The 57,671-nt window shown below is 43.5% G+C and carries 51 protein-coding genes, 1 tRNA gene and 1 pseudogene; 27 read left to right on the plus strand and 26 right to left on the minus strand.

Translation table 11 applies throughout. The annotated features are described in order from the left end of the window. Positions 1-1,028: 1,028 nt before the first annotated feature. From ACTJKG_RS02930 to ACTJKG_RS02965, 8 genes and pseudogenes are all read left to right on the plus strand, one after another. Complete coding sequence (locus ACTJKG_RS02930; RefSeq protein ID WP_172334348.1) at positions 1,029-1,358, plus strand: ArsR/SmtB family transcription factor; 330 nt, start codon at positions 1,029-1,031, stop codon at positions 1,356-1,358. Positions 1,359-1,409: 51 nt separating this feature from the next. After that, the gene (locus ACTJKG_RS02935) at positions 1,410-1,976 is read left to right on the plus strand and encodes a DUF6428 family protein (RefSeq protein WP_440738300.1); all 567 of its coding nucleotides are present in this window, start codon (positions 1,410-1,412) and stop codon (positions 1,974-1,976) included. Positions 1,977-1,994: 18 nt separating this feature from the next. Beyond that, positions 1,995-2,399, plus strand: a pseudogene (arsN2, locus tag ACTJKG_RS02940) (arsenic resistance N-acetyltransferase ArsN2); the annotation flags it as partial. A gap of 30 nt (positions 2,400-2,429) precedes the next feature. After that, complete coding sequence (locus ACTJKG_RS02945; RefSeq protein ID WP_253952193.1) at positions 2,430-2,861, plus strand: arsenate reductase ArsC; 432 nt, start codon at positions 2,430-2,432, stop codon at positions 2,859-2,861. Next, entirely contained in the window at positions 2,851-3,918 is a 1,068-nt protein-coding gene (arsB, locus tag ACTJKG_RS02950) for an ACR3 family arsenite efflux transporter (protein ID WP_440738301.1), read from the plus strand. The genes ACTJKG_RS02945 and arsB overlap by 11 nt, the downstream gene beginning before the upstream one ends. A gap of 214 nt (positions 3,919-4,132) precedes the next feature. Beyond that, the gene (locus ACTJKG_RS02955; protein ID WP_172334344.1) at positions 4,133-4,927 is read left to right on the plus strand and encodes an NIPSNAP family protein; all 795 of its coding nucleotides are present in this window, start codon (positions 4,133-4,135) and stop codon (positions 4,925-4,927) included. 81 nt (positions 4,928-5,008) lie between these two features. Next, a complete protein-coding gene (locus tag ACTJKG_RS02960) occupies positions 5,009-5,896 on the plus strand; it encodes a sugar phosphate isomerase/epimerase family protein (protein ID WP_440738302.1) in 888 nt (295 codons plus the stop codon). Positions 5,897-6,009: 113 nt separating this feature from the next. Further along, positions 6,010-6,147 carry a hypothetical protein gene (locus ACTJKG_RS02965; RefSeq protein WP_172334342.1) on the plus strand — a complete coding sequence of 46 codons (138 nt, stop codon included), beginning with the start codon at positions 6,010-6,012 and terminating at the stop codon, positions 6,145-6,147. Here the strand turns inward: ACTJKG_RS02965 and ACTJKG_RS02970 are convergent. From ACTJKG_RS02970 to ACTJKG_RS02990, 5 genes are all read right to left on the minus strand, one after another. Further along, complete coding sequence (locus tag ACTJKG_RS02970) at positions 6,130-7,638, minus strand: S41 family peptidase (protein WP_440738303.1); 1,509 nt, start codon at positions 7,636-7,638, stop codon at positions 6,130-6,132. The two genes, ACTJKG_RS02965 and ACTJKG_RS02970, sit on opposite strands and share 18 nt — an antisense overlap. Before the next feature lie 59 nt (positions 7,639-7,697). Next, positions 7,698-9,041: an MFS transporter gene (locus ACTJKG_RS02975; protein ID WP_440738304.1), complete on the minus strand. Its 1,344-nt coding sequence runs from the start codon at positions 9,039-9,041 to the stop codon at positions 7,698-7,700. A 777-nt stretch (positions 9,042-9,818) separates the two neighbouring features. Beyond that, positions 9,819-10,613, minus strand: a complete 795-nt coding sequence (locus ACTJKG_RS02980; protein WP_440738305.1) for a molybdopterin-dependent oxidoreductase — start codon at positions 10,611-10,613, stop codon at positions 9,819-9,821. After that, positions 10,594-11,307 (minus strand): cytochrome b/b6 domain-containing protein, encoded by a 714-nt coding sequence (locus ACTJKG_RS02985; protein ID WP_440738306.1) that lies wholly within the window; start codon positions 11,305-11,307, stop codon positions 10,594-10,596. The genes ACTJKG_RS02980 and ACTJKG_RS02985 overlap by 20 nt, the downstream gene beginning before the upstream one ends. A 50-nt stretch (positions 11,308-11,357) precedes the next feature. Continuing rightward, complete coding sequence (locus ACTJKG_RS02990) at positions 11,358-12,161, minus strand: DUF1223 domain-containing protein (protein ID WP_440738307.1); 804 nt, start codon at positions 12,159-12,161, stop codon at positions 11,358-11,360. A 462-nt stretch (positions 12,162-12,623) separates the two neighbouring features. Here ACTJKG_RS02990 and ACTJKG_RS02995 point away from each other — a divergent pair, with 462 nt between their 5' ends. From ACTJKG_RS02995 to ACTJKG_RS03005, 3 genes are all read left to right on the plus strand, one after another. After that, positions 12,624-13,196, plus strand: coding sequence for a sigma-70 family RNA polymerase sigma factor (locus ACTJKG_RS02995; RefSeq protein ID WP_172334336.1), 573 nt, complete (start codon positions 12,624-12,626; stop codon positions 13,194-13,196). Positions 13,197-13,207: 11 nt separating this feature from the next. After that, positions 13,208-13,489, plus strand: a complete 282-nt coding sequence (locus ACTJKG_RS03000) for a hypothetical protein (protein WP_440738308.1) — start codon at positions 13,208-13,210, stop codon at positions 13,487-13,489. Positions 13,490-13,576: 87 nt separating this feature from the next. Beyond that, positions 13,577-13,867, plus strand: a complete 291-nt coding sequence (locus tag ACTJKG_RS03005; RefSeq protein WP_440738309.1) for a hypothetical protein — start codon at positions 13,577-13,579, stop codon at positions 13,865-13,867. Between the two features lie 382 nt (positions 13,868-14,249). Here ACTJKG_RS03005 and ACTJKG_RS03010 read toward each other — a convergent pair whose 3' ends face one another. Genes ACTJKG_RS03010 through modA form a run of 3 tightly spaced genes read right to left on the minus strand, consistent with a single transcriptional unit; the run spans position 14,250 to position 16,312 of the window. Then, positions 14,250-14,867, minus strand: coding sequence for an ATP-binding cassette domain-containing protein (locus tag ACTJKG_RS03010; RefSeq protein WP_440738310.1), 618 nt, complete (start codon positions 14,865-14,867; stop codon positions 14,250-14,252). Further along, positions 14,864-15,535, minus strand: a complete 672-nt coding sequence (modB, locus tag ACTJKG_RS03015; RefSeq protein WP_440738311.1) for a molybdate ABC transporter permease subunit — start codon at positions 15,533-15,535, stop codon at positions 14,864-14,866. Before modB ends, ACTJKG_RS03010 begins: the two co-directional genes overlap by 4 nt. A gap of 24 nt (positions 15,536-15,559) precedes the next feature. Continuing rightward, positions 15,560-16,312 (minus strand): molybdate ABC transporter substrate-binding protein, encoded by a 753-nt coding sequence (gene modA / locus ACTJKG_RS03020; RefSeq protein ID WP_440738312.1) that lies wholly within the window; start codon positions 16,310-16,312, stop codon positions 15,560-15,562. 262 nt (positions 16,313-16,574) lie between these two features. Between modA and ACTJKG_RS03025 the strand changes: the two genes are divergently transcribed. The 6 genes from ACTJKG_RS03025 (at position 16,575) to ACTJKG_RS03050 (ending at position 24,828) form a co-directional block, all read left to right on the plus strand. After that, positions 16,575-18,485: a 7TM diverse intracellular signaling domain-containing protein gene (locus tag ACTJKG_RS03025; RefSeq protein ID WP_440738313.1), complete on the plus strand. Its 1,911-nt coding sequence runs from the start codon at positions 16,575-16,577 to the stop codon at positions 18,483-18,485. 452 nt (positions 18,486-18,937) lie between these two features. Continuing rightward, positions 18,938-20,821: a glycoside hydrolase family 30 beta sandwich domain-containing protein gene (locus ACTJKG_RS03030; protein WP_172334330.1), complete on the plus strand. Its 1,884-nt coding sequence runs from the start codon at positions 18,938-18,940 to the stop codon at positions 20,819-20,821. Positions 20,822-20,861: 40 nt separating this feature from the next. Further along, entirely contained in the window at positions 20,862-21,698 is an 837-nt protein-coding gene (locus tag ACTJKG_RS03035; RefSeq protein ID WP_440738314.1) for a glycoside hydrolase family 16 protein, read from the plus strand. Between the two features lie 55 nt (positions 21,699-21,753). Continuing rightward, a complete protein-coding gene (locus ACTJKG_RS03040) occupies positions 21,754-22,986 on the plus strand; it encodes a family 16 glycosylhydrolase (protein ID WP_172334328.1) in 1,233 nt (410 codons plus the stop codon). Between the two features lie 57 nt (positions 22,987-23,043). Then, a complete protein-coding gene (locus ACTJKG_RS03045) occupies positions 23,044-23,934 on the plus strand; it encodes a hypothetical protein (protein ID WP_440738315.1) in 891 nt (296 codons plus the stop codon). Positions 23,935-24,177: 243 nt separating this feature from the next. Then, positions 24,178-24,828: a hypothetical protein gene (locus tag ACTJKG_RS03050; RefSeq protein WP_440738316.1), complete on the plus strand. Its 651-nt coding sequence runs from the start codon at positions 24,178-24,180 to the stop codon at positions 24,826-24,828. A gap of 66 nt (positions 24,829-24,894) precedes the next feature. On the opposite strand, the gene ACTJKG_RS03055 is transcribed toward ACTJKG_RS03050, so the two are convergent. The 4 genes from ACTJKG_RS03055 to ACTJKG_RS03070 all read right to left on the minus strand — a co-directional run bounded on the left by ACTJKG_RS03055 (position 24,895) and on the right by ACTJKG_RS03070 (position 30,820). Beyond that, positions 24,895-26,415: a serine hydrolase gene (locus tag ACTJKG_RS03055; protein ID WP_172334325.1), complete on the minus strand. Its 1,521-nt coding sequence runs from the start codon at positions 26,413-26,415 to the stop codon at positions 24,895-24,897. Between the two features lie 152 nt (positions 26,416-26,567). Beyond that, a complete protein-coding gene (locus ACTJKG_RS03060; RefSeq protein WP_440738317.1) occupies positions 26,568-28,670 on the minus strand; it encodes a glycoside hydrolase family 97 protein in 2,103 nt (700 codons plus the stop codon). 257 nt (positions 28,671-28,927) lie between these two features. After that, the gene (locus ACTJKG_RS03065; RefSeq protein ID WP_440738318.1) at positions 28,928-29,581 is read right to left on the minus strand and encodes a hypothetical protein; all 654 of its coding nucleotides are present in this window, start codon (positions 29,579-29,581) and stop codon (positions 28,928-28,930) included. 201 nt (positions 29,582-29,782) lie between these two features. Beyond that, the gene (locus ACTJKG_RS03070; protein ID WP_172334322.1) at positions 29,783-30,820 is read right to left on the minus strand and encodes a DUF4097 family beta strand repeat-containing protein; all 1,038 of its coding nucleotides are present in this window, start codon (positions 30,818-30,820) and stop codon (positions 29,783-29,785) included. Between the two features lie 161 nt (positions 30,821-30,981). Between ACTJKG_RS03070 and ACTJKG_RS03075 the strand changes: the two genes are divergently transcribed. Then, complete coding sequence (locus tag ACTJKG_RS03075; RefSeq protein ID WP_440738319.1) at positions 30,982-32,151, plus strand: M23 family metallopeptidase; 1,170 nt, start codon at positions 30,982-30,984, stop codon at positions 32,149-32,151. Between the two features lie 53 nt (positions 32,152-32,204). Here ACTJKG_RS03075 and ACTJKG_RS03080 read toward each other — a convergent pair whose 3' ends face one another. Beyond that, a complete protein-coding gene (locus ACTJKG_RS03080; protein ID WP_440738320.1) occupies positions 32,205-34,013 on the minus strand; it encodes a glycoside hydrolase family 2 protein in 1,809 nt (602 codons plus the stop codon). A 215-nt stretch (positions 34,014-34,228) separates the two neighbouring features. Between ACTJKG_RS03080 and ACTJKG_RS03085 the strand changes: the two genes are divergently transcribed. Continuing rightward, complete coding sequence (locus tag ACTJKG_RS03085; RefSeq protein WP_440738321.1) at positions 34,229-34,822, plus strand: DUF308 domain-containing protein; 594 nt, start codon at positions 34,229-34,231, stop codon at positions 34,820-34,822. A gap of 38 nt (positions 34,823-34,860) precedes the next feature. Beyond that, positions 34,861-35,448: a Crp/Fnr family transcriptional regulator gene (locus ACTJKG_RS03090; protein WP_440738322.1), complete on the plus strand. Its 588-nt coding sequence runs from the start codon at positions 34,861-34,863 to the stop codon at positions 35,446-35,448. A 268-nt stretch (positions 35,449-35,716) separates the two neighbouring features. On the opposite strand, the gene ACTJKG_RS03095 is transcribed toward ACTJKG_RS03090, so the two are convergent. The 8 genes from ACTJKG_RS03095 to ACTJKG_RS03130 all read right to left on the minus strand — a co-directional run bounded on the left by ACTJKG_RS03095 (position 35,717) and on the right by ACTJKG_RS03130 (position 43,719). Beyond that, on the minus strand, positions 35,717-36,595 hold the full coding sequence (locus ACTJKG_RS03095; protein ID WP_440738323.1) for an NmrA/HSCARG family protein: 879 nt from the start codon (positions 36,593-36,595) through the stop codon (positions 35,717-35,719). Between the two features lie 117 nt (positions 36,596-36,712). After that, positions 36,713-37,294 (minus strand): Crp/Fnr family transcriptional regulator, encoded by a 582-nt coding sequence (locus ACTJKG_RS03100; RefSeq protein ID WP_440738324.1) that lies wholly within the window; start codon positions 37,292-37,294, stop codon positions 36,713-36,715. Positions 37,295-37,380: 86 nt separating this feature from the next. Beyond that, positions 37,381-37,815, minus strand: coding sequence for a VOC family protein (locus ACTJKG_RS03105; RefSeq protein ID WP_440738325.1), 435 nt, complete (start codon positions 37,813-37,815; stop codon positions 37,381-37,383). A gap of 349 nt (positions 37,816-38,164) precedes the next feature. Beyond that, positions 38,165-38,854: an alpha/beta fold hydrolase gene (locus tag ACTJKG_RS03110; RefSeq protein ID WP_440738326.1), complete on the minus strand. Its 690-nt coding sequence runs from the start codon at positions 38,852-38,854 to the stop codon at positions 38,165-38,167. Between the two features lie 160 nt (positions 38,855-39,014). After that, positions 39,015-39,596, minus strand: a complete 582-nt coding sequence (locus ACTJKG_RS03115; RefSeq protein WP_172334312.1) for a Crp/Fnr family transcriptional regulator — start codon at positions 39,594-39,596, stop codon at positions 39,015-39,017. A 94-nt stretch (positions 39,597-39,690) separates the two neighbouring features. Continuing rightward, a complete protein-coding gene (locus ACTJKG_RS03120; protein ID WP_440738327.1) occupies positions 39,691-41,022 on the minus strand; it encodes a serine hydrolase domain-containing protein in 1,332 nt (443 codons plus the stop codon). A 204-nt stretch (positions 41,023-41,226) separates the two neighbouring features. Beyond that, positions 41,227-42,102, minus strand: coding sequence for an alpha/beta fold hydrolase (locus ACTJKG_RS03125; protein WP_440738328.1), 876 nt, complete (start codon positions 42,100-42,102; stop codon positions 41,227-41,229). Positions 42,103-42,309: 207 nt separating this feature from the next. After that, positions 42,310-43,719 (minus strand): DUF3943 domain-containing protein, encoded by a 1,410-nt coding sequence (locus ACTJKG_RS03130; RefSeq protein WP_440738329.1) that lies wholly within the window; start codon positions 43,717-43,719, stop codon positions 42,310-42,312. 178 nt (positions 43,720-43,897) lie between these two features. On the opposite strand from ACTJKG_RS03130, the gene ACTJKG_RS03135 reads away from it, so the two are divergent. After that, on the plus strand, positions 43,898-44,989 hold the full coding sequence (locus ACTJKG_RS03135) for an MBL fold metallo-hydrolase (RefSeq protein WP_440738330.1): 1,092 nt from the start codon (positions 43,898-43,900) through the stop codon (positions 44,987-44,989). A 134-nt stretch (positions 44,990-45,123) separates the two neighbouring features. Here ACTJKG_RS03135 and ACTJKG_RS03140 read toward each other — a convergent pair whose 3' ends face one another. Both ACTJKG_RS03140 and ACTJKG_RS03145 read right to left on the minus strand, forming a co-directional pair. After that, positions 45,124-45,546 (minus strand): hypothetical protein, encoded by a 423-nt coding sequence (locus ACTJKG_RS03140; protein ID WP_440738331.1) that lies wholly within the window; start codon positions 45,544-45,546, stop codon positions 45,124-45,126. A gap of 222 nt (positions 45,547-45,768) precedes the next feature. Then, positions 45,769-45,841: transfer RNA gene (locus ACTJKG_RS03145), tRNA-Met, on the minus strand. 146 nt (positions 45,842-45,987) lie between these two features. Here ACTJKG_RS03145 and era point away from each other — a divergent pair. Together era and der are read left to right on the plus strand one after the other, a co-directional pair. After that, on the plus strand, positions 45,988-46,866 hold the full coding sequence (gene era, locus ACTJKG_RS03150; RefSeq protein ID WP_172334305.1) for a GTPase Era: 879 nt from the start codon (positions 45,988-45,990) through the stop codon (positions 46,864-46,866). A 146-nt stretch (positions 46,867-47,012) separates the two neighbouring features. Next, complete coding sequence (der, locus tag ACTJKG_RS03155) at positions 47,013-48,314, plus strand: ribosome biogenesis GTPase Der (protein ID WP_172334304.1); 1,302 nt, start codon at positions 47,013-47,015, stop codon at positions 48,312-48,314. Between the two features lie 129 nt (positions 48,315-48,443). Here the strand turns inward: der and ACTJKG_RS03160 are convergent, their stop codons facing one another. After that, positions 48,444-50,021, minus strand: a complete 1,578-nt coding sequence (locus tag ACTJKG_RS03160; RefSeq protein ID WP_172334303.1) for a S41 family peptidase — start codon at positions 50,019-50,021, stop codon at positions 48,444-48,446. A 101-nt stretch (positions 50,022-50,122) separates the two neighbouring features. Here ACTJKG_RS03160 and murQ point away from each other — a divergent pair, with 101 nt between their 5' ends. Next, positions 50,123-50,929 carry an N-acetylmuramic acid 6-phosphate etherase gene (gene murQ, locus ACTJKG_RS03165; protein WP_172334302.1) on the plus strand — a complete coding sequence of 269 codons (807 nt, stop codon included), beginning with the start codon at positions 50,123-50,125 and terminating at the stop codon, positions 50,927-50,929. Positions 50,930-51,053: 124 nt separating this feature from the next. Continuing rightward, a complete protein-coding gene (locus ACTJKG_RS03170) occupies positions 51,054-51,620 on the plus strand; it encodes a hypothetical protein (protein WP_172334301.1) in 567 nt (188 codons plus the stop codon). Positions 51,621-51,763: 143 nt separating this feature from the next. Here the strand turns inward: ACTJKG_RS03170 and ACTJKG_RS03175 are convergent, their stop codons facing one another. Beyond that, positions 51,764-53,089, minus strand: coding sequence for a D-alanyl-D-alanine carboxypeptidase/D-alanyl-D-alanine-endopeptidase (locus ACTJKG_RS03175; protein WP_440738332.1), 1,326 nt, complete (start codon positions 53,087-53,089; stop codon positions 51,764-51,766). A 58-nt stretch (positions 53,090-53,147) separates the two neighbouring features. Between ACTJKG_RS03175 and ACTJKG_RS03180 the strand changes: the two genes are divergently transcribed. Together ACTJKG_RS03180 and ACTJKG_RS03185 are read left to right on the plus strand one after the other, a co-directional pair. Further along, entirely contained in the window at positions 53,148-54,395 is a 1,248-nt protein-coding gene (locus ACTJKG_RS03180) for an aspartyl protease family protein (protein ID WP_172334299.1), read from the plus strand. A gap of 85 nt (positions 54,396-54,480) precedes the next feature. Then, on the plus strand, positions 54,481-57,123 hold the full coding sequence (locus ACTJKG_RS03185; RefSeq protein WP_172334298.1) for a zinc-dependent metalloprotease: 2,643 nt from the start codon (positions 54,481-54,483) through the stop codon (positions 57,121-57,123). A gap of 123 nt (positions 57,124-57,246) precedes the next feature. Here the strand turns inward: ACTJKG_RS03185 and ACTJKG_RS03190 are convergent, their stop codons facing one another. Further along, the gene (locus tag ACTJKG_RS03190) at positions 57,247-57,519 is read right to left on the minus strand and encodes a hypothetical protein (RefSeq protein WP_172334297.1); all 273 of its coding nucleotides are present in this window, start codon (positions 57,517-57,519) and stop codon (positions 57,247-57,249) included. Positions 57,520-57,671 lie beyond the last annotated feature (152 nt).

A 57,671-nucleotide genomic window follows, 5' to 3' on the forward strand; every position in this document is an offset into this window, starting at 1 on the left:
GAATTGCGGCATTAAGGAGAAACGAACAAGCAATATCTTTAGGATAATCCATGGATTGCATGGCGTATACCCGCTCATGGCCGCGGGAGGGCCTAGTTACTTTTGTCACCTCAAAAGTAACCAGACCGAGCGTAGCGAGATAATGAGCACCGATAAAAATAAATAACTGCGAATAACGGCTGTCAGCAGAAATGCTTCTTTGCCGCACAAGGCCTTTACCCTGCAAAGCGGACAGAACCGTGGGCTGCTAAACCTTACTCCACTTCGTTCGCTCATTCTCCACGCTTCAGGTAAGGTTCGCAATGCCCTTACAACCGCACAGGCCCACATTGTTCTGCCCGCTTTCATCCGAAGCTTATCTGCTGACTAAAAAACAAAAGAAATCCCGGTAATCCTAAAATCCAATAAACGGCGCAGCCCTCAACGGAGTTAATCATGGTTCAGACAAAAGCTTATCTGCTGACGGGGAAGAAGGGGAATCTTTTACAATATGTTTGTCATGCTGAGCGGAGTGAAGCATCTATTTAAACGATATGCCTATTTAAGAATAGATCCTTCGTTCCTCAGGATGACAAGTTAATTTAATTGAGTAATGAAGAAATCATGTAAATCCTTTGATCCTATAAACGGCGTAGCCCTCAACGGAGTTAATCAAGGTTCAGACAAAAATCAATAATTCACTAAATCACTAATTCACTAATTGCTCCCCGCGTTAGGAATAGCAGCGGATACCGGCCCTGCGCCTAAGGCCTGCAGGCGTATGAGCGGATAGCCCGGGCCGAAGGCAACGCCCGGATGATGCCCTTATTAACAATTTGTCTTTTCAAAAGAATCAATAATTAATAGAAGCATCTTTTAAGCAATATGCATGTTTACGAATAGATCCTTCGTCCCTCAGGATGACAGACTGTTTTAACAGAGAGATCAAGGGTAAAACAAAATTCAATAATCAAGGAAAGCTTCCGGCACCTAAATAAAAAAATTATTTTGACCGGATCGACATTAATCGTAATATTGCAATATATATTATGGGAATCACCAAAACAGAAATATTTACCGAAGAGCAAAACAAGCTGGCCGTGCAGTTAAAAGCCATAGCGCACCCTGCACGTATTGCCATATTGCAGCACATCATAGCGGCTAAGGCCTGCATCTGTGGTGATTTGGCCGACGAGCTTGGACTGGCACAGCCCACCATTTCGCAACATCTTAAAGAATTAAAAAATGCGGGGTTGATACAGGGTACCATAGAGGGCGTGAGTGTTTGCTATTGTATAGAGCCTAAAGCATGGGGCATTTTACAAAAGGAGTTAAATGCGTTGTTCTCATCATATAAAGATGTGAATAACTGCTGTTAAAATTTTTTAAACCAATCAATCGTAATATTGCAATAATAAAATATAGCCATCATGAACAAAGTAGAAGCTGTCAATTGGGCAACATTTAAAGAGAAACTGTTACAGCATCCCGGGCTTGACCTCCAGTTTCAATATGCCGAAGATAAACTGGTAGACGCGGCATACCATATTACCGAAATTAAACAGGCGCCCATTACGTCTGTTGATTGCGGTGGTGTGCTGAACACCTGGACAGAGATCATTATACAATTATGGGTTCCCGAAGGCGAACAGCAGGAACGATCCATGAAAGTAAAAAAGGCCTTGTCTATTGTAGATATTGTGGAAAAAATGCTGCCTCTTGACCCCAACGGAACGGTTAAAATAGAATTTGGCAATTCGGAGTTTGATACCCGCCAGATGTTTCCGGGAGATATGATCGTGACTGGGGATAGCCTGATCATCGACCTGCGCCCGGATGCCGTACAATGCAAAGCTATTGGTCGCGGTGGGAGTTGCGGTACTAACGAAAAGGGCGAGGAATGCTGCGCCTCCGAGTCTGCAAAACCAAAGGTAGAGTTAAAGAACCTGGCTATAAAAGCCGAAGCTTGCTGCACCCCCGGCGCAGGCTGTTGCTAAATATTTACGAATACAGATATGATCATTGAACAGGCACAACCTTACCGGCAGGAGATCATCGCATTGCTGGAGTCGCAAAAGCTACCGGTAAATGATTTTCCGGATAATTTAAATGATTTTCGGGTAGCCATACAAAACCAGAAAGTTGTTGGCGTTGCCGGGGTGGAGATTTACGGAGATTTTGGTTTACTGCGCTCACTTGCCGTACATCCACAATTCAGAAACGCGGGTATAGCGCATCAACTACTGCAGAGCATAACTGAGGAAAGTCAATCAAGAAGCCTTGTAGCACTTTACCTGCTTACAGAAACAGCGTCGGACTATTTCGACCGGAAAGGTTTTCTCCGCATCACCAGGGAGGAAGTCCCGCATGAAGTACGGCTATCATCCGAATTCAGCCATGTTTGTCCGGTTTCGGCCATCGTCATGAAAAAAACACTAAAAACTCAAAATATGAAGAATGTATTGGTGCTTTGCACCGGGAACAGTTGCCGCAGCCAGATAGCCGAGGGCTACCTACGCCATTTTGCAGGCAATAAGGCCAACATTTACAGCGCCGGGATCGAAACGCATGGTGTTAATCCGCGGGCTATCGACATCATGAAACGCGATGGTATCGACATCTCGCATCATACCTCCAACAATGTAAACGAGTACCTGGATATCGATTTTGACTATGTGATAACCGTTTGCGACAACGCGAAGGAGAGCTGTCCATACTTCCCCACCAAAGCCGTTAAGCTGCATTATAATTTCCCCGACCCGGCAAAAGCTACCGGCACTGAAGAGGAGATCATGGCGCAATTTGGAAAGGTGCGCGACATGATCAGGCAATACACCCAAAACTTTGTAAACCAAAATTTAAAACCATCCCATGCCGGTTGAACATTGTGCCCCGGCTGCGGAACGTAAAAAGCTGAGCTTTCTGGACCGCTATCTTACACTCTGGATATTTTTGGCTATGGCTGTAGGGGTAGCAGTAGGCTATTTTATTCCTTCATCGGCCGGTTTCATCAATTCATTTTCCAGCGGAACGACCAATGTTCCCTTGGCTATCGGTTTGATCCTGATGATGTACCCACCCTTGGCCAAAGTAAAATATGAAAACATGGGCCAGGTATTTAAGGATACCAAAGTATTAAGCGCCTCGTTGGTGCTCAACTGGATAATAGGACCAATACTGATGTTCATTTTGGCGATAACCCTGCTGCGCGACCACCCGGATTATATGGTGGGCTTGATCCTGATTGGCCTGGCCCGCTGCATAGCTATGGTAGTAGTATGGAACGAGCTTGCCGAAGGAAACCGCGAATATGCCGCCGGACTCATTGCCCTCAACAGCATTTTCCAGGTATTGCTGTACAGCGTTTATGCCTGGGTGTTCATCACCATTTTGCCACCGCTGTTCGGTCTTAAAGGTTTAGCCGTTGATATAACTATGGGCGAAATAGCCAAAAGCGTTGGTATTTACCTGGGGATACCTTTTGCGGCTGGTATCATCAGCCGGTACACACTCATAAAAATTAAAGGCGAGGCCTGGTTTCAGCAAAAATATGTGCCTTTTATTTCGCCGGTTACTTTGATTGCCTTGCTGTTTACCATTGTGCTGATGTTTAGTCTTAAAGGCAGCCTCATCATACACATTCCGCTGGATGTTGTCCGGATAGCTATCCCGTTGGTTATCTATTTCGCGGTGATGTTTGTGCTGAGTTTTTTTATCGGTAAATCATTCGGTGCCGATTATTCCAAAAGCACCTCCATCGCGTTTACCGCCACGGGGAATAATTTTGAGCTGGCCATAGCAGTTGCTATCGGCGTATTCGGCATCAATTCCGGCGAAGCTTTCGCGGGCGTTATCGGTCCGCTGGTGGAGGTTCCGGCTTTGATCGCTTTGGTTAACCTGGCTTTCTGGTTCAGGAAGAGGTATTATGCAGACAGGTAGCAAAACGGGGCCTGTCACCCTGGGCCCCGTCGAAGGGTAGAGCGAAGCAAGAGCCTCACCCAACCCTCTCCTTTGGAGAGGGCTTTAAAATACTTTTTTGAAGTCTCCCCCTTTGGGGGAGATTTAGAGGGGGCTCTTCCTCGCAATGAACACATTCTTTATTATCCTTTTCCCTTTATCTTGCTACCTTTATTTTATTAACCACATCTAACCCATGAAACGACGTTCATTTCTGAAAGCCTCGGCTTTAACAGCCGCGGCAGCCGGTATATCAACCCAAAGCAGTATGGCAGCCATAACTAAAGCAAAAAGTGAAACCGAATTTTACGAGCTGCGCACCTATATTTTAAAAAACCAGGCGCAGCAAAAAATGGTAGAGGATTATTTTCAAAATGCAGCCATCCCAGCCCTCAACAAATTGGGGTGCAAACATATCGGCGTATTCAGCGAGCTGAAACCCGAAGGGCAAACCAAAATTTACGCGTTGATCCCTTTTGATAACCTGGCCGATTTTTTGGCCGTACAGGAAAAACTAAACCTCGACCCGGTTTACCTGGAAAAAGGAGCCCCTTATTTAACTGCCCCTGCCAGCGAGCCGGCTTATGAGCGCATCGAAAGCTCCTTATTAAAAGCCTTTGCGCACATGCCTAAAATGGAGGTGACCAAAAAAGGACAGCGCATTTTTGAGCTTCGTCGTTACGAGCACGCCACCGAAAGTGCGGGCAAAAAGAAACTGGAAATGTTTAACGATGCCGGCGAGATTGATATTTTTAAAAAGCTGGGTTTTGCCCCCGTATTTTTTGGTGAAACCATCATTGGCGATCATCGCCCCAACCTTATTTACATGATCACTTTTGACGATCTGGATGCCAAGGCCGCGCATTGGAAAGCTTTTGGATCCGACCCGGAATGGAAAAAGGTAAGCAGCATTCCCGATTATTCCGATGCCAAATTGGTATCGCATATTACATCAACATTGTTACAGCCAACAGCGGCTTCGCAGATTTAATTGATATCGATGAGATAATAATCGCTTGCTTTTAGTGTTCATAATACACTATATTTACATTAACCAATTAAAAGTAAATCGATGATAACCACCAGACGTTCATTTCTCAAAACTTCGGCATTACTTTCGGCCGGACTTTTAGCGGCTCCAAACCTGTTTGCTTACGATAAAAAATATATCGGCCTGCAATTATATACTGTGCGCGATGCCATGGCAAAAGACCCGGCGGCGGCGCTGGCCAAGGTTGCCAAGGTTGGCTATACCTCTGTTGAAGGTGCCACCTATACCGGCAACGAGTTATTTTACGGCATGGATGCCAAAGCCTTCAAGGCACTTTTAAAACAAAACGGACTGATCATGCCAAGCGCGCATTACCGTTTGGGCGAAGAGCAGGTGAACGGCGCATCACAAAAAGGCACCATCCTGAACGATTGGGAAAAAGCAGTAACCGACGCGGCCGAGGTTGGCGTAAAATACATGGTATGCGCCTATTTATCAACACCCGAGCGCGGCAACCTGGACCACTATAAAAAAATAGCCGAAGATTTTAACAAAGCGGGCGAGGTGTGCAAAAAAGCGGGCATACAACTTTGCTACCATAACCACGATTTTGAATTTATACAGGAAAATGGCAAATATCCATACGAGATCCTTTTAGAGGCTACCGATAAAAACCTGGTGAAATTTGAAATAGACCTGTACTGGTTAACCAAGGCCAACCAGGATCCTATCGCTTTAATTGATAAGCACCCGGGCCGTTTCCCGCTGTGGCACGTAAAAGATCTGGATAAAACTCCTGAGCGCAAATTTACCGAGGTAGGCAATGGCATCATCGACTTTAAAAAGATATTTACCCAGGCCAATAAAGCGGGCTTAAAATACTTTTTTGTAGAGCAGGATGTTTGCCCCGGCGATCCTTTCGATAGCATCGCGCAAAGCATAAGCTACATCAAAAAGAACTTAGTTTAAAAATACTGTTACAATAGCACATTGTGCACAAACCATCGTTTTATATATAAAGCGATGGTTTTCTTTTATTATACCCGGTCGCTTCTCCTGCGTGGATTTTAAACAATAGGAAAATGAAGATCGATATCAATATGATAAAAGGGCTGCTGATAGCATTGGCAGTATCTTTCCTGTTTGCCTGCGCGGCAGAGGCACAGCAGGGCAAACCAAGGCCCCTGCTTAAACAGCAGGAATTAGCGTATCAGGCTTAAGGCCTTTTTCAGGTCGGGATCTGTGTTATTGACGATATCCTGCGGGCTGTATTCCACCGGATAATCAGGCATAATGCCTCGTCCAAACGAATAGCTCCTGGCGGCCGATACAAAGCGCATCCACGGAAAATCAACAATAACACGGGTATTGGGCAAAGTTAAGTGCTGAATAGTGCCACCGCTGCATGCCTGCTCATTACCGGCGGTTTCGCGGCCAATAAACACTACATTTTTACGCTGGGCTCTCAAGGCCGCCGTAAACAAGGCTGCCGATGAAAAGGTGGCGCCATCAATCAAAACATACAATTTGCCGGTATAATGATCGGATTTGAATAAGGGTAGTTTCCCGTACAGCTGCCCCCAGGCCGTGGGTTTAAATTTAATGTGGTAATAGGTGCCATCCTCGGGGCCCGGCTCAAAACCTTCGTTAAAGCTTGATGTGCGGGCAGTATCAAAATACCGCTCAAACCTGCTCACAGCCGGGTTGGGGATACGGGCCTTTACATCCTTTACAATATAAAAAGAATTATCAGCCAGGAAGGATAACAAACGGATGGCCACGCGAATATCTCCGCCGGTATTGTGCCGCATATCCAGTATCAGGTTTTTAATCTTTCGCTCACGGATCTGTTTAAAAGCCTCTTTATAAATATTGGTATCCACATACTGATAAGGCTGGGTCACAAACCAGGCGGTTGAGCTGTTTTTTAAAAAACGGAGCGCTAAATGCCCTGTACCTTTTGCCGCTGTCCATGCAGCAAGGTTGTTGGCTTTTGTTTCCGAAGCATTTTCTGCAGCACCCGGGGTAAGGGCATCTAATGTAACCGTTTTTAGCTGCCCCTGTTTATTACGCAGCGTAAGCCGGTAAGGGGGCTGCCAATGATAATATTTATTGCAGGCATCCTCAAAGCCACCGTATTCGCTCAAAAAAACCTCTTTAAAAGTTTCGTTATAACCATCGCCGGCATACAGATCATAACCATGATCAACAATGGCGGCAACGGGTGTATTGTTCATACTGATGATCTCGTCGCCGGTTGCTAATTTATGGGTATGATGCGTGGTGATCCAGGCGTGGTGGTTTTTCACCAATACTTCAAACAGCAGGTGCGGCGGATTTGGGCCAGATGGTTTATACCCAACCGGGAGCCTTACCTGCGTATGCCCGCAGCGCACATTACTGATAAAGGGATAAACATGGGCTATAAAATCGGGTGCAGATAAGGGCTGATTGATAGAAGCCACAACCTGGTTGTAAATCAAGCGCATGCTATCCCGCGAGGTAAAAACACCGTAGGCAGGATGCATCTCTTCAATAACCGACCACAATATCCCCAGGTCATCGTGCATAGCTTTTACCGATAGTCTGCGACCAGCAGTATCTGCTCCTGCATCTTGTTTTTTAGCCCCGGCCCGGTAGCAGCCCGATGCCATGAGTATAGCACATAAAAAAAGCAGGATTGTAAAAACCGGTTTAAAATTTGTTTTCATTGCAGATAGTTAGCCCTGAAGCGCTCTAAAGATAATAAAAAGAGAAATATCCGCCATTTTCAATTTACCCTGCGCTCGCGAAAACGGCTAAAAAAAATCAGTGCCAGCAAACAAAGTACACAACCACAAATACCGTTGAGCCGCAGGCCATAATCGTGCCCGGGATCTTTACCGTAAACGGTTAAAAAGGCAAAAAGCGCAATACCCAATGTTTGCCCCAGCTTTACAAAAAGATATTTCACCGCGAAGAACATCCCTTCGCTGTTTTCACCTGTTTCTTTGGCATCGTTCTCCGCAATTTCGGCCAATATGGCGTTGGGTAATATCCCTAACGAAGCCAGTGGGAACGAGGTGCTTAACACCAGTATATAAACCTGCGCTGTGGGCGATAACGGGAGCTTCCCCAGGAAAAATATAGCCACAAAAATGAGGCTCAGTAAGCCAAACGAAAACAGCATGATCGGTTTTTTACCAATCTTTTTCGACAGGTAATTGATCAGCGGATAAAACACTAATGAAAAAAGCACCATGGCACCCATCAGTACGCCACCCATAGATTCGGGCAGGTGCAGCAACACGGTGACAAAAAAAAGCAGCCCGCTTGATATGATGCTGAGCGCCATATAGTACGAAAAATCGGAAATGAGATAATATTTAAAATTCCGGCTGCTGAAAGTTAAACGAATGGCCGAAAGCAGGGGCAGGTGTGTAGGCACACTTCTCGAATACTTTTTTTCATCAATGGTCAAAACCGGCACCAGCATCGCCAGGCCGGCAAAAACACACAATCCCAATATGGCGTATTGCACCGCGGCATCGCGGTTAGGCGTATGCAGGGTACGCTGTACCAGATCGGCGAAGTTATTAACCAGGGCTGATATCACAATACCCACCACAAAACCAAACTGCTGCAAAGAGGATAGCTTTACCTTTTGGGCACTGGTATGGGCCAGCTCAGGCAGCAGCGCATTGTACGGAATTATATAGGAGGTAACCCCCATAAAAAAGCCGATAAGCATAAAGGTAAGCCATACGGCATTGCTGATGCTTTCGCCCCTAACAGGCGGATAAAAGGTAAGCGAGCAAAAAAGTACCGCAGGTATAACCGCCCATTTCATAAAGGGAATACGCCGACCTTGTTTATTTTCACTTTTGTCGCTCATAGAGGCAATAAAAGGGTCAAACAAGGCATCCACAAACCTGCCCGAAGCCGCAATGAGCGACATGATATTAAACACACCAAACACCAGCAGCTGCGGCACCAGGGGTATCAGTCCGGCGCTGGATGGCGGCAGATAAAAATAGGGCAGCATCACAATAATAATATTGGTCATGATGCTCCAGCCTATCATACCACAGGCATAAGCAAGTTGTTTTGATATAGGCAATTGAACAGCCGGCATACCTGCAATATGCAAATGATTTTTAATTATTGAATTAGTGATTTAGTGAATTATTGAATTTTCTGAACCCTGATTAACTCCGTTGAGGGCTACGCCGTTTATAGGATCAAAGGATTTACATGATTTCTTCACTACTCAATTAAATTAACTAGTCATCCTGAGGAACGAAGGATCTATTCTTAAATAGGCATATCGTTTAATAGATGCTTCACTCCGTTCAGCATGACAAACAGATTCCCCTTCTTTCCCGTCAGCAGATAAGCTTTTGTCTGAACCATGATTAACTCCGTTGAGGACTGCGCCGTTTATTGGATTTTAGGATTACCGGGATTTCTTTTATTTCTTAGTCAGCAGATAAGCTTCGGATGAAAGCGGGCAGAACAATGGGGGCCTGTGCGGTTGTAAGGACATTGCGAACCTTACCTGAAGCGTGGAGAATGAGCGAACGAAGTGGAGGTAAGGTTTAGCAGCCCACGGTTCTGTCCGCTTTGCAGGGCAAAGGCCCTGTGCGGCAAAGAAGCATTTCTGCTGACAGCCGTTATTCGCAGTTATTTATTTTTATCGGTCCTCATTATCTCGCTACGCTCGGTCTGGTTACTTTTGTGGCGACATACGGCGAAGCCTTCTTGAGTACCTTAAAAAAACAAACCACAACGAAAAACGTAACTAGGCCCTCCCGCGGCCATGAGCGGGTATACGTCATGCCCGCTGAAGAATAGATCCTTCGTTCCTCAGGATGACAAAGCTTCTTTATTCACAATGACGCGTAATTTTATATTACAACCCCGAATAATAATCATACCCCTGCTCAGCCCAATAATCCGGCGGACGATTATCGCTAAAACTTATGGTACCTATCCGTTTCAGGTTTTTAATACCATATTTAACCGGGATGATCAACCGCAAAGGAGCCCCGTGCTTTGGCGGCAGCGGACCTTCATTCACCTCATAAGCCAGCAGCGTTTGCGGGTGCATGGCGCTGGGCATATCTATTCCGACATAATATTCTTCATCGGGTGTGGCTAATCCCACATACTGTAATTGCGTTTCGGCATCAAGCTTATAATGATTAATAAAATCGATGAATTTTACACCGCCCCAATGCGATATCTGATCCCAGCCTTCCACGCATTTAAAATCATAAACGATATCTGTTTTGGGGAGGGCTTTGAGGTCGTCCAGTGAGATCTGTAACACTTCGCCGCTATGTTTTTTTACCTGTAGCTTCCAGGCGTCGATATCTATTTTACCTTCGGAGCCGATGTCGCTGTTATGGCGCACATTTTTGGCCGCCATTTCTTTAGGATAGGTTTTAACGAGGTTATTATTGCTAAACACCCGGCGAAAAGCCAGCTCTGTTTTGTTCAATGCCCTGCGTAAGGGCGCACGAGCGCCGGCGGTTACGGTACGGGCTTCTTCGGGCGAGTTGTACAGCCATTTCCAGCCGCCATAAGCCACACTCCCGGCCACAATAAAAGTACCGAACGACAGGAAGTTTCGCCTCGATATCTTTTGCTCTATGGTAAGCGGCTTTTTAGGCGCCTTCTGCTTTTTACTGAATATTTTTTTCATCACTTGGAGGTGGGGGTGTAATGTCAATAATAGGTTTGGGGGCTTCGTTCACTACTTCAAAACCCGAGATCACCGAACGGAAGTTGTTCCACCCGGCCAGCATCACCTGCACCACATGGATCACAAAGAAAAGCACATAACCAATCGTTAGCGCAAAATGCAGGATGCGGGCAAAATGATAACCGCCGCAAAGCCAGGTGAGGTAATAAAACTGTACCGGTTTATAAATAGCCAGACCGGTTATCACCGAGCCAATTCCCATCACAATAATGGCGGTATAGGCAATGCGCTGTGCCGCGTTGTATTTGTTTTGAGGCGGCGCCATTTTGCGGATATGCAAATCGTGCAGCAATACCAGCCAGGCCTCTTTGAACGATTTCTTCTGGGGCAGCAGCTCACGCCATTCGCCCGATAGGATGGTGTAGAGCACATAAAAAATGCCGTTCAGCGTAAAAAACCACATAAACAAAAAGTGGAAGGCCATCCCTTCGGAAAGGCGGTGGGGGATATGCAGAGCATTATAAAACCAATCCGGAAAAAAGCTAAAGAACGTATGCCCGAACAGCGTTATCCTATACTCATCATTAGCCCAATAGATAAGCATCCCGCTCCATATCATTATAGCGAGTATCGGGAAGTTTACCCAATGCGTCCAGCGCATTACTAATGGGTGTTTCTCTTTGATAACTTTCATCGGAGGCAATTAGTGAATTATTGATTTAGTGAATTAGTGATTTTTTTGCCTTACTTGCCGGTACTGGCCGTTGTTGTCAGATTGGCCTTTGCTGCAGCCAGTATTTCGCCGTTGGTTTTGTTTTGTACCAGGCCAATTACTTCCCAGTCCTGTGTATTTATTCCCTGGGGTAAAGTAATAGTTGTATTACCATTGCCGCCTGTATTTAGAGGCTGACTTTGTATTTTATGCACAATTTGAACATGCGACAAGGTACGCCCACCATTTTCTCCCCGCTGAACTTTGGTTTGCGCTGCTTTTTGCACCAGGGCCAAAAGCAGATCGCTGTTTTTTTCGGCGCCGGTTGCACGGTATTGTACCGCGATGCGGTCCTGTCCTTTTTGGGTGTTAAGCGTTAAAGTTGCGGCATGGTTACTCTGTAAGCCCGCGGTGATGGCATTACGCAGGGAACCTTCCTCAGAGCCTACAAATTCCTTTTTACCATTCACCACAATTTGCGGTGTATAAACCGATTGCAGGTTTAACCACTCGGCATATTGATTTTGGCGTTTGGAGTATTCGGCGCTGCTAAAAACATCTTTCCAGCCCAGGCGGTTCCAATAATCTACATGAAATGCCAGTATGTAAACGGGCTTGTCCTTATCTTCTTTTTGTATCCGGGCTACCAGCTCATCGGCAGGCGGGCAGCTGGAGCAGCCCTCAGAGGTAAAAAGCTCTATCACGGCAAAGCCTTTGCCAGCGACCATTATTTTATTTTTTGCCGGAGCGGTATCCCTGGGGATAATAAAAGCCGCCGATACCGTTATCGCAGTTATAAAACCTGCTGCAAGGGCAAATATTTTGATTGATCTCATATCGTTATGATTTGATATACGTTTTCCTGCTTAGTCGGGTTGCTTATGATAACCTTACAATAAATTTTATTTTTTCTTTCGGGTCGTTGATATAGTTATATAACAGGAAAATTGCATTTAACAGATAGTCAATAGGAGGCACCTACCGGAGCCCTTAAAAGCAATCTTTTCTTCTATAAACAGGTTACTCCTCCGGAGCTTAACGAATCACAGCTCAAACACTACTCCATAGGAGTAATCTGTTTATAGATAAAACACAAAAAGTACTGGCTCCGTAGGTGCCTCCTCATTTAAAAGCGACTTTCCTGTTACACGTCGGCTAAGCACTTAGGATCAATTGGATATAAGTAAATTTAACGAATAACTGTGGTTATATCATGCTCCGTAAAAAATGCAAATTGGTTTGTAAGGATTTATGTGCATTAGCGACTAAGGGTTAAAATGTTATGTGTAATTTTATTAATGGTAACTGAAAAACAATCTCTTGACCCGCGCAATTGGGTAAATGCCCATGCCGATTACCTGTATGCGTACACACTGTCGCGCCTTAATGATGAAGAGCAGGCAAAAGACCTGGTGCAGGAAACCTTTCTGGCCGCTTTAGAAAAAGTTGACCGCTTTGAGGGTAAAAGCACCGAGCGTACCTGGCTTACGGCCATCCTTAAAAATAAGATCATTGATGTTTACCGCAAAAAGTCGTCGGGGCTGGCCAACATCAGCGAGAAAAAAGCAGAAGAAGAACAAAAAGATTTTTTTGAGGAAGATACCGGTCACTGGACCGAGGCCCATCAGCCCCTGCCTTTTGGCATCGAAGATCAGGAACCGCTGAGGGCAAAGGAGTTTAACCATATCCTGCAATTGTGTATGCAAAAACTCCCCGTCCTGTGGAAGTCGGTTTTCACCATGAAACATATGGACGATGCCTCTACCGAATTTATCTGCAGCGAGATGCGGGTTACCCAGGCCAACTTCTGGGTTATTATTCACCGGGCCAAGCTTAGCCTGCGGGCTTGCCTGCAAAAAAACTGGATCTAAAAGCATTAACCATGAATCACTTAAAAAAAGTAATATATAACTGTAAACAAGCCACCCTGCTCATCGAGAAGCGGCAGATCAAAAGCCTGAGTTTCCGGGAAACCATCGAACTTCGCATACACCTGGCCGGTTGCTCCATGTGCAAGCTGTACAATAAACAAAGCCAGGTTATCCACCAGATGGTGCTGCAGCTTTTTCATGATACCCAACAGCAGGCATCATCCCTTGTGCTTGATGAAAACTTTAAAAAAGAGCTACAGGACCGGATTGAAACAGAACTGAATAATAATTAAAATACTTTGTAAGGTTTATATCTGTGGCCCGACTAAGGGGTAAATATGAATAACGAACCACACATTTAAAACTTAAAAAATCAAAGTATGAAATCAATTATTTCAGGCGCTTTAGCCGCAGGTTTAGTAGCTGTTTGTTTAACCTTAAGCGTACAGGCCAAAACAGTAACCCCGTCAAAATCATCAACAGTTGCGGTAAGCGATACCGGCAAAATGGGGAAGATGGACAAGATGTCAAAAGGCAAAAAAATGGACAAGATGTCGACCGACAAAATGAGTAAAGACAAAATGTCGAAAGGTAAAATGAGCACGGATAAGATGTCAAATGATAAAATGGGCAAAAAGAAAATGAGCAAAGACACTGCGAGTAAAATGTGAGTTTGTTTATTGTTTGAAGAGGAGGGGGCTAATGTCCCCTCTTTTTGTTTGCAGTGATTAGCAAATCAGGCCTGGCCTGTTAGCCTGAGCTTGTCGAAGGATCGTGCGCGGAAGCCAGCAAGCATGCTTTTTCTGGCAAAAAGTGGGTTTACATGGTTTACACTTTTTTGGGCTAACAAGTTTATATATTATTGATAATCAACAATATAAATTCATTTATATGATAAAAAGCTGGTTTATATGTAAACCCACTTTTTGCTTTTTTTTCTACTTGAGTTACAAACCTCCTTGTCATGCTGAACGGAGTGAAGCATCTATTCTGCTCTTAGCATATTCAATAATAGACCCCTCGTTCCTCAGGATGACAACATATATAGTATTCTTACTCAAACACCAGCTCCCCATCGGCCCATCCGTCAAGCTCCTGTGGGTTATGGCTCACGATGAGGGTGGTGGTGCCCAGCTCTTTTAACAGAATTTGCAGTTCTGCAATCAATTCTGTTTTCATTTTAGCATCCAGGGCCGAGAAGGGCTCATCCATTAAAAATATCTGTGGTTTAGTGGCCAGCGCGCGCAATATGGCCAGGCGTTGCTGCTGCCCGCCGGATAGATAATCGGGTTTGTGCTCCTGCAGTGTATCCAGTTTACCCAAAAGCAGTAATCTTTTTATCCAGGCTTCATCCGTAGTGGCGTATTCCAGGTGCTGCCTTACCGTCATGTTGGGGAACAGAGCATATTGCTGAAAAACAAAGCCTGTATTTCTTTTTTGAGGGGGCAGATTGATCCTGGCATCCGCATTAAACCAGGATACAGCATCAACCCTCACCATACCTTTTTCGGGCGTAACCAATCCGGCTATAATTTTCAGGAATGTAGTTTTACCCGAGCCCGACGGGCCATATATTTTGGTGGTGCTGCCGGTTACAAATTGCCGGTCAATCCGCAACACCTGTTGCCCGTGATAGGCCTTTAGCTTTTTTTCGACGGCTATATGGATCATGTCAGCGGACTTTTGGCCTGGTATTTATTAAACACAAAAACGCCTATCACCAGCACAAAAGTAATGGCAAATAAAATGAGCGAATAATTATTGGCCATGCCATAATCCCGCTGTTCAACAGCATCATAAACGGCGATGGAGGCCACCCGGGTTACGCCGGGGATGTTGCCGCCGATCATCAGCACTACACCAAACTCGCCCAGGGTATGGGCAAAAGTAAGTACCGCGGCCGTTAATAACGAGGGTTTGATATTGGGCAACAATACATACCGGAAGGTTTGCCATTCGCTTTTACCCAGCGTGTACGAAGCCTCGGCCAGGGCCGAAGGCAATTGCTGAAGCGCCGATTTTACCGGGCCAACCATAAAAGGTATACTATAAATAACCGATGCCAGCACCAGGCCCCGGAACGAGAATACAAACTGCACATTAAACACATCCTGCAGCCATTTGCCCATGCCATGCTGCGGACTAAAAGCCAGCAGCAAATAAAATCCCAATACCGAGGGGGGCAACACCAATGGCATAGTAATAATAGCTTCGATGATGATCTTAAACAACGATCGCCCGCGGGACAGCCACCAGGCAAAGGGCAAGCCTACCAACAGCAGTATCAGGGTAGTGATACCGGCCAGTTTTAGTGTTAGCCAAATGGGCGAAAGATCCATCAGTTGATATAAAATTGATTGTTTTTATGGAAGCTGGTAGCCGTATGCTGTAAAAATCCGCTTTGCGGCAGGACTTAATATATATTGGTAAAATTTTTCGGCATTGGGATTATTGGCGCCATGTTTTAACAGCACGATTCCCTGCAATATCGGTTCATATTGTTTTTGGTCGATCACCTGGTAATACAGCTTTGTTTTGCTGCCCGTTTCTTTAATAAGCGATTGCGTGGTAAAGCCAACATCAACCACCCCTGTAGTGATATACGTATTTACCTGCGATATGCTTTCTCCATTAACAATTTTGGGCTGCACATTATCCAGAATGCCTTTCTGCTGTAATAATTCGATGGCGGCTTTGCCATAAGGCGCTATGGCCGGGTTGGCAATGGCTATTTTTTTTATGCGGGCGCTCAACAATAAACGCTCCCAATTGGTAAAGCCGATATTTTGCGAACTACAGATGATCAAACTCCCGGCGGCATAAACCACCGGTTTTTTTTCGGCGAAGCCATTTTTAAACAAAGTTTCCGGAAAACTCATATCTGCCGAAAGAAATACATCAAATGGGGCTCCGTTGCTGATCTGCGCTACCAGCTTCCCGGATGAACCCACAATAGGTTCGATTACGATACCGGTCCGTTGTTTAAAATCCCGCTGTAAAACCGTTATAACCGATTGCAGATTGGCCGCGGCTGCCACCCGTATATTTTGCGCCAGCGCCACGCCATGCAGCAAAACGATGGCAAGTGATAAAAATATGAGCCCCTTTTTATTCATAATGTTCAATAAAAGATACTAATATACACTGTTAGTCCATGAACAATGGCTATTTAGTGCCATTTTGAAGCAAAAACGACTAAATTAACCCTATAATACTTATTTACACCCTATTTATTAACTGTTTTACATACTTTTAATAGGATAATAAAAAGAAAACTATTATAATTGTATCCGGCCTGACACTAACCAAAACTAAACAGCTTCCGTACCGGTAATAACCACATTGCCGGTACAGAAGATCCCTTACCTGCTTGTGAGCATGTTGAAACTTTTATTGCGGTCACTTCTTCTAACCCAGGCGCTTCTTTTGTGCCTTATTGTAAACTCGTATGCGCAAAATTCAGTATCTATAAACGACAAAGTTCAGCAACATATATTTGAGTACAAACAACTATTATACCTGGAAGATACTACCGGGAAGCTCAGTTTTAACGAGGTAAAAACCCGTGCACTCGCCGGCGATTTTAAGGTTAACACCGAACCCACCCCGGTTACCAAGCACTTTGGCTCCGCTTATTGGTACAAACTTAAAATAGGTAAAAACCCGGGCACCAAAAACAACTGGATACTGGAGTTTTTTGATCAAACCATTGATAGTATTACCGTTTATTCGCCCGATGTTCAAGGTAATTACCAGGTAGCATCGTTGGGTAGCAGGCACCCCTTCGGGGCCCGGTTCTATCAGCATAAAAACCTGGTGCTCAACCTTAATCCCAATGCCAATAATGATGGGGTTTATTATGTTCGCATCAAATCAAATCATTCGGTAAACATCATCATTGTATTGCGTTCGGTAAGCCGGTTTATCAGTTACGCGCTGGATGAGTATTTCTTTTTTGGTGTTTTTTATGGGATGATCCTGGTATTCGGCCTGTACAATTTCATGATGTTTATTGCCATGCGGCAAATACAATACCTGTATTACATAGCCTACAATATCAGTATAGGTTTATATGAAATGTGTGCCGATGGTATTGCCTATCAATACATGTGGCCAAACGCACCCTTCTGGAACCAGTACGCCTATGGTATAGCCCTGTTTGCCGCCAGTATTTTCGCGGTGCTGTTTACCCTGAAACTGCTCAACTTAAAGGAGAACGCCCCCCGCCTCAACAAGCTGATCCGCTGGGTGATATTGGGGCGCTGTTTGTTTTTTGCGGCCTGTCTTTTTATCAATAATTGCTGGTTCAATTACAAGATCATTGAATTTATTCCATTGTCGCTCGCCTTTTATGCCGGTTGCTATACCTTACTTAACGGGTATAAGCCAGCTCGTTTTTTTGTAATTGGCTACAGCTTTTTGCTCATCGGCTTTATCATCAAAAGTTGCATAGCGCTTAATATGTGGTGGCTGCCCGTTACCGAGTTTGATTACTACAGCCTGAGCGGTTGTTTTATTATGGAGATGCTGTTTATCTCTTTTGCCATTGGCGATAAGGTGCGGATCCTTAAAAAGGAAAAGGACGACGCCCAGCACAGCACCATTATGCAGATGAAGCAAAACGAGGAGCTGAAAGATATCCTCAACAAACGCCTGGAAGAACAGGTACAGGAGCGCACCAAGGAGCTGATCGAAAAATCAAGTATGATAGCCGAGCAAAACGAAGAACTTCGATCGGTAAATGAGCTGCTGCAGCAACAGGCCGAGGAAATTTCAAGGATGAACATTTTGCTCGAAAAGGATAATATTATTCTGCATAACGATATCGAGAAAGTAACGCACGACAGGGTGATGTCGGCCGAGGTTGATTTTGAGGAATTCAGCCGGATATACCCCGATAGGGAAACCTGCTTCAAATTCCTGTCCGATCTGAAATGGGCCAATGGCTATGCCTGCCGTAAGTGCAATAATACCCATTATGGCAGCGGGCATTTGCCTTACAGCCGCCGCTGCTCCAAATGCGGGTATGAAGAATCGGTAATAGCTTATACCATTTTACAAAACACGCGTATTCCCATCAATAAAGCTTTTTACATGATATTTTTAATGTACTCCACCAATGGAAAAATATCATCGCATAAGCTATCCGAGATCCTGTCTATCCGCCAAAGTACCTGCTGGGCTTACAGCTCGCGCATTAAAAAAGTGATGGAAACCCGCAAAAAAGAGATCAAAGACGCGGGTAACAAAGGCTGGAGCAAACTGGTGATCGACAATTCGGCCAATTGATCCATTATCCTGTTTATTAGCCCTTTACTGCCATTTCAAGCATAATAACCCGCCATTTTTTTTTCTTTAAAATTAATTGCGATATAAGCGTATCACAATTAATTATTTTAATTACAAAAACCCTCCCTGTAACGTTAGGCGGCCCTTTTATAAAGTTTATGCGCCTGCGCTTAAAGCGTATTAAATTCAATATAAAGCATTATTAATCAGTTATTTATGATTATTTTTCTTGTTTATTACGTTTAAAATAATATAAATTTGTTACAACATTTATAAACCGTACATAATACTGCCTTCCTGAAAAACAAGCTACGCTGGTGTATTTGATACACGGGTTAAAATTTCAACTATTTTAAGCTGTGGTTAAATCACACGTGATGTTTTGCGCCTGCTGCAGATGAACCGTACGTGGAGATTGACGCACAAACTAACCAATTAACTAATAACAATTTATGAAGATCAATTACAATTTAAAATGGCTGGCGGTATTTATCCTGCTATCCGCGGGGGTATTTTATTCCTGTAAAAAGGATTCCCGCGCTTCGGCAGCAGTAACGCCGGGTCAGGACACGCAAACCGTATCACGTGCAGCTAATGAAGTGGTAAATGCCTGGGTTACGACATCCGACAGGTCGAAACAGTTAGAGGCGCAAACAAGCTTCAATTTCGCAGCCGATGCCGGCACCAATGCCACTACGGTAACTGTGGATGAAAACACCACCTACCAGGGTATTGATGGCTTTGGCTTTACTTTAACAGGCGGCAGCGCGGGTTTGCTTAATGGGCTTGGGGGTAATCAATCAGCTGTACTGAATGAGCTTTTTGGCACTGCCAACGGACAAATCGGTATCAGTTATCTACGTATCAGCATTGGCGCATCCGACTTAAGCGCCAGCGATTTTACCTATAACCAAACCTCCGGCGATGTGAACATGAACAACTTCAGCATCAGCCAGGAAAACCAGGACCTGATCCCTATCCTGAAAAAAATACTGGCTATTAATCCTTCTATCAAGATACTGGCATGCCCCTGGACGGCCCCAACCTGGATGAAGGTGAACACAACCGGCAATAACGGCTATACCGGCGGTAGCTTAAATACTGCATACTATGATGCTTATGCCCGCTATTTTGTAAAATACATACAAGCCATGCAGGCGCAAGGCATTACTATTGATGCCATAACCCCGCAAAATGAGCCGCTAAACCCCTACAACAATCCAAGCATGGTGATGCAGGCTAACGAGCAGGCTAACTTTATTAAAAACAATCTGGGCCCTCAATTGCGTGGCGCTGGTTTGAATACCAAGATCATCGCGTATGATCATAATACCGACAGGATAGACTATCCCGAAGCCGTATTGGCCGATGCAGGTGCCAATCCTTATGTAGATGGTTCTGCCTTCCATTTGTACTCAGGCAGCATCAGCGCTTTAACCGATGTGCATAACGCCTATCCTAACAAAAACGTTTATTTTACCGAGCAATGGGTTGGAGCCCCCAGCAATTTTGGCGGCGACCTTTCCTGGCACGTAAATACCCTTATCATTGGCGCTACCCGCAACTGGAGCCGCAACGTACTGGAATGGAACCTGGCGGCTGACCCTAACAACAATCCGCATACACCGGGCGGCTGCAGCACCTGCCTGGGTGGTATTACCGTAAGTGGCACATCCATTACCCGTAATGTGGGCTATTATATTATTGGCCATGCGGCAAGATTTGTACGTCCGGGCGCTGTTCGTATCTCCTCAAATTTATCAGGCAGTATCCAAAACGTGGCTTTCAAAAATTCAGATGGCAGCAAGGTGCTTATCGCCTTAAACAATGGTTCATCTGCAGTTAGCTTTAAAGTAAAATGGGGCGCCGAATCATTTACCTACAGCCTGGCTGCGGGAGCGGTAGCCACCTTCAAATGGTCGGGCACGCAATCGTCCGGAGGTACCGGAACAGGCGCTCCGATAGGCTCTACAGTTACGCTTAAAGGATTCAACAATCAATACGTAAGCGGCGAAAACGGCACGCAGGCCATGAACTGTAACCGCCCAACCGCATCTGCATGGGAAACCTTTACCGTAGTTGATGCCGGTGCCGGTAAAATAGCGCTGCGCAGCATGGGTAAATATGTATCCTCAGAAAACGGCACGCAGGCCATTACCTGTAACCGTACCTCCATTACCGATACCGAAAAATTTGACTGGATAACAACCGCCGATGGCAAAGTTACCCTGCGCGGCAACAACAGCAAATTCATATCCAGCGAAAACGGCACACAAGCTATGACCTGCACCCGTGCCACAGCATCGGGCTGGGAGGCTTTTGGCATAAATCAATAACAAAGTATTATAAACCAATTAACTACTAACCACCTATCTTATGAAATCATTTTCAAACATCGCTAAAGGAGCCGTGGCAGCCATGGCTCTGCTGGCACTCACTGCATCTTGTAAAAAGGATCTTAATCGCCCAGCAGCCGAACAAAAAAACGATCAAACAGAGGAAACTACCCCGCGGGCGGGCACGCTGCTTTGGTCTGACGATTTTAATGGCACCAGTGTAAATACCAACAACTGGAACATCATCAACGGTAACCCGGGCGTAAACAACGAAAAGGAGTTTTACCAGTCATCCAACATTACTGTGTCCGGAGGTTTCCTGAACATTACGGCACGTAAACAGAGTGTTGGGGGGCAGCCTTATACTTCGGGTAAGTTAACCACAGCGGGTAAATATCAGCCAAAATACGGCCGTATCGAGGCCCGCATCAAATTACCTGCGGTACAGGGTACCTGGCCGGCTTTCTGGGCATTGGGCGCTAACATCAACAGCGGAACCCCATGGCCAAGCTGCGGCGAAATTGATATTATGGAGCAGGTGAACACTTCCAGCACTATCCTGGGTACCATGCATTGGGCACTGGCTGGTGGCAATCAGCATACCCAATATGGCGGCAGCACTACTACAAGTGTAACCGGTTTCCATACTTATGCTGTTGAATGGACCAGCACCGGCATCAAATGGTTTGTCGATGGCACCAACTATGTAACCGGCAACACTACCAATAACATTAACAATACCGGGGCATTTCAGAATCCATTTTTCATTATCCTGAATCTGGCTGTTGGAGGCGATCTCCCTGGTAATAATATTAATGATGGCGCGCTGCCTTGTACTATGCAGGTTGATTATGTGCGTGTATACAGCTTACCATAGCCATCGCCATACTATCATTTGTACAACCACCTAATTATTAACATAAACCGACATTATGAAATCATTTTTAATTTCTGCAAAAGGAGCCATTATAGTAATGGCACTCCTGGTATTTACCGCGTCATGTAAAAAAGACCTGAACAAGCCCGCGGCGTCGCAGGCAGACCCAACACAGGTTAGCACGCCCAGGGCCGGCACGCTGATCTGGTCTGACGAGTTTAACGGCACCAGCGTAAACACTGCCAACTGGAACATCGACAACGGTAACCCTGGTGTGAACAACGAAAAGGAGTATTATCAATCAGCCAATGCCACTGTAGGGGGCGGTTTCCTTACCATTACCGCGCGTAAGCAAACCGTAGGCGGTCAACCATATACTTCGGCTAAGCTGACCACTGCTGGCAAATTTCAGCCAACCTATGGCCGCATTGAGGCCAGTATCAAGCTGCCTGCGGTACAGGGTACCTGGCCTGCTTTCTGGATGCTTGGCGCTAGCATCAGCAGCGGTACGCCATGGCCAAGCTGTGGTGAGATTGATATTATGGAGCAGGTGAATACCTCCAACACCATCCTGGGAACCATGCACTGGGCCGTAGCCGGTGGCAATCAGCATACCCAATATGGCGGCAGCACTACTACCAGTCCTACAGGTTTCCATACTTATGCTGTAGAGTGGGATACCAACTCTATCCGCTGGTATGTGGATAATACCCTATATGTAACCGGCAATATTGCCAACAATATTAACAATACAGGCGCTTTCCACAATCCGTTCTTTATTATCCTGAACCTGGCCATCGGCGGCGATTTGCCTGGCAATACCATTAACGATAGTGCCCTGCCCTGCAACATGCAGGTTGATTATGTGCGTGTGTATGATCTTTCGGGCACCAGCAATCCGTCAAATCCGCCAATTGGTCAAAACATCACCCTTAAAGGTTTTAACAACCAATATGTAAGCGGCGAAAACGGCACACAAGCCATGAACTGTAACCGCCCGACTGCTGCGGCCTGGGAAACTTTTACTGTGGTTGATGCGGGTGGCGGCAAAGTGGCGTTGCAAAGCCAGGGCAAATATGTTTCTTCAGAAAACGGTCTGCAAGCCATCACCTGTAACCGGACTACCATCAGCGACTGGGAAAAATTTGACTGGGTTGCTACGGCAGACGGCAAAGTTACGTTTAGGGGAAATAACGGTAAATTCATTTCCAGCGAAAACGGCACTCAGCCTATGACTTGTACCCGGGCAACTGCCTCCGGCTGGGAAGCCTTTGGTGTAAATCAATAACCTAATCTTTATATTTAGCCTGCCTTCTCTAAGAGGCAGGCTTTTTTATTCTACCTGATGAAAAAATTTATAGGTTTTTGTTTAGCGCTTGCCACGGGCATATCCCATATCTATGCCCAATCTATCGAAAAGAAATTGCAGGTATCCCTGGGCACAGGATATCAGCAGCAAAACTTTCACTGGTCAATAGCCGGTAATCTGAACGGTCAAAATCCCAATATTTATTCGGAGCTTAAATGGCAGCACCTGGGCGGGCAAAATATAGCCGCCAATGTACTGTGGAACGTGCGGAAACGTTTTTCCCTATATGCCAGCTATAGCCGGCAATCTATATCATCAGGATCGGTAACTGATACCGATTATGGAGCCGATAACCGTACCAACCCAACCTATCACGAAACCTTTAACGGCGATAAAGGGAATACCTCCCTATGGAATACAGGAGCGGGTTTTATCCTCATCAACAATGAGCGCTTTAGCCTGATACCTTATGTGGGGTATACCATGAGCAAGCAATCATTGCATTTGCTGGATCGCACCGGGAACTTCCCCGATCTGAACAGCACTTACCAACCCAACTGGAAAGGAGCATTTTTAAAAGTAACCTCGTCTGTGCGCATCATCAAAAATTTAAAATTCGCCGCAGATGTTATCTACAACCAGGTTAACTATAACAGTAAAGCCAACTGGAACCTGATCCAAACCTTTCAACACCCGGTTAGCTACCGCCACCATGCCAGCGGTTATGGTATCGATGTGGGCGGGCAATTTGTGTATACGCTATATCGTAACTTGAGCGTACATGCAGGGGCCGGGTACTTTAACTGGCAAACCGGCACCGGTACCGATGAGCTTTATCTAAATAATGGCCAGGTTGATAAAACCCAGTTAAATGAGGTTGTCAACAGTGGCTTTAGAGTAGAGGGCGGGATAGGGTTGGCCTTTTAATAACCCATGATTAGACATAATAAATAATATTAAAGAGGGGCTGTCACCCTGGGCACCGTCGAAGGGTTGAGCGCAGAGGCCTACCCACCATGCTTCGACGGGCTCAGCATGACACCCTATTTTGAACAAATATCTAATTACTCGTTTTAGCGGGGCTTGTTTTGTAATAGTGCAGTTACATGCATTATTATATTAAACCCTTTTATTATTTATAACTCCTATAATACATCTAATACGAGTTATATGACCTTATTCAAACCATCTCCCAATTTCAGTATACCAGGCGAATTAAAATATCTGGCCTTATCGGTATCCCTCTTTTTAGTTACCGGCTGCGGTACAACACTAAAAACGGTTACCCCAACCCAGGCCGATCATCCTTACAAAAAAATAGCGCTCACAGTTATCAATACCCACGGCGAGCTCCGGGATTTTAGTAAGCAATCATTCGATAGTATTGTGAATCCTGTTTTTAACAACCTGAAAGACATGCAGATCCGAACAACGCTGGAAGAGATGTTTACACGCAAGCTATCCTCTCCGGCAACAAGCATAATTAAATCTTCGGATGTATTCAAAATACATGAAAATGTTTCCTATAACGATTATTTGAACAGGCTGCAGAGTAGTGGCGCCGAAGCTGTTTTGATTATTGGCTTAAGTACTTCCTGGGGTTCACAAACGTCAACAACCCATCATAATGATACGGTAACGGGAAGCAATCCCAATTTCTTATTTCTTTATTACCTGGTCGATCTGAAAACAGCTCAACAGATTTGGCTGGGTAATGACAGGGTTATATACCGGGCAGAAAATGTATCAGCCGGAGATGTTAACCGGGCATTATATAAATCAGGGTATATCAGTAAGCCGGTATCCAACACAGCTAACTAGAGTGATCAGTTTATAAAAAAGCCGTTGCAGGAAATCAGCAACGGCTTTTTCATGATGTTTTATCTATTAATTCTCTTTCGTAAACAAATACGGATCATACTCTAACCCATCATTTACTTTAATTTCTGTAGAGACTACTTTACTGCCATCGGTTTTAAATTTTAGCGGAAAAATACCATAGGCCAAATTGTTGTAGGCCAATATCCACTCGCCATTGTCCATATATTTCAACGACGCAGTAAGGTACTGGTGGTTGCTGAATTTTATCAACAGGTCTTTTTTGTTGACCGATATATCCATTTGTCCGTAAAGCGGGTTTTGATATTTACCGGCGTAAGCAGCAAGCGGAAGTTCAGTAGCCTTCCCTTTTACACGCGCCAGCATATCGTTGGTTTTCTTTACGGTTTCCTTCTGATCGGGGTTAAAGGATTTCAGCATAGCCAGGCTGCGATCAACATAAGGAACGCCCAAGTAGGCATCCAGGATCTGGTAGCGCAGGGCTTCAAAAAAGCTTTGATTATCGTTATTGGTTAAAATGGTTATCGCCAGTTTTTCTTCGGGTACAAAGCAGGTATTGGTTACAAAACCATTTGCGCCGCCGGTATGCCAAAAAATTTGTTTACCGTTATAATCAGCCTCAAAAACACCTAAGCCATAGCCCCTGAAATGAATAGGATATACTGTTGAAGGCCTGCTGCTCACAATGGTATTTTCGTCGCGGGTTTTTTGAAGGGCCTTCCAGGCAATGATCTGTTTGCCTTCATAGCGGCCGCTATCTAACTGCATGGTGAGCCATTTGGCCACATCTTTTACGTTACTTACAATACTGCCTGCAGGCGCCAGGTTATCTACCTGATCATACGGCAACTCAACCATTTGGCCGGTAAAAGCATTAGTATATGGTTTCGAAACGCCTTTACGCGCAGCCATACCCGCAGTTAGCGGATAGGTATTGCTCATGCCCAGCGGGGTAAGGATGCTATCCTGAACATAAGTTTCCCAGGGTTTGCCGGTCACTTGCTGGATCACCTGCCCCGCGGTTAAAAAGCAGCTATTGCAATAGCCAAAACTCTGTCTGAATTCCATAGATGGTTTCAGGAGTTTCATCCGGTTCATAATTTCCTGGCGGGACAGGGTAGTGTTCCAGAAGGTAAAATCACCCTGGAAGGTTTTTGTGCCTAAATGATGTCCCAGTAAATCTTTTATGGTAAGCAAAGGTGTGGTAGAAGCATCATACACCGAGTAACCCGGGAAATATTTGGTGATCTTATCATCAAGCGACAGTTTTTTATCCACATCAAGCTGCGCCAGTGCCGTACCGGTAAACAATTTACTGTTGCTGGCTATCATGAACAAGGTGTTTTCGTCAACCGGTTCATTGGTTTTGATATCCCGAACACCGTAACCTTTCATGATCACGGTTTTACCATCTTTCACAATGGCGATGGCCAAACCCGGAAGGTTCCAGTCTGTTAAGCCTTGTTTAATATAGGCGTCGAGTTTGTTTTCAATAAAATCCGGTTGTTGTGCAAATGTTAAAGTAGCAGCAAAAAGGCCCAATAACGTTAAAAAGGAGAGTCTCTTCATTTCGTTTTCAAAAAATGCAAGATAGGAAAAAACCGGCGCAGCAAAAATCGGGTGATATCGATAGGGTGAATCCCGCACAAAAAAACCCGCTATGAATAGCGGGTTCCACTTAACCAATATATTTCGATCACTTATCTCCCTGCGCTCATCCTTTATTTGATACTGATGGCCATGCCGCCACCAGAGGCAACAGGCTGTTTCAGTATAGTTTTAGACGTTACTTTGATCTTCCGTATAGCATAGCTTTTCGGGTTTTTATCATAACTGGCATCCTTACCATCGGCATAAATGGTTGCCTCATACGTTTTACCTTTGGGCAGATACTCGAAGGAGATATTGGCTACGCGCGGGTTTTCGTCGGTAATACTGCCAATGTACCACTCGTTTTTATTTTTGGCTTTACGGGCAATAGTGATATAATCGCCCGGCTCTGCTTCCAGTATATGGCTCTCATCCCAGTCAACAGCAACATCTTTGATAAACTGAAAAGCGTCCATGTATTTATTATAAGTTTCGGGCAGGTCGGCAGCCATTTGCAGCGGACTATACATGGTTACATACAAAGCCAGCTGATGCACCAATGTGGTGTGTACAAATGATTTATTATCCGGATTGTAAACACTGCATTGCGTTTCGAATATACCCGGGGTATAATCCATCGGGCCACCCATGAGCCGGGTGAAGGGCAGGATGGTGGTATGATCGGGATTGTTGCCGCCAAAAGCTTCATATTCCGTTCCACGGGCAGCTTCATTACCAATCAAATTGGGGTAGGTGCGGCACAGGCCTGTGGGCCTTATGGCTTCATGCGCGTTCACCATAATTTTATAGTCGGCGGCTTTGGTAATATCATACAGGTAATGATTGACCAGCCATTGCCCATAATGGTGTTCGCCCCGGGGGATAATCTGCCCAACATAGCCACTTTTAACGGCGTTGTAGCCATTCTCTACCATAAACTTATACGCGGTATCCAAATGGCGCTCATAGTTGCGTACCGAGCCCGATGTTTCGTGATGCATGATGATCTTGACACCTTTTTCGGCGGCATAGCGATGCAGTTCTTTGACATCAAAATCGGGGTAGGGGGTTACAAAATCAAATACAAAATCCTTGGTTTTGCCAAACCAGTCTTCCCAGCCCTGGTTCCAGCCTTCAACCAATACGGCATCGAACCCGTTTTTGGCGGCAAAGTCAATATACTCCTTTACATGCTGCGTAGTAGCGCCGTGCTTGCCGTTGGGTTTGGTTTTGGAATAATCGGTTATGCCCAGCTGTACATTTTCCAGATCAGTATAAGCCCAGGTACTTTTGCCGGTGATCATTTCCCACCACACACCCACATATTTAATGGGTTTTATCCAGGATACATCTTTGTATTTGGTTGGCTCATTTAAGTTTAAGATCAGTCTTGATTCCAGTATGCCTGCGGCTTTATCACTTACAATCACGGTACGCCAGGGCGATTGTGTTGGTGCCTGCATATAACCCTTATCGCCAATGGCATCGGGGGTTAAAAACGACTCGAGCACAAAGTTCTTATCATCCAGGTTTAACGACATGCAGGAGTAATCAACCAAAGCAGCTTCATGTATGTTAATATATAAACCATCTTTGCTTTTCAACATTAACGGTGTTTGTACGCCAGTTGGCGAAAAAGTAGTTTGCGATACATTGGGTGTAACCGCAGCTTTCATTTTACCACGGATCTCTGACAGGTTGGAGGTCACTGTTTCATACTCCTGCGTATCAAAATCACCGGGCAGCCAAAAAGCTTTATGGTCGCCGGTTAGGGCAAATTGGGTGTGTTCTTCTTTAATGATAAAGTAGTTCAGGTTTTTCTGCGACGGGAACTCATACCTAAAACCCAAGCCATCATTAAATAAACGAAACCGAATGCGGATATACCTGCCCTGAACGGCCTTTTGCGTTAAGGTTACCAACAGTTCGTTATAATGGTTGCGGATAGTTTTTTCTTCGCCCCAAACCGGGTTCCAAGACTCGTCAAAGGTGCTCTGTTCTGTTTTGGTGATGGTAAACCCATCCAGGAATGACGGTACATCTTTCGTTTCCAAACCAAGCTTACTGGGTTTTATCACTTCCCTCTGTTTGTAATGAAGCTGATAGGTTGGCACGCCGTTACCCAGCAGCTCAAATTTGAGCGTGAGGTTTTTATCGGGTGAGGTAATTTCCTGTGCCTGTACAAAAAGCACAGCATAAAGCATAAGTGCTGCAATGAGTATAGATCTACGCATATTTTAGAATTAAAAATTGGCTTGATTAATTGGTTATCAACAAAGTTTATCATCCTATAAACAGCGTCATATTTATTTATTTAAAATATAAATGATTTATTACATAATAAACTAACTATCAATTTATTAATGATAATAAAATCCATTTTTGACTAAATTTTTATAAATAATTTTACACCTTTTGCGTAATCAGAAAAACAAAAAAGCCATAAATCTGCTCGATTTAAGGCTCCATTGTGATTGGTTGTAGGGTTTAATTATTTTCCGAATACGTAATAGATAGAAAGGGATAAGCTATTTACCAAGCTTAAATTAAAGTCATTGGATGATCCCTGGACATAGCCTTTGCTTTTCTGATGAGCATAGCTCAGGTCGGCTAAACGGGCGGCAAGACCTATATTTTTTGCAGGATAATAAACAAAATCAAGGTTAAGACCGCCTCCATAATAGTCAATAGTGCTGTTGCTATTGTTTATGGGGTCTGTGTAATCAGATGTTTGCTTTACATTTTCATAACTGAAGTATGGCCCGGTACGGATACCGATTTTATCGTTGTATAAAAAATATTTCCTCAAAAATATATTTCCACTGAAGCCCTTACTTGTTGATTTGGTTGCTGTACTAAGAGCCGGATCATATTTTGTAGTAGACTGTCCATAGCTTAATGATGTTCCTATGTCCAGCTTATCTGCAATAAAATAACTGTAGCTGGGTGCTACACTGAATGAAGTTTGTTTGCCTTTGGCATTAGTATTATAAGTACCAGATACACTATTATAGTAACTTGTATTGGAGCTTTTAGTATCTACACTAAAACTGAGCCCAATACTTTGGTTCCCTTTTTCTGTTTGTGCTTTAGCTGATTGGAGGGCAATAACTGATAGTACTACCAGTAGTAGTTTTTTGTACATAAAATTGTGTTTGAAAGGTTAATGTTTTTGTATAAATCGGGGATATGACAACGAAAAGATTAGTTGGTTTAACCGGCTAAATATTATAATATTTAAAATGCTAATATTCTGTGCTTTAAATTTTTAAGCTTTGAACTAATAACAAAAAAGAAGGGGCCCGCTGATCGGCGGGCCCCTTCTTTTTTGTTATTAGTTATGCTATCAGTTAAACCTCACATTTACATTTCCGCTTGATGCTTCTGCGGTAACCGGTGCACCGCCGCCGTTCACGCTGCCTTTTACATGATCTTTTTCCCATTCACCGTTAAAGCTATTTATTTTATCGGTGGGCTGTACCCGGTTGCCCCGCAAATCGAGATTAAGCCCTTGCTTTAGCGGCAGTTCCAGGTTAATATTTCCCGAGCTGGCTTCCAGTTTTAAATATTTACCAACTCTTTTTATTTGCGCATTCAGACTGCCCCCACTGGTTGAAGCGCTTAGGCTGCAATCCATTTGTTTGAGGTCGATACCGCCACCAGATGTACTGGTGTTCAGTTCGCCTGTTATACTGTTGCCATGTATGCCGCCGCCACTGGTATTGGCGTTGATGTTTCCATTCAAATTATCTAATGTTAAACCGCCGCCGGATGTTTCTAACCTGATCTTACCTGTGCAGTTTTTGGCAATAATACCACCACCACTGGTTTCGAGGTTAATATCATTTCCGGAGTTGGAAACGCTGATGCCGCCGCCGCTGGTTTCACCACGTACTACGCCGTTAAGCCGGTCTATATTCAACCCGCCACCGCTGGTGGTAAAGCTTTCGTTGCCTTTTAAATTGTCAAGGTTGATACCCCCGCCACTGGTTCTAAGATCTGTGGATGTTTGTTCCGGAACATATATTTTAAACGATATGCTCATCTGTCTTTTCCAGTCAGAAAAATTATGCTTGCTTTTTGCAATGGCACGAACTTCGTGTCCCGAAACCGAAACACTCAGGTCATAATCTTCATCCAGGCGTTTTTTGATCTCTTCTTTTGAAAGATCGCGACCGTTATTCCCTTTGATGTAAACTTCCACCCGCGCGGCCTCGCCGCTTCTGCCGCTTACCAAAATACCACCGGCCGATGTATTTACCACAACCCGGTTAATGGCATCGCTGGCTAATGATTTGGTAAGATATGGTGTCCTGCTATCATCCTGCGCCAATGCAGTAGTTGTACTACAGGCCAGTGCAAATAGTAAAAAGTATGTTTTCATGTGATTTGATATTGGTTTATTTCTTACATAAGACCACACCTTTACCAAATACGTTGCATCCGGATCAATATTTATTTAGTCGGATCATCAATCCGGTTGAATATATTTGATGGCTCCATTTTAATTATGCTAATTTTAGTATCAACAATTAGCCTAATTAAATGTCCGCGAAAAACAAGTATATCCTTTGTACTATCATTGCGGTTATATTATCGCAAGGGAAAAGCCATGCGCAGCAATATCAAACCACGGTTGATATACGTGTGCCTTTTGTGCCTTCTCCAACGGTTATCAATGGCAAACCATGCATTTACTACGAGCTCAACATCGCCAATTTCGCAAAAGATTCCTTGAGGCTTAAAACGCTCGAAGTGCTAAACGCTACCGACTCATCCACTATTTTCAATGTTGATGAGCCCCGGTTAAAATCCCGAGTTAAGCGATTGGCGATATCCCCAAAAGAGAATAATCTGATATTACCGCCGGGCTCATTTGCTGTAGTTTACCTGGAGTTTAATTTGCCATCCAAAAATACCGGATTGCATTTTGTTCACCGGCTTGAATTTGATCTGTTGAATGGGAGCAAAACAACACGGGTTTCCATAAAAGGGGCCTCGATATCGATCGGAGCAGAAGCCCCATTGATCATCGGGCCACCATTAAACGGCGGACCATGGGCTGCCATTTATGAACCGTCGTGGTTAACCGGGCACCGTCGTGTTTTTTATACTATAAACGGAACAGCCCGGCTGCCCGGGCGATTTGCCATTGATTTTATAAAACTGGATAATAATGGCCGGTATGCTGTCCATAATGAAGATACCGTCAGGAATTGGTACGGCTACGGAAATGATGTGCTGGCGGTGAGTGATGGCGTTGTGGCTTCTGTCAGAAACAACTTTCCAGAAAGTTCAACACTTTCCGGCTATCAGTCCCCACCGGTAGAAAATGCTACAGGTAATTATATCTCTATTAAAATCGGTAACAATCAATTTGTGTTTTACGAGCATCTGAAACCCGGCAGTATAAAAGTTAAACCCGGCCAAAAGGTAAAAAGGGGAGAGGTGATTGCGTCTCTAGGTTTTACAGGGCAAACAACCGGCCCTCATCTGCATCTTCATATAGCTACAAAAGATTCGCCATTAGGGGCCGAGGGAATCCCATTTGAATTTGAGCATTTTAAACTTTCAGGCTCTTATCCTGATTTATCCACTTTTGGAAAAAAAGTGTGGATGCCCCTGGTAAAACCGGCATGGGTAAGCAAAGAACGGCCTGCACCAAATTCGGTGGTTGTGTTTGATAAGTCATCAAAGCAGATATCATCGCATTAGGGGATAATAATCCTAATAAATATGATAGGCCCCTTTGCTTTTCGCGGCAAGCCTTAAGGCGTCAACTTATAGCTTTCTTTAATAACGGCTTCATTCACTGCCTTAACCCGTTCTATTTCCATTTTTTCAACAGCCCTGTCATAAGTAAGCACGCCGTTCACCTCATGCTCTACATCGGTTGTTTGGGTATAGATGGCTACGCTCAGGCCTTTGTACTTCATCAGCTGTTCAACCTCGTCGAGCAAGAAAATGTATCTGTCGGTCAGCCTTGCTTTGGTTGGCTCATAGTCATAAGCGTTATTAGCTACCGGCCACATATGATCGCGCACAAACAGGCCCACACCACCAAACTCGCCTAATGATGCGGCCCGGTGTTGGTCGGGAACCGAGGCGCCGTACGGCCCCACATAAATATGGGTATCTACATAATCGCCATTACCCGGGTCGCCATAAGCTTTCTGATAAGATGGGTTATTATTAAAGCCCGAGTTGCCATTCACCAGTCTTGATGGGTCATATTGCTTCACCCAGTTGGTTATATTTTTCACATCAAACGCGCCCCAATTTTCATTAAAGGGCACCCAGGTAATGATGGATGGCGAATTATAATGCTGATCGATAAGCGTTTTCAACTCCTTCCTGAATTCAGTCCTGGTTTTGGTAGTATCCTCATTCTGATACCATATGGCAGGCATATCCTGCCAAACTAATAAGCCTAGTTTGTCGGCCCAATAGTAAAACCGTTGCGGTTCGGTTTTCATGTGCTTCCTGATGAGGTTATAGCCAGCGTTTTTGGTAAACTGGATATCAAATTTGAGTGCCTCTTCTGTGGGGGCGGTCAGCACACCATCGGGCCAATAACCCTGATCAAGCAGTCCCAACTGCATGATGAACTTACCGTTGATTAAAGGCCGGGTAACGCCATTAACCTTGCTCAATTTAATATCGCGCATGCCGAAATAGCTTTTTACCTTATCCGTCACCTTGCCATGAGCATCCTCCAGGCTGATAGTAAGATCATATAAAAAAGGATCATCGGGCGACCAAAGTTTTGGCGTTTTAATAGGCAGATAAAAGTAGGTGCCATTGGTTGATATTGCTTCCGAAACTACTTTGTTTCCATCAAGAGCTGCCGCGACTATTTTTCCTTCGCCTTTGGTATTTACCAGTACTTTTAAGCGGCTGCCAGTCAGATCGGGCAACAGGCGGATGTTTTCTATATGCGCTTTATTTACCGGCTCCAGCCATACGGTTTGCCATATGCCCGAGCAGAAGGTATAATCGCCCCGCGGACCGCTCTTGCCGGATGGTACCCGACCGTCATTCAGATCATATGCCGCCAAAACCAAGGTGTTTTTTCCACTGGTTAAATAGGGTGTGATGTCAAAACTAAAAGCATCATAGCTGCCCGCGTGCAAGCCTGCTTTATGTCCGTTCACAAACAAGGTTGCCTGATGGGCCACGGCATCAAAATGAATAATGACCTGCTTGCTTTTCCAATCAGCCGGAATTACAAAACTGCGCCGATACCACATATTGATCTCCTGCTTACGCTGAATACCAGATAGCTGTGATTCCGGGCAATACGGTACCTTTATTTGTTCGGCCTTACTTTCAAAGGATATGGGCTTTTCAGGATCGAGCGCGCTGGCAACATCTTTTCCTCCCCGATAATCCCATTTTCCATTCAGGCACAGCCAATCACCGCGTTGCAGTTGTGGCCGTGGATAGTCGGGAAACGGAACTTCGGCATCCAGGGCAGCTTTTGTCCACCGGGTGGATAGGGTGGGCAATTGAGCAAATAAACAGGAGCAATTAATGATGAGCAGAAATGATGCTAAACAAATCCGGGACTTATACATGGTTATTGGTTTTCGGGTGGAAATCCAAACTTATTAAAATAAATTTAGTTGAAAGTTGAGGTCGAGCACTAATGAAGGCGCCACCAATTGAACAGATGCTAAAATGAGACGATTTGTATGAACTTTGAAACAATATGGAGATATCGGTTTTCACTTAAGTGAAAAAATGCAGTTTCATTAGCGGCTACATTTGCTTCAAAAAAACAAATAAAGTCATGAACTCATCCATTGATTCTATAAAAAATACAGACTCAACAAGCCCTGTTCAAACTGCCCGGTCTTTGCGCAGCCTTTACTTTGCACGCGTTGCATTTTCTGTTATCTGGGTTATCCTCGTTTCGGTTTTCGCCAAAACCAATTTTGGTATCGCCTCCATCCTTTTTATTATCTACCCGGCCTGGGATGTTATTGCCACCTGGTTTGATATCAAGGCCAATCCGCCTCAAGTATCAAAAACGCCGCAATATGTAAACATTGCTATTGGTGTTATCACCACCATTGGCGTAGCGCTGGCTTTGCAAAAGGGTGTTCCGGCGGCGCTGGTAGTTTTTGGCGTCTGGGCTATCGTTACCGGTCTTATACAATTGATACTTGGCCTGCACAGGCGAAAGGAATTGGGAGGCCAATGGCCAATGATCATTAGCGGCGGGCAATCAGTACTTGCAGGCGGCGCATTTATTGCCATGGCAAAATCGCCCACAATGGGCATCAGCAATTTGGCCGGCTACTCGGCTTTTGGCGCTTTTTATTTTCTGCTCGCTGCCATCAGATTGTCAAAAACTATAAAAGGGACTGCAAACGCAGCCTGATTATTTATTATACTTGCTAAAACGTAAATCCGGCTGCTGTGACCGAACCTCATGAAATACTGAAAGCGCATTTGACCAGTTTTGCCACTTTAACCGAAAAAGATATAGCCAACAGCATATCCTTTTGGAAACCCCGCAAAATAAAAAAGGGCGACTTTTTCAATATGCAGTACATGGTTTGTAACGACCTTGGGCTGGTGGTTAAGGGCATCTTCCGGATTTATTACAGCCGCCCGGATACAAGCGAGGAAACGAATATCTTTTTCTTTTCAGAAAATCAGTTCATCGTTTCGTTCCGGAGCTTTATTACCCGCAACGCGTGTCATTATTTTATCCAGGCGATGGAGGATTGCGAAATAGTATATATCAGCTATCATGACCTGATGAGTTTGTATGAAACGCATCCCAACTGGGCCAAATTTGGGCGATTGCTTGCGGAGCTGTTTTTTACCTATTCGCAATCCCGTGCCGAGGAGCTATTGTTTTTTTCGCACGAACAACGCTACATCAGACTTTTGGACGAGCACCCCAATATTATTAACCGTATACCTGCATATCATATTTCCTCGTACCTGGGTATCAAGAATCCATCTTTAAGCCGCATCCGGAAAAGGATACAACGATAAAATCATGGTTTACACTTTTTATGGTTTACATTTTTACAACTATTTATTAATCAGTATATTATAATTTAAAAAGATCAAATATCACGGTTACAGTGTAAACCATAAAATATTTCAAAGCCAAAAGCCTCAAACACTTCTATTTGAGGCTTTTGGCTTTCGTAGCCCTTACTGGGTAAATCCCAAACAATTTGTAATTAACATTCGTTGGATTGATAGCAGGCCAACTACAGCATAATTCCCTTTTGTTGAGCAACTCGTTTTCTTTTTCTCAATTGTTTTTACTCAGCCATTCCTGGAGCGGCACAAATTTATGGGTGGCGGTTTCTTTTGCCAATTCAATTCGTGATGCTGAATCGGGTCCCATATAAGTGTGTTTTTCAAAATACCCGAACATCTCGGCTAACTCCTTTGCTCCTTCAAAAAAAGTTGAAAATATTTCAGCTGGTACTTGTGAAAAGCTATACTCTTTGCCATTGGCTTTATAAGCTTCTAGGATATCATTAAAACTGTACAATCCGGTTGCCAGGGCAAGGTAATTACCGTTTCCAACTTTTTCAGGTTGCAAAAATGCACCGGCGACTACTTTTCCCAGGTCATTAATGTCCGACATGTGAATCGCTTTTTTTGTTGGGTCAATCGGTAGTGTCCAACCGGTTGTGCCATCTTGTTTTGGCTGTGGGCCCATCATCCCAACAAGATTTTGATAATAAAATGGAGGCTGAACAAATGTTACATATTTGAACCCTGCACTTTTTACCAGATCATCTACCTTAGCTTTGCCACTAAAATGAGGCACTTCAAATCCTGCCTCACTAATGAGCTCAACATCCGGAAGTGTTGACCAAATAAAATGTTGCACTCCCGTTGCTTTTGCCGCTTCAATGGCATTTTTACCCTGGGTGATTTCGTCGGCACCTTCCCAAAAGTTGGTTACCACAAATACACCATAAGCATTTGTAAAAGCCTCTTTTAAGGATTGCAAATCTTTTAGATCTGCATAAACTGCTTCATTTGCTTGGCCTGTATATGTTTCCGGATTACGGGTTATTGCTTTCACATTAAAAGAGCCTTCATTTACAAGGGCATTTACAATACCCTTACCTTGTGCACCTGTTGCTCCAATTACTACTATTGTTTGCTTTTTCATCTCTTTGTTTTTATGATGTAAAATTGCAACAACAGCACAGCCCGGAACGATGAGAAATGATAAAAAAAAGCGTTGATAAATATCAACGCTTTTGTAAAATCAAAGTTGGAATAGCAGTTATTTACTTGCTTGTTTTCTAATTCTGCTTAAAGTTTCTTTGGTTATGCCCAAAAAAGAAGCGATGAGATGTTGCGGAAATCGTTGAATAAATTGAGGGTGGTTATCGGCAAATTCTTCATAGCGTTTTTCTGCTGTATTACTAATGGTTGAATTCAATCTTCGCTGAGAAACGATGAAACTTCTTTGGTCCATTAATCTTGTCATTTGTCCAAATGAAGGTACCTTTTCTATCAAATCCAGCATGTCTGTTACTCTGGCAATAAGTAGTTCGGTATTTTCCCAGGCATCAATATTAAATCTTGATGGAGTAAGCATGAGCGCACTTTCACGGTCGCTTGCCCAATAGTTTTCAATGTATAATTGTACAATATGCTCCGCACCTTTGTCATCTACGCTGTATTGTCTCATAGCACCTTTTACAATAAAACCAACGTATTTACACACATTGCCTTCTTCCAAAAAGTATTGCTTTTTCCTGAGTTTTTTGGGCTGGAAAGCCGCTACAATTAACGCTTCTTCATCACTTGTAAGTGGCGACGTAGCGCGCTCCCTGATGTATGCTAATAGGTTTTTGTGCACCGATTTTAATGATTATTAAATTGAACCTAATGCAAAGATATATTTCCCTGATGCAAGTTAGGTGTTCGCTATTTTCTCTGTTAAATTTATCCGTTGTAATTTGGGTCAAATTCCACAATCCATTCAATACCATACTTGTCTCTAAACATGCCAGCGTATGTACCCCATGGACTGTCGCCAACGGGGCCTTCAATATCTCCACCTGCTGATAGTCCGTTAAATATTTTGTCTGCCTCTTCGCGACTTTCTGCACTAACTAATATTTTAGACCTGTTTTCGCTTTCGTTTACCCGTCCCATAAATTCTGGAATGTCATTGGCTATTAACACATTGTGTTTGCCAATTGGCAAGGCAATGTACATTATCTTGTTTTCATCATTTCCTGCTACCGGAAATTCAGCGCTTGCTAAGTCCTTGAAGCGGATAATCTTTGCGAACTCGCCGCCAAAAACTGATTTATAAAAAGTGAATGCTTCTTCGGCATTTCCGTTGAAGTTGATCCATGGATTAATTGTTCTCATAATTTTTATTTTATAATATTTATTTTTCTGCTTACGCTCCTCGGTTTCAGCCTGTGGCCGGTGTTATCACCGCACCACCAACTTACAAAATATCCCAAACACAAAAAAGCCTCCAATCTTTCGATTGGGGGCTTTTAACTTTCGTAGCGGGAGCTGGATTACCCGCTGGTTTACTTTTATGTAGCATGGATCAGCAATCATAAAGGCGTAACCATTGTGCAGGCCTGGCCTTATGCGTTAGCCGTTTTGACCGGTGCGATTATCCTGGCATATATCATTTTGAAATGGTACGATGAGCCCGTTCGTAAATGGCTGCGAAAAAAATTGGGCTAAATAAAAAAGTCGCTTGCTACAGCAAGTTAGGCCGTCGTTTGGCCTCACTATATTTATCTTCCAGTCTGTATAAAATATCAACCAATTTATCCGGGCGTTCTTTCATCACATTGTGCCCGCAATGTATGGTTTCGACGTGCCAATCAGGAGAATCTTTTAAGTTCTCATATTGTTTAACAAATGGCGACTGCTCCCAACCACTGAGATAAATGAATGTACGGTTAAGCACCTGTTCATAAATTCCATTCAAGTTTAAGCTTTGCATGAATGTTGCCAGCGGATGCGGTCTTCTTCGATCGTCTAACCCGGGTCTGTCTGCTACCGTGAAACCGTCATTGCCGGCTCCTGTTACAAAACGTTGCCGGTATACTTCACTCGTCAAACTCCAGCAAGAGTCTCCATCTTTGGGAATGTAGGCATCAATATAAACCAGTGCATGTATTCTTTCCGGAATTTTATCTGCAACACCTGTGATAACCAGTCCGGCATAGCTATGGCCGCATAAGATCACATCCCTAAGGTTTTCTTTTAAGAAGACATCTATGACGAACTGGATATGTGTATCTAAATTGATGATCCTGTTTGGTATGCCCACTTGTTCAAGCCCTGGTAAGGTTAACGAAATACACTTTTTTCCTAACCGTTCCAAACTTTCAGTTATCGGGTCATAAACCCAGCTACCGTGCCATCCGCCCGGAATAAACACATATGTTTTTTCATTTTTCATAAGCGTTTGCTGCTTCTAGTTCTTTGATCTCGTTCATTTTTTATCATTAATTGATGACGAAACAAAGATGGTTGCAGATAACCTAAACAACACATAAGGCAACTTAAGAAATACCCTTAAGGTAGATTAAGAGTAAGGCCTATTTTTTCAGGAGATCTTTACGAACTTTACTCAAGAACTCAGGGGTAATACCCAAGTATGAGGCAATTTGTGTATTTGGAAGCCTCGACAGCAGGTGGGGGTATTGCTTAATGAAAGCAAGGTAGCGCTCTTCGGCCGTTGAACTGATGGCCTGTAAAACCCTGTTCTCTGTTTCAACTAAACGGTTTTCTATAATCACCCTGAAATTTCTGTCGAACTTAGGGTTACTATCATACAAATGATAAAGATCAGGCTTGGAGATCTGGAATATAACTGATGGCTCTATGGCTTCAATATAAACACGGCTTGGCTTTTCCAAGTAAAAGCTAACAATCTCCATAAGCCAGTCGCCCTCGGCAGCAAATTGCAGATTATGTTCTGTGCCCTTATCATCCACCTGAAACTTTTTGAAACAACCTTCAGCTACAAAGGTATAATGCTTGCAAATATCATTTTCCTGTAATATGAATTGCTTCCGCTTGATCTTTCGCTGGATAACCCGCCCCGCCAGATCTTGCTTTTCCGCCGAATTAAGTGGCAGATAATTATCGAAATTTGAAAATAGCTTTTCTATAATCACAGGTTCTTTTGTATGTGTTTTTGTGAGTCAATTTAGTAAAGAAAATATAAATGCAACTGATATTACCTTTCAGAAGATGAGTTGGCGCATTAAATTAGTCGATTTTAGTAAATAGATGGGTAACTCCATTTTGAATTACAGTGAACGTTTTTTTAGCCGGATCAAATTGAAAAGTAGCGTTAGTTGGAGCGAAAGTAAATTTGTTGTCGCCCTGGGCTTCCAGTGGGTATGCACCCTGACCATCGGCTTGTTCAAAGAGCATAGCATTCCTTTTAGTTATAACAATTTTCAAGGGAAATGTGGGGCAGGAATATTTACCGAGGTATTGATCGAGATCAGTTGTTTTTAGCGTAATGGTTTTAAACTCCGGGATTGTAAATGGCCTGTTAAAATAAATGCTCAATGCCCCCCGTACCACATCAATATAGGAATATCGTGTCCCATTGGAAGTATAAGCTATCGCTACCCTCTCTTCTGGAAAATACATCAATAAACTGTAAAATCCATCGATGCCTCCGGTATGTCCATAACCTTTTTTATCATAAAACGGCGTAGCTAACATGCCCATACCTAAATTGTCCCTCATCGTTTTCATCTGCTCTAAGCTCGCAGGGCTAATCAGTTTGCCATCAAAAAGCGCATTTATAAATTTAACCAGATCGGCCGGCGTAGAAATAATAGCGCCAGCGCCACCAGGAATACTCATATCTGTTTTGGGCATTTGTGTCCATTGCCCTGTGTAATTGTAAGAGTATGCTACGTTTTTAGACCAATTAGCTTTGGTGCTATAATAAGTTTCTGTCAAGCCTATTTTTGAAGTAACGCGTTTTTTTAATTCTTCAGCATAAGGTTTACCCGTCAATTTTTCAATAATATAACCCAGCAGCACAAAGTTAGTATTGCTGTATGCGGCCTTTGTATCCGGTTCAAAATCAGATTTCTGCCCGGCAAATATGGCAGTCATTTCGGCTTCCGATTTAGAGCTGGTCATATAGGTTGCATAAAGCGAGTCGCTCGTAAAATTATGGAGTCCGCTACGGTGTTGAAGCATTTCTCTTATCGTGATCTTCCTGGCATTGGGGAGCTGTGGAAAATACGTGGACAAAGGTGTGTCAAAGCTCAGCTTACTCTCATCAATCAGCTGAAAGATCATCGTTGCCGTAAACATCTTGGTGATAGAGCCTATCCGGTATTTTGTTTCAATAGTCGCCGGTGTTTTTAATTCTTTATTTACCTGGCTATAACCGATGGCGTTTTGATAAACCAAGCCCCCGTTTACAGCTATAGCGATACTGCCCATGTTTTGGTCTTTCGTATTCAGCGCGACAAAAAAGCTGTCTAATTTGGCTTTATCGAAATTCTGTGCATGAGTGCAACTTTGTAAAATAAGAAACAGCAATAAAAGACTGGCTATTTTTTGAATCATTGCGTAAGTGTTTAGAAGATTAAAGATAGAATTTAATTGTTTGATAAAACCAGCGTTAGTCCGCATTTGAAGTACCGGGATTTAACAGATATCGAATTCATTCATCCCATTCAATGCAAAAAGCCCCAAATCTTCCGATTTGAGGCTTTTGGGTTTCGTAGTACGCTTGAAAATATTTATCGGGGCTACGCGATAAGATTATGTTTACTTTAAAAAGCCATCCAGGTAACCTAATATGGTTTTAGTCTGCATCATGAGGCCAACATGGCTCTGCGCGGGCACAACGGCCACGTGCGATTTTGGCATTGGAGCCAGATCGGCAGATATGCCCCCTCCCAGTAATTGATACGTCTTCATCAGCTCCACTTTATCCAGGCCATCGTTATCGCCCGAGATGATCAATACCGGCGCAGAAATTTTGGCGACATTGGCATCTCCCAAATCGAATGGGGTTCCGGCAAAAGCGATCATCTGTTCCAGGAACTTTGTCCATTTTGTTTTGTCGGGTGCCACCGCGTCATAGGCCGTTTTCATGGGAGTATTTGTTAAATATTCGGGCTTCATATTTTTAAACGCGTTAGCTATTTCGGGCCTCCAGCCGGTGCTTTTATAAGTAGAAGATATGATCACTAATTTCTTTACCCGTTTAGGGCTTTGTATAGCCACCTGGTAAGCTACGGTGCCGCCAAAACTATATCCTACCACATCGGCACTGTCAATTTTCAAGTGGTCCATTACGCCGGTCACATCGCTGGCTAAAGTAGTATGCGCTAATTTCCTGTCTGAGAATTGTGTATGTCCGTGTCCCTGTAATTCAATAGCAATTATTTTTCTTGTTTTTGACAGTTCGGGAATCAATTGGCCCCAATTGCCTTCAATGGTCATAAAAGCGCCGTGCAGCAAAACAACGGGCCTGCCTTCGCCATATACTTCGTAATAAACTTTGATGCCGTTAACAGGCACATAGCCGCTTTCGGCAGGTTTAAGCTGCTGCGCTTTTGACTGCAATACTGTAAAAAAAAGCAGGGCCATTATTAACATCGGGTTTAGGATATCAGATCCTTTAAATACTCGTTTCATAAAATGTTATTTAAATTAATTTGATTGACAATACAAAGATGGGCGGCCTTACAGGTTTTTATGCTGTGCCAAAACGACAAATTAGGGGGCTGATTACGACTTCTGCCAGATTGCAACATCCGACTATCGAATATAAACAAAAAAGCCCCAAATATTTCGATTGGAGGCTTTTAACTTTCGCAGGACCAAGCAGTCAATGCCCTTTATTTAAAGATTTACCGAATATTTAAACGACCCTTTGAAGTACGGATAGTTCTTGAAAATATCAGGGTAATCCCGATATCTGCCCGATAAAGAATAATAGCCCGGCTCGGCACATACCGAAAGACCTTTGATCAGCGTGTAACTTAATTCACCGGATACAGTATGCAGAAAATAATGAGAGGAATTACCATTTATAGTTGCCAACCAACCGCCCCGGTAATATAGGTCGAAAAATAATTTGCCCGCTATGTTAAAAGCCGCGCTGCCATTGACTCCCCAACCCATGGTATAATCATAATTCCGGCCATTGGGGGTAATGTACTTATCGGGTGCGGCGCCGAGTATAATTGGCCCCATTCCGAGTGTGGTATTGATAGTAAGTTTCTTTGAAACATCAAATTCTGATAAAAGATTTATCCGTACACTTTGCCCGCTATAGAAAAAAGCCACATTACGTATATAATCGTAATTGGCAGATAATATAGCCAGGTGCTCTACCGATTCGGTCGATTTGATTTCCCAGCCCGCTAAAGATCCATAAACACTCACAATGTTAACCTTGGAGCTGTCGTCCTGCCCTATTTCGGTATTGATCAATATATTACTGAAGGGGGTTCGGTAATTTTCATGTGGGTCACCATAATATATCTTCACATGGCCATACCAGCCGCTGTGAACCTGATTGCTAACTTCAATACTTCTGATGCCGGCATTGAATTCTGCTATTATTTTTGTAGAATCCTTGAGAGACGTGTTTGCCGAAACTTTACCCCATTTACCATCTAATATTCGCGAAAGACCGTTCATCGGATCAACCAGCATCCCTAAAACCTCATTAACCTGCCTCTTAAACCCCCTGCTTTCATTATTCACGATCCTGTTTGATAAACGATAAGTCATCTCTCCTAAAACAGCCCCTCCAAAACCCGTGTTGATGAAATCGTTTGGTGCCGGTGGTTGATTTTCGGCGTAGGTTTCCCAAATATAACTCCCCGCGAAACTTGCAGCTGCAGACTCCCAGAAATTATAGCCGTTTGTGCGGAATGAATTAAAGAAAAGGCTGCCATGATAAGGATGCCCGAATTGATTGGTTTGAAGCGGGTCGTTGTCGAATTGCCAGCTACCGGGGTTTAAATTGTGCCCTATTGTTTTGAACGATATCTGGGCGTAATCTTTTTTTGTAATATATTGATCAAAAGCCTGAGGAAGCAGTTCGGCCAGGCCAAACTGCAGCGCAGCATGACCGAATTTTTTTTTAACCAATAACGAATCAGAAGGAAGAGACTGGTGATTATTCTTTAAAGTTCTTTCAATTATATGAATCTGTGCAAGAGAATTATAAGACCCGGTTAACAGGGCACCGCAAATCAGAAGTGCTGCAAATAAAGTTCTTTTTGGGTTATTTAAGCTCATTTGATGGATCGGTGCGTTGTGACGTGGCCTGATAATTTGGTATTTGTTGTAACATCCAATAATTAATTTGGTTTTTCCTTGTAGTTAAATAACCCGGGAGAAAAGGTTCTTTTTTTCCTGGTTCTTTGTCGAAGAAACAATCATCCATGTTTCCCGTTACTTTTATTCTACTAAGTGTATGGCGAAGAATTGTTTATGGCTAACGATCACCGGGTTGTTGCTGATGGTAATTATTGGTTGTGGTTTGATAAAGTCAGTAGGCAGAAACCCAAGGGGGGAAGCGCTTGCCCGGCTGGATACGTTGCCTAATTACAAAAATGGCAGTTTCGAAAACTTTGCAGAACAAGCTAATTCGGCAAACAGGCATAACCGGTGGCTTTTTTTGCGCCGCCGCCCTAAAACCATCAGGCCTTCATCTCCACTGCCATGGGTTAAAACCGATCTGAAGGCCATGGTTGCTTCCGCGCCCATAATTGTTTGGTTCGGGCATTCATCCTTACTAATCAAAACCGGGCAAAATAATATACTTATCGATCCTGTTTTTAGTAACCATGCCGGGCCTGTTCCTGGGTTAGTTACAGCATTTCCGGGTACTGAACATTATCATGCCGGGGATATGCCGCCTATTGATGTACTGATCATCTCCCACGATCATTATGACCACCTGGATTATCGTACCCTGAAAAAACTAAAAGACAATATTAAAATGGCAGTAGTACCAATGGGTGTTGGCTCAGATTTGGTGTATTGGGGATTTGACCCTAAAAAAATCATTGAACTAAACTGGAACCAATCAATAACGCTGCCTGGTGGGCTCAAGTTAACCGCGACACCTACACAGCATCGTAGCAATCGTACCTATTCCCGTGCAAATAAAACACTTTGGGCATCTTACGTGATACAAGCAGGTAAATACAGGCTGTTTTACGGCGGCGATGGTGGTTATGGTGCATATTTTAAGCAAATCGGAGAGCGATATGGCCCATTTGACCTTGCCTTGCTGGAATGCGGGCAATATAGCCCCAATTGGCCATGGACGCACTTATGGTTTGAGCAGGCTGCCCAGGCTGCCGTTGATTTACATGCCAGCCTGCTACAGCCCATTCACTGGGCCAAGTTTGTAGAAGCTGACCAACCCTGGAACGAGCCTATAAAAAAGTTGTTACCCGCTGCCGAAAAACTGGGCGTTCCGGTAAATGTTCCGCATATAGGAGAGCCTTATACCTTAGGCACCCCGCCGAAGAAAGTAGCCTGGTGGGATTTTGAATAGCTTATAAGCCGGTGTCCTGCAACTATGACTGTAAATTACATCTAAACGAATAAACAAAAAGCCTCAAATATTCCTATTTAAGGCTTTTAACCTTCGCAGCGAAGGTTAAATAAGAATAAGATTTTAAATACCTTTTATTTAACCTTAACCCAAATTTCCTGGTCAATGGTGAGGAAACGGGTCGTCTTACTCTTATCCCTATTACTTCCGCCAAACCTGATCCAATATGGTCTACCGAAATGACGGGTATGAAATTCGTACAGATCGGTGGGGTAAAAGCTTATTGCTGTGCCTTGCCCCTGAAGTTGCTTTAACACAATACCGCCATTGGCAGGAGTTATCGTTACATAGCTATCCATATATTGGTATTTTCCGGCAACCGCTGCCAATTGAGCGGTAGTAAGTTTAATAGGCTTTTCATTTATCTCCTTATTGTCTTTTGGCTTTGATTGTTGGGCGTTGGCAAAGCCAACATTCAGATAAAGAGCTAATACAACGGGCAGTACAAAAAGATATTTGGATTGTTTTTCTCCTGGGTTTTGAATATTGTATTTCATTTTTATGGATAGGCTTGGGTTGATAACTCAAATATAGTCAACAGGACTGGCTTAATAAAACGTTTTACTAAATAATCCTATAAATCGTGCTCATCAATAATTTTCGCTGCCTGAAGGTTAATGACTGTCTATTACGAAAATATAATATACCTTTTAGGCGGAGGTAAAGAAATTCGGAATAAAAAAGCCTCAAATCTTTCGACTTGAGGCTTTTAACTTTCGTAGCGGGAGCAGGACTCGAACCTACGACCTTCGGGTTATGAGCCCGACGAGCTACCAACTGCTCCATCCCGCACTGTTATTCTTATATGTTGCGATCCGGTCATAACTCCGGAAAGTTCCTTCCAATTATCAAAAATGCAATTTGCACTCCGTTTTAATTGGACTGCAAAGATATAATTCGTTTCTTTGCAGTGCAAATATATTTTTAATTATTTTTTTATGAGTCATCAGGCGGGTTTTGTAAGTATAATTGGTAAACCCAATGCAGGTAAATCAACCCTTATGAACGCCCTTGTTGGCGAAAAAATGTCTATCATCACCCCCAAAGCGCAGACTACCCGTCACCGTATTTTGGGAATTGTTAATACCGACGACTACCAGATCGTGTTTTCGGACACCCCCGGCGTTATCAAACCGCACTACGCCCTGCATGAAAGCATGATGCACCAGGTGGATGGCTCCATTGTGGATGCCGACCTTATTTTGCTGGTTACTGACATTTACGAAGAATTTGACGAAACAGACGTACTCAAAAAACTGGAAGGTTCATTAGCCCCTGTTGCCGTATTGATCAACAAAATTGACCAAAGCGATGAGGAAACAGTAAAAAAGAAAGTGGAATTCTGGCAGGAAAAGCTTAAACCAAAAGCAATTTTCGCGATATCGGCCCTGCTGGAGCACAATATTAAAGCCGTTATGGATTTTGTGGTAGAAAACCTACCAGAGCACCCGGCATATTATGAAAAGGATGCGTTGACCGATCGTAACGACCGTTTTTTCGCGTCGGAAATGATTCGCGCGCAATTGCTTAAACAATACAAAAAAGAGATTCCGTACAGCGCGGAGGTCATTGTAACTGCATTTATTGAAGGCGAAACCCTGCACCGCATCAGCGCCGAAATTATTGTAGAGCGCGATTCGCAAAAAAATATCATCATTGGCCAGGGTGGCAAAATGCTTAAAATAGTGGGCACCTACGCTCGTCGTGATATGGAGGAGTTTTTCCAAAGAAAAGTTTTCCTGGAAATGTTTGTAAAAGTGATACCCGACTGGCGCAGCAAAAAAAATTACCTTAAAAAATTCGGATACGAGGGGTAGACCCTTAGAATCAAGAGGCAAGAATCAAGACACCTTCCTGCCTCTACAATAAAATTTCATTTATATCATAGAACAGGAATTTAAGATAAATAGATTTGCATAATTCTTGAATCTTGATTCTTACTTCTTGACTCTAATTTAAAACCATGAGTAACATAGTAGCCATAGTAGGCCGTCCCAACGTCGGCAAATCAACTTTATATAACCGTTTAACCGAAACCCGCAAAGCCATTGTCGACGATTTTAGCGGTGTAACCCGCGACAGGCACTATGGTGTTTCTGAATGGACCGACCATCATTTTACCGTGATCGACACAGGCGGCTACGTGGCCAACTCTGCCGATGTATTTGAAGCCGCTATACGCGAACAGGTAGAGATCGCTATTGAAGAAGCCTCGGTTATCCTGTTCCTGGTTGATGTGACCACCGGCATTACCGATTTGGATGATGAAATTGCCAATATGCTGCGCAAAAGTAAAAAGCCGGTATTTGTGGTAGTTAACAAAATGGATAACAATGCCCTGTTATCTGATGCAACAGTTTTCTACAGCCTTGGCCTCGGCGAAATCTATAATATATCATCCATGACCGGCTCTGGTACCGGGGAGTTGCTCGATGAAGTGGTAAAACACTTTGAAGACGAATTTCCAGAAGAGAACACCCGTCCTAAATATGCCATTGTTGGCCGCCCGAATGTGGGTAAATCATCTATTATAAACGCACTGATCGGTAAAGACCGTAATATTGTTACCCCTATAGCTGGCACCACACGCGATTCCATCCATATCCACTACAACCAGTACGGTCATGATTTTATGCTGATTGATACCGCCGGTTTGCGTAAAAAAACAAAGGTGAGGGAGAACATCGAATTTTACTCCGTAATGCGCACCATTAAAGCCCTGGAAGAGGCCGATGTCATCATCCTGATGATTGATGCCGTGGAAGGATTTGAGTCGCAGGATATGAATATTTTCCACCTGGCCGAAAAAAATAAAAAAGGCGTACTCATTGTAGTAAACAAGTGGGACCTCATCGAAAAGAACAATAAAACCATTAAGGTTTTTGAAGAGCAGATCCGCGAAAAGATAGCGCCATTTACCGATGTGCCTATTGTATTTACTTCCGTTACCGAAAAGCAACGCGTGTTGAAAGTAATTGATGTAGCCAACCAGGTTTACCACAATAGGGCCCGTAAAGTATCTACCTCCAAACTAAACGAGGTAATGCTGCCAATTATCGAGAACTATCCACCGCCATCTATCAAAGGCAAATACGTAAAGATCAAATACATCACTCAAATTGCAGGCGCATCGCCCATGTTCGCGTTCTTCTGCAATTTGCCACAGTATGTAAAAGAGCCTTACTATCGCTTCATCGAAAATAAATTGAGAGAAAACTTTGACTTTGCCGGGGCACCTATACAAGTTTGGTTCAGGCAGAAATAGGACACGATTTTCAGGATTAAATAGATTGATTACAGGGTTTTTTCTTACTACTACTACGATTGCACTATGTGAATAGTTAATCTTGTAAAGAAAAAATCCTGTTAATCATATTTAATCCTAAAAATCCTGTTAATTGCTCAGCGCCTTTTTAAACGCTTCGTCATTACTGTTCATCACCTGGTAAAAAGAATTGTCGCCCCATTTAAAGCGGGCGGCATTGGCTTTGAGAATACTTTTGATATAGCCGCGGGATATCAGCAACTCGTGCGAATCCATTTCCTTTAATGTTTTTGAAGCGTAGAGGATGAAATTGTGGAAATCATCATCGCTTACGGTATAGTTTTTTATAAAATCGTCGACGGTTGTAAACCTATTCAACACCGGCTGCATTCTGTCGATCACGTAAGCCGAAAAAAGCTGCTGATCAATTAAATTCTGCACTACGTAGGTGCTTTGACTGGTATCTGCCGGTACAAAAACATCGGGCATAATGCCGCCGCCGCTAAACACTTTACGTCCGTTTAGCGTATGATATGAGCCTTTAAAAACAGAGTCGTTACGGATGCTTTGCTCCGAAAAGAGTTCGCCCTTTTTCATACGTATAGCCAATTCATTCCGGTAACTCTCCAGGCCCCCTTTATATGATTTCTGGATCGATCTGCCCGATGGGGTATAATATCTGGCCACCGTTAAATTTACCGCGGAGCCATCGCCAAACGGAAACTGTTGCTGCACCAGGCCTTTGCCAAATGAGCGGCGGCCAACAATAGTCGCCCTGTCCAAATCCTGCAGGGCACCCGCCAAAATTTCACTGGCCGAAGCAGAATACTCGTCAATAAGCACGGTAACCTTACCTTGTTGAAATGAGCCCGAATCAGTGGCAAAATAATCCGTACGGGGTTCATGAATGCCTTTGGTATACACAATGAGTTTACCTTTGCCCAAAAACTCATCGGCCATAGATGTCGCTGCGTTCAAATATCCGCCGCCATTGCCCCTAAGGTCAAGCACCAGGCTGTTCATACCATCGATTTTAAGTTTACTTAGCGCTTTACGAAAATCGACATCCGTAGTCGATGCGAATTTGCCTATTTTGATATAGCCTGTTGTTGGGTTGGCCATATAAGCCGCGTTCACGCTACTCAGATCAACACGGCCCCGTTTTATTGCATACGTTTTTATTGCTGGCCCATTGGCAACACCAAGCAATAAAGAAGAATCTTTTCCGCCTCTGAAAACGTTGTTAACCCGGTCTACAGTAAGTTTTGTTCCTGCGAATTTTTTATTATCAACCGTAATTATTTTACTGCCATTAGGTAAATCAGCATTAAAAGCCGGCCCGCCATCATAAACCTGGGTAATAACCATGGTATCCCGTAATATCTGGAATTCGATACCGATGCCATTAAACCCCCCGTCTAACCGCTCATTAACAGACTGAGCTTGCTGTGGTGGCAAATAAAGCGAGTGGGGGTCGAGGTTTTGCAGCATTTCATTAACCGATGCGCCTTCAATACTATCAATATTAACACTATCAACATAATTATGGTTAACCAGCTCCAAAACTTTCGACAGCTTGTTATTATCTGAAAATGAAAAACCAAGGTTACGATCAGCAAATTTTCTATCGCCTATCAGCAACCCAATGGTAATCCCTAACAGCACCAGGATCATTGTCCTGAAAATAACTCCCGCGGTCTTTTTCATATTCAGCAAACAAAGTTAATCAATGCCTCATCAATAATTTTTATTGGCATCACTGCATTTGATGTTTTTTACCGAATTTTGTTATAAATTATTTAAAATTAATGGAAACCATTACGGAGAGGGAATCACATTATAAGAATTTAGAGCAGCTATCTGTTCTGGAGATACTGGAAAGCATTAACAAGGAAGACCAAACAGTTCCCCTGGCTGTTAAAAAAGCCTTGCCGCAAATTGAACAACTGGCCACCGTAACCGCCGCTAAAATGCGCGATGGAGGTCGTTTATTTTATATTGGCGCGGGCACCAGTGGTCGTTTAGGTGTAGTTGATGCCTCAGAATGCCCGCCAACGTTTGGTGTTCCGTTTGATATGGTTGTAGGTATCATAGCCGGTGGCGATGGCGCTATACGCAAAGCAGTAGAGTTTGCTGAAGATGATACAGAACAAGCCTGGAAAGATCTGGGAGAATTTCACATTACCGATAAAGATGTTGTAGTAGGTATTGCCGCATCGGGCACTACGCCTTATGTAATCGGCGGGTTAAAAATGGCCCATCAACATAATATTGTAACCGGCTGTATAGTTTGTAATAGTGGTAGCCCGGTGGCCGCCGAAGCACAATACCCGGTTGAGGTGGTTACCGGACCGGAGTTTTTAACCGGATCAACCCGGATGAAAGCCGGCACCGCACAAAAGCTGGTTTTAAACATGCTGAGCACCAGTGTTATGATACAACTGGGCCGGGTGAAAGGGAACAAGATGGTTGATATGCAATTGAGCAACAACAAACTGGTTAACCGTGGGGCTCGTATGGTGATGGAAGAAACCGGATTAAATGAAGATGAGGCTGCAGCGCTTTTAAAAAAATACGGGAGCGTACGCAGCGCGGTTGATAATTATAAAAAATGATGTGCAAATGTTTCAGATATTCAAGTGTGGGGATGTGTAAAATGATTAAGATAATCTGCACATCTGAAATTCATACACTTGCACATCTGAAACATCTGCATATCCGCACATTTGGCTAAGAGATATGCACGAGATAGAACCATATTACCGGTGGCGGGATGATTATATAGCATCAGAAGACGAGTATTCTCCTTTTTATGCTACTGAATACAGTGAGTTTGAATTTGATAAGCAGGTATATAACTATCTGTTGCACCCACAATGGGATTCCTTCGGCTCCAACACATTATACCTGAAAGTACTTTTTGCCGATTACGAAAAGGGATATACCATTATTGAATTTATTGGCGAATGGAACGATGCTATCAACAACGATATCATGATGCTGAAGCGCGAACTGCTGGAGCTCATGATCGATAATGGCATCAACCATTTTATACTTATCGGCGAAAACGTACTCAACTTTCACTCCTCTGATGATTGTTATTATGAAGAGTGGTTCCAGGATATTGAGGATGGCTGGATAGCCGGTATCAATTTCCGTGAGCACGTAGTTGATGAGTTTAAGCGTAATAATATTGATTACTATATCAACTTTGGTGGCGTACTTGATGATCTGGGCTGGCGCACATTAAAACCGATACAGGTGTTTAAACTGGTAGAGGAACAGTTGATGCGCAGGTTAAATTAAACAAAACAAACACCTCATTGCGAGGAGGAACGACGTGGCAATCCCTAACTATACAGAGTAGCTCTTTAAATCGGGGATTGCCACGCTGCGCTCGCAATGACGCCGTTTTTAACCTCTTTTTCTCATGCCTTTTTAAAAGAGCTCTAAAACTCCTCATGAATATAGGTCATGATCCTGACCATCTCATCGCGTATCTCCTTAACGGGCCCGGTAAAATTGTTGTTCATGAACGAAAATGCCAGTCGCTTGCCTTTGCGGGTGACAATGTAGCCACTTTGGTTATAATTGTTGGATAAGGAGCCTGTTTTTGCCCAAACAAATACTTGTCCGTTATCTGTTTTATAAGCGTTTTTAAGCGTGCCGGTAGCACCACCGGCAGGCATCATGCTATACAAAAGCGAATCATTCTTTACTTCGTTCTTAATTTTTTGCAGCAGGGCTATAATGCTCCTGGGGGTAAACAAATTCATCCGCGAAAGTCCAGAACCATCAACCCACTGCGGTTCATCGGGCAGGTCGTTCAAAAAATGTGCCTTGGAATAGCTGATCACCGAATCGGTATTGAGCGTATTAAATTTCACTGAGGAGCAGGCCAGCAGTAACTGCTCTGCAATAAAATTATCGCTGGGTTGCAGCATTCGCTGGTACACAGCACGGGCATTTATGTTATAGATCGTTTTCGCGGTGGCGCTTAACGCTATATTTACAGGCCATACCGATTTTCTCAATGTATCCCGCAACAATTCAAGCGTTAGTTCAGTGCTTGTTTTCCAGGGTATTTCTTGCCGGAAGCCTGGCGGTACAGGCATTACCGGATAAATAAAACTGTTATGCGAAAAATCGCGTTTTACTTTAAACCTGGTTGGATGATAGCTGGTATCGCTGTTTAAAAACCGTTTGAGGTAAGAAGGTTTGATCTGCAGATTGCTGTTGGCATCGGCATATAATAAGGCTACATTATCCTCTACAGGCAGGTCTGTTATCTCGGCCTGGTAATAATCATTATAATCATCCCAGGCCCAGCCTGTACCAAAAAACTCGTTCGTGTAGCCTTTTGTTGAATAATACAGTTTTTTATTGCTCTGTGCCAGGAACTTCAGGCCATTGATTCCCCTCAGATCACTATGCAGAAAAGAAGGATCGCCGGTACCCCAAAACACCAGCGAGTCATGCCGCATTTCATAACGAAGGGCCGGGATCGAGTCGCCCAACATTTTAAGGCAGGTATAAAAAGTAAACAGCTTGGTATTTGATGCCGGGATAAAATGTTTATCAGCATTTAACTCATATATCATTTTCTGATCGTCCAGATCATACAAAGCAAAACCTGTAAAATGATCCCGCATGATTTGCGAGTGCTTAAACTGCTTTTTTATCTTTCTCTTTTTAATTCCACCGCCGTAAACGGTATCATTAAATAATAACAGGCCGCAAATCATTAACAGAAATACAAAAGTTGTTTTTAACATACATTTATTCAATTTAACCAATTATTGTTGTAAATTTAATACACCAACTATAATAACCTTGCTACTCACGCTATTTCATAAAATAAAGCAATTCCGGGCAGTATGGCTGGTATGTTTATTTTCGATTTGTTTTTTTGCAGCCCAGGCACAATACTTTGATCTGGATTATAATAAAAAAAAAGTAAATATCCCTTTCCGCCTGGTACGGAGCCTGATGGTGATCAAATTAAATATAAATCATAAAGGCCCATTCAATTTCATATTGGATACCGGCGTTGGTTTAATGATCATTACCGACCCCAAACTAGTTGATTCCATTTCTATTCCCAACAAACGAACCTTAAAAATACCCGGCCTTGGTGAGGGGGAAGATGCAGAAGCTTATGTTACTTCAGCGTTGGATGTTGAGATCCCAGGCCTGGTAAGTTATGACGTAGCGGCCGCCATTCTTAAAAAGGATCTGTTTAGCTTATCCGGATATGCGGGTATGCCTATACATGGTTTACTTGGCTACGAGTTTTTCAATAATCTGGCCGTCAGGATCAATGTTCCGGATAGTACATTAACGGTTTGGCGGCCAAAAGACCTCAAAGTGTTTCGGAAGGGGGTACCTATTCCCATCACTATTGAAGACCGAAAACCCTATGTAGAAACATGGGTAAAACTGCAAAGCGGCGAGAATATAAAAACAAAGCTAATCATTGATCTGGGGGCCGGGCACCCCATATCGCTCGAAACGGTGGTGAAACGATATGGCCTTCCGCAAAAATTTATTGCCTCGGCCAACCTGGGGATTGGGTTAAACGGCCCAATTAATGGGTATATCGGCCGGCTGGAATCGTTGGAACTGGGTAAATTTAAGATCAAGCAGCTGATCGCCTCTTTTCCAGACGTCAATAGCGCCCAAAGCTCGCTTTCGGTTCCCCGGGATGGCAATCTTGGGATAGGAACCCTAAAACGTTTTTCGGTGATCCTGGATTATACCCATAACACCATGTACTTAAAGCCAGGCTCCAATTTTAAAGCACCTTTTGAACATGATATGAGCGGGCTTGAATATTATGCCGCCGGCGATAATTTTGACCGCATTGTTATTAACCGGGTTGAACCGGGCTCGGCCGCTGATGAAGTTGGGCTGGAAAGAGACGACGAAATAGTAGCTATCAATTTTAAGCCCGTATCTAAAATGACCCTCGAAGAAATTGATGAAATCTTCAAATCCCGCAATGATCGTAGCCTTTTATTGGATGTTTATCACGATAAAAAGCTGGATAAAGTGGTGCTTACTTTAAAAAGGCGTATATAATAGGGTGATTTTTAAAAATCACCCTATTATATGTTATAACATCGTGTTTATTTTATTTAAGTTTACTGTTTAAGTATTGACATAAATGAAAAAACACCTTATCGCAGGCCGTTATATACGGGGCTCTGCTTTTATTTTTGCTGTTTTAGCCAGCTCATGCGCTACCAAAAAACATACGGCAAATCAAACCTTAACGCTTAAAACAACAGGCCCGGGCGGAACAACTACAGCTACCGCAACGGCAGGTGCACCCAAAAAAGAGGGCATTAAAAAATTCAGCGAAATAATCACCGGCAAAACCAAAGCCGATAGCGGTCTTTTTAATACCTACAAGGTTGAGGGCAAGTATTATTATGAAATTCCAGACTCTTTGATCAACCGTGAAATGCTGGTAGTTACCCGGTATGTTAAAACTCCCGGCGGACTAAAAACATTTGGCCAGCAATATGGCGGCGAAGAGTTGAACGACCAGGTTTGGAAATGGGAGCGCCATGACAAGCAGATATTTATACGCGTGCCCAGCTACTCTATACGGGCTGATAGTACTACCGATATGTACCAATCGGTAAAAAACTCCAATCTCGATGCCGTATTAGCCGCTTTTGATATTAAGGCATTCAATAAAGACAGCACAGGCGTACTCATTGATGTTACCGATTTTTACAATGGCGATATAAGCGCTATTGGTTTAACAGATAATGTTAAAAAAGCCTATAAAGTTTCGGGCGTTGATAATACCCGTTCTTATATTGATACCATTAAAAGTTTCCCTATAAACTTGGAAGCGCATACCTTAAAAACATACCGCTCGGCAGAATCGCCTACAGATAACTCTACAGGAGCTATCACTTTTGAGTTTAACACCTCTATGCTATTATTGCCAAAAACACCAATGAAAGCCCGTATCAGCGATGAAAGGGTTGGTTTTTTTGGTCAGCGCCAAACCGATTATGGAACTGATGCTCAAAAAGCCAAGGTAACAGCCTATATACACCGCTGGAAACTGGAGCCTAAAGACCCCGCTGCTTATTCACGCGGCGAACTGGTTGAGCCTAAAAAACAAATAGTTTATTATATTGATCCGGCAACACCTAAAAAATGGGTACCATACCTTATAGCTGGCGTAAACGATTGGAACAAGGCTTTTGAAGCTGCGGGTTTTAAAAATGCTATTGTTGGTAAAGAAGCCCCAACGCATAAACAAGACCCGGAGTTTAGCACCGAAGATGCGCGCTACAGCGTGATCCGCTATTTTGCATCGGATGTGGAGAACGCTTATGGCCCACACGTTTCTGATCCCCGTACCGGCGAGATTCTGGAAAGCCACGTGGGCTGGTATCATAACGTAATGAGCTTGTTGCGCGATTGGTACCTGATACAAACTGCCGCCGTAAATCCGGCCGCACGCAAAGCACAATTTTCTGATGAGCAAATGGGCGAACTTATCCGTTTTGTATCATCACATGAAATTGGACACACACTTGGCTTACCACATAACTTCGGTTCGAGCTACGCGTACCCGGTTGATTCACTCCGCTCCAAAACATTTACCGATAAACATGGCACCGCGCCATCTATTATGGACTATGCCCGCTTTAACTATATAGCTCAACCAGGCGATGGCGTCACTCATCTTTATCCTCAAATAGGCGAGTATGACCTGTGGTCTATCAAATGGGGTTACAGTTGGTTCCCGGGCAATAAGACGGCCGTACAGGAGAAAGAAATACTGGCCGACTGGACCGATAAAAAAGCAGGCAATCCGCTTTACTATTTCGGACGCCAGGGCACATCGATTGACCCACGCCTGCAAAATGAAGACCTGGGCGACAATGCTATGAAAGCCAGCACCTATGGTATAGCCAACCTGAAACGCATTTTACCAAACCTCGAAAAATGGACCTATCAAAAAAATGAGAATTTTAGCGATGTGGCCGAATTATACAACGAGGTGATAGGTCAGTTTAACCGCTATATGGGTCACGTTACTACCAATATTGGCGGGATGAATGAAAACTTTAAAACTTATGATCAAAAAGGCGCTGTTTATGATTTTGTAAACAAAAACCGGCAACGCGATGCGATGCTGTTTTTAAACAAGCAATTGTTTGAAACCCCGCAATGGTTAATAAACAAGCCAGAGTTAAGCAAATTTGATAATGGCGTTGTACTTAACCGCATCAAAGCACTCCAGGTAGCTGTGCTGGGTAATGTGCTTAGCCCATCAAGACTGGCACGCATGTATGATAATGAAGCCAAAAATGGCAGCAATGCATACACCGTGGCAGAGCTATTTACAGATGTACATTCAGGAGTGTTTAATAGCAGTAAACCAGATGCGTTTAAACGCAATTTGCAACGCGGCTATATCGAAAACCTAAAAAGTTTACTCATCACCGACGCGAGCTTTTCATTTCCGGGTATAACAAGCGCGCAGTTGGCTTATTTTGGCCTAACGCCAATAAACATTGCTTTGTCTGATATCAGGCCGATGGTACGTGCAGAATTAAAGAAGATTGATGCCGGATTACCAAAGGGCGGAGATGCCTTAACCGCGGCACACTTTGCCGATCTTCACCTGCGTATTAAAGACGCGCTGAATCCGGATAAAGCCATTATCAATTTACAGGGCGCATTGATGCGCGGTATTAACAATAATGATGTAATAAAAGAAAATACAGAAGGCGGATATATGAACTGCTGGCCAAAAACACCAACAGAAAATTAATCCGTTTATCAATTAAATAAAAAGCCTGCTTGGTAAACCAAGCAGGCTTTTTTATGAATACGCCTGATGCGCAGCATTGATCAGGCAAAAATGAGCAAAATTTAATATCCAACTATAACAGTGCTATTTAAGCTGGCTGATGTTTTCGAAAAAGGCTACCTGAAGATCGAGTAATGATCTTACATTAATTTTTTCGCCGTAGGCATCAAAGCACAAAAACTTGGTGCTTTCCGGATGGTTCCTACGCTTCTTCTCAAAAAAATTAAACGTTTCAAAGAAATAATGATTAGTGGTGACATGGCTTTTGTTATTCGTTTGCGAAGTATTTAGCCGAAACCCGATCGCATCGATCCAATTGTGCACTTTTGAGTGCAATGTGCTGCTAATATTATTCATAGGTTAATTTTATTTTAAACATAACGAAACATTCGCCGGTTTTGTTGTTCACTTTTTGTATTATTTAAACAATACATTACTTTTCTTTTCTTAGTAGCAACAATAATTGTTCCGCTATCCCCATCGCCTGCAACTAATTATTCATACATCCG

The sequence above is a fragment of the Mucilaginibacter sp. 22184 genome (assembly GCF_052045695.1).
Classification (GTDB): Bacteria; Bacteroidota; Bacteroidia; order Sphingobacteriales; family Sphingobacteriaceae; genus Mucilaginibacter.

What these genes read in the sequence shown, in the direction of transcription:
- ACTJKG_RS03025 (WP_440738313.1), top strand. Translation starts at nt 16,575, where the DNA reads ATGTTGAAACTTTTATTGCGGTCACTTCTTCTAACCCAGGCGCTTCTT.
- ACTJKG_RS02970 (WP_440738303.1), bottom strand. Translation starts at nt 7,638, where the DNA reads ATGAAAACAAATTTTAAACCGGTTTTTACAATCCTGCTTTTTTTATGT.
- ACTJKG_RS03175 (WP_440738332.1), bottom strand. Translation starts at nt 53,089, where the DNA reads ATGTTAAAAACAACTTTTGTATTTCTGTTAATGATTTGCGGCCTGTTA.
- ACTJKG_RS03040 (WP_172334328.1), top strand. Translation starts at nt 21,754, where the DNA reads ATGAAATCATTTTTAATTTCTGCAAAAGGAGCCATTATAGTAATGGCA.
- ACTJKG_RS02985 (WP_440738306.1), bottom strand. Translation starts at nt 11,307, where the DNA reads ATGAAAGTTATCAAAGAGAAACACCCATTAGTAATGCGCTGGACGCAT.
- ACTJKG_RS03170 (WP_172334301.1), top strand. Translation starts at nt 51,054, where the DNA reads ATGCACGAGATAGAACCATATTACCGGTGGCGGGATGATTATATAGCA.
- ACTJKG_RS03035 (WP_440738314.1), top strand. Translation starts at nt 20,862, where the DNA reads ATGAAATCATTTTCAAACATCGCTAAAGGAGCCGTGGCAGCCATGGCT.
- ACTJKG_RS02945 (WP_253952193.1), top strand. Translation starts at nt 2,430, where the DNA reads ATGAAGAATGTATTGGTGCTTTGCACCGGGAACAGTTGCCGCAGCCAG.
- ACTJKG_RS03075 (WP_440738319.1), top strand. Translation starts at nt 30,982, where the DNA reads ATGTCCGCGAAAAACAAGTATATCCTTTGTACTATCATTGCGGTTATA.
- ACTJKG_RS03080 (WP_440738320.1), bottom strand. Translation starts at nt 34,013, where the DNA reads ATGTATAAGTCCCGGATTTGTTTAGCATCATTTCTGCTCATCATTAAT.
- ACTJKG_RS02980 (WP_440738305.1), bottom strand. Translation starts at nt 10,613, where the DNA reads ATGAAAAAAATATTCAGTAAAAAGCAGAAGGCGCCTAAAAAGCCGCTT.
- ACTJKG_RS03050 (WP_440738316.1), top strand. Translation starts at nt 24,178, where the DNA reads ATGACCTTATTCAAACCATCTCCCAATTTCAGTATACCAGGCGAATTA.
- ACTJKG_RS02930 (WP_172334348.1), top strand. Translation starts at nt 1,029, where the DNA reads ATGGGAATCACCAAAACAGAAATATTTACCGAAGAGCAAAACAAGCTG.
- ACTJKG_RS02990 (WP_440738307.1), bottom strand. Translation starts at nt 12,161, where the DNA reads ATGAGATCAATCAAAATATTTGCCCTTGCAGCAGGTTTTATAACTGCG.
- ACTJKG_RS03105 (WP_440738325.1), bottom strand. Translation starts at nt 37,815, where the DNA reads ATGAGAACAATTAATCCATGGATCAACTTCAACGGAAATGCCGAAGAA.
- ACTJKG_RS03065 (WP_440738318.1), bottom strand. Translation starts at nt 29,581, where the DNA reads ATGTACAAAAAACTACTACTGGTAGTACTATCAGTTATTGCCCTCCAA.
- ACTJKG_RS03085 (WP_440738321.1), top strand. Translation starts at nt 34,229, where the DNA reads ATGAACTCATCCATTGATTCTATAAAAAATACAGACTCAACAAGCCCT.
- ACTJKG_RS02955 (WP_172334344.1), top strand. Translation starts at nt 4,133, where the DNA reads ATGAAACGACGTTCATTTCTGAAAGCCTCGGCTTTAACAGCCGCGGCA.
- ACTJKG_RS03095 (WP_440738323.1), bottom strand. Translation starts at nt 36,595, where the DNA reads ATGAAAAAGCAAACAATAGTAGTAATTGGAGCAACAGGTGCACAAGGT.
- ACTJKG_RS03010 (WP_440738310.1), bottom strand. Translation starts at nt 14,867, where the DNA reads ATGATCCATATAGCCGTCGAAAAAAAGCTAAAGGCCTATCACGGGCAA.
- ACTJKG_RS02975 (WP_440738304.1), bottom strand. Translation starts at nt 9,041, where the DNA reads ATGCCGGCTGTTCAATTGCCTATATCAAAACAACTTGCTTATGCCTGT.
- ACTJKG_RS03120 (WP_440738327.1), bottom strand. Translation starts at nt 41,022, where the DNA reads ATGATTCAAAAAATAGCCAGTCTTTTATTGCTGTTTCTTATTTTACAA.
- ACTJKG_RS03030 (WP_172334330.1), top strand. Translation starts at nt 18,938, where the DNA reads ATGAAGATCAATTACAATTTAAAATGGCTGGCGGTATTTATCCTGCTA.
- ACTJKG_RS03135 (WP_440738330.1), top strand. Translation starts at nt 43,898, where the DNA reads ATGGCGAAGAATTGTTTATGGCTAACGATCACCGGGTTGTTGCTGATG.
- ACTJKG_RS02935 (WP_440738300.1), top strand. Translation starts at nt 1,410, where the DNA reads ATGAACAAAGTAGAAGCTGTCAATTGGGCAACATTTAAAGAGAAACTG.
- ACTJKG_RS03005 (WP_440738309.1), top strand. Translation starts at nt 13,577, where the DNA reads ATGAAATCAATTATTTCAGGCGCTTTAGCCGCAGGTTTAGTAGCTGTT.
- era (WP_172334305.1), top strand. Translation starts at nt 45,988, where the DNA reads ATGAGTCATCAGGCGGGTTTTGTAAGTATAATTGGTAAACCCAATGCA.
- modB (WP_440738311.1), bottom strand. Translation starts at nt 15,535, where the DNA reads ATGGATCTTTCGCCCATTTGGCTAACACTAAAACTGGCCGGTATCACT.
- ACTJKG_RS03045 (WP_440738315.1), top strand. Translation starts at nt 23,044, where the DNA reads ATGAAAAAATTTATAGGTTTTTGTTTAGCGCTTGCCACGGGCATATCC.
- arsB (WP_440738301.1), top strand. Translation starts at nt 2,851, where the DNA reads ATGCCGGTTGAACATTGTGCCCCGGCTGCGGAACGTAAAAAGCTGAGC.
- murQ (WP_172334302.1), top strand. Translation starts at nt 50,123, where the DNA reads ATGGAAACCATTACGGAGAGGGAATCACATTATAAGAATTTAGAGCAG.
- ACTJKG_RS03160 (WP_172334303.1), bottom strand. Translation starts at nt 50,021, where the DNA reads ATGAAAAAGACCGCGGGAGTTATTTTCAGGACAATGATCCTGGTGCTG.
- ACTJKG_RS03060 (WP_440738317.1), bottom strand. Translation starts at nt 28,670, where the DNA reads ATGCGTAGATCTATACTCATTGCAGCACTTATGCTTTATGCTGTGCTT.
- ACTJKG_RS03190 (WP_172334297.1), bottom strand. Translation starts at nt 57,519, where the DNA reads ATGAATAATATTAGCAGCACATTGCACTCAAAAGTGCACAATTGGATC.
- ACTJKG_RS03140 (WP_440738331.1), bottom strand. Translation starts at nt 45,546, where the DNA reads ATGAAATACAATATTCAAAACCCAGGAGAAAAACAATCCAAATATCTT.
- ACTJKG_RS03055 (WP_172334325.1), bottom strand. Translation starts at nt 26,415, where the DNA reads ATGAAGAGACTCTCCTTTTTAACGTTATTGGGCCTTTTTGCTGCTACT.
- der (WP_172334304.1), top strand. Translation starts at nt 47,013, where the DNA reads ATGAGTAACATAGTAGCCATAGTAGGCCGTCCCAACGTCGGCAAATCA.
- ACTJKG_RS03000 (WP_440738308.1), top strand. Translation starts at nt 13,208, where the DNA reads ATGAATCACTTAAAAAAAGTAATATATAACTGTAAACAAGCCACCCTG.
- ACTJKG_RS03070 (WP_172334322.1), bottom strand. Translation starts at nt 30,820, where the DNA reads ATGAAAACATACTTTTTACTATTTGCACTGGCCTGTAGTACAACTACT.
- ACTJKG_RS02965 (WP_172334342.1), top strand. Translation starts at nt 6,010, where the DNA reads ATGAAGATCGATATCAATATGATAAAAGGGCTGCTGATAGCATTGGCA.
- ACTJKG_RS03125 (WP_440738328.1), bottom strand. Translation starts at nt 42,102, where the DNA reads ATGAAACGAGTATTTAAAGGATCTGATATCCTAAACCCGATGTTAATA.
- modA (WP_440738312.1), bottom strand. Translation starts at nt 16,312, where the DNA reads ATGAATAAAAAGGGGCTCATATTTTTATCACTTGCCATCGTTTTGCTG.
- ACTJKG_RS02960 (WP_440738302.1), top strand. Translation starts at nt 5,009, where the DNA reads ATGATAACCACCAGACGTTCATTTCTCAAAACTTCGGCATTACTTTCG.
- ACTJKG_RS03130 (WP_440738329.1), bottom strand. Translation starts at nt 43,719, where the DNA reads ATGAGCTTAAATAACCCAAAAAGAACTTTATTTGCAGCACTTCTGATT.
- ACTJKG_RS02995 (WP_172334336.1), top strand. Translation starts at nt 12,624, where the DNA reads ATGGTAACTGAAAAACAATCTCTTGACCCGCGCAATTGGGTAAATGCC.
- ACTJKG_RS03185 (WP_172334298.1), top strand. Translation starts at nt 54,481, where the DNA reads ATGAAAAAACACCTTATCGCAGGCCGTTATATACGGGGCTCTGCTTTT.